Here is a 51,767-nt window from a genome sequence, read left to right as displayed (position 1 = left end):
TCGACTGCGCCGGAAGTGGGGCGAATTATAGACTTCTGGAATCTGCCGTCAACCCCTATTTTCACAATTCTGTCATATCGACCTAAATGCACCCAAAAACACAAAAGCCGGTCCTACGAACCGGCTTTTCGCTACAGCGTCTTACAGGCTGGGGAAAGCAAACTGCGACGCTTCATGACTGGCCCGCTGCGGCCAACGCTGGGTAATCGCCTTGCGACGAGTGTAAAAACGCACACCATCGGGCCCATACGCATGCAAGTCGCCAAACAATGAGCGCTTCCAGCCACCAAAGCTGTGATAGGCCACCGGCACCGGCAATGGAACGTTCACACCCACCATGCCCACTTCGATTTCGTCACAGAACAGACGCGCCGCCTCACCATCGCGGGTGAAGATACAGGTGCCATTGCCGTACTCGTGATCATTGATCAGCTGCATCGCCGCTTCCAGGCTGTCCACCCGTACCACGCACAGCACCGGCCCAAAAATCTCTTCTTTATAGATACGCATCTCAGGGGTCACGCGATCAAACAGGCTGCCGCCCAGGAAAAATCCCTGTTCATGCCCGGCAACACTTAGCCCGCGGCCATCGACCACCAACTCAGCCCCGGCTGCCACACCGTCTTCTATATAGCCGCTGACCTTGTCCCGCGCCTGACCAGTGACCAATGGCCCCATATCCAGGCCGCAGGAGGTGCCCGCACCAATCTTCAAAGCCTTGACCTGCGGCACCAGCTTGGCAATGAGTGCATCGGCGACCTGGTCACCCACGCACACCGCGACCGAAATCGCCATGCAACGCTCACCGCAGGAACCATAGGCAGCGCCCATCAAAGCACTGACCGCATTATCCAGATCCGCGTCAGGCATCAACACCGCGTGGTTCTTCGCTCCGCCCAGCGCCTGTACGCGTTTGCCGCGCTTGGTCGCTTCGCAATAGATGTACTCGGCAATCGGCGTCGACCCTACAAAGCTCAGCGCTTTAACTTCAGGCGCCTCGATCAACGCATCCACCGCCCCCTTGTCTCCGTGTACCACGCTGAGGACGCCTCTAGGCAGACCGGCTTCCTGCAACAGTTGCGCGATCAGCAGCGTCGAGCTTGGATCGCGCTCCGAAGGCTTGAGAATGAAACAGTTGCCGCAGACGATCGCCAGCGGGTACATCCACAGAGGCACCATCGCGGGGAAGTTGAACGGCGTGATACCCGCCACCACGCCCAACGGCTGAAAGTCCGACCACGCATCAATGTTCGGACCAACGTTACGGCTGTATTCCCCCTTGAGAATCTCCGGCGCCGAGCACGCGTACTCCACGTTCTCGATCCCGCGCTTGAGCTCACCGGCGGCATCTTCCAACGTCTTGCCATGTTCCTCGCTGATCAATTGCGAGATACGGGCCTCGTTCTGTTCCAGCAACTGCTTGAAACGAAACATCACCTGGGCGCGCTTGGCCGCCGGTGTATTACGCCAAGCCGGGAACGCCGCCTTGGCAGCGTCGATGGCACGCTGGATGGTTTCACGACTGGCCAAAGGCACTTGGTGAATCACCTGACCGGTGGACGGGTTGTATACGTCGGCACTGCGACCGTTGTCGTTGACCAACTCGCCGTTGATCAAGTGCTGGATAAGGCTCATGCAGGGCTCCTGAAAAAGTGTTCTATATAGAAGGAAAAATCAGTCGATTTTGTTCAGCACGTCGCCGACCGCATCGAACAGGCGATCCAGATCCTGCGGCTTACTGTTGAAGGTTGGTCCGAACTGCAGGGTGTCCCCGCCAAAACGCACATAAAACCCGGCTTTCCACAGGGCCATGCCGGCCTCAAATGGGCGCACGATGGCGTCACCGTCACGCGGGGCGATCTGGATCGCACCCGCCAGGCCATAGTTGCGAATATCGATCACATTCTTGCTGCCCTTCAAACCGTGCAGTGCATTCTCAAAGTGCGGAGCCACTTCGGCGACGCTCTGCACCAGATTTTCCTTCTGCAGCAGGTCCAAAGCGGCCAGACCCGCCGCACAGGCAACCGGGTGCGCCGAGTAGGTGTAGCCATGCGGGAATTCCACCGCATACTCCGGCGTCGCCTGGTTCATGAAGGTGTGATAGATCTCGCTGCTGGCAATTACCGCCCCCATCGGGATCGCGCCGTTAGTGACCTGCTTGGCGATGCACATCAAATCCGGCGTCACCCCGAAGCTGTCGGCGCCGAACATCGAACCCGTGCGACCGAAACCGGTGATCACCTCATCAAACACCAACAGGATGTTGTGCTGGTCGCAAATCTCACGCAGACGCTTAAGATAGCCCTGCGGCGGCACCAGCACGCCCGCCGAACCCGCCATCGGCTCGACAAACACCGCGGCGATATTCGACGCATCATGCAGTTCGATCAACTTGAGCAGCTCATCGGCCAAGGCGATGCCACCCTGCTCCGGCATGCCTCGAGAAAACGCATTGCTCGCCAGCAAGGTGTGGGGCAGGTGATCCACATCCATCAGCCCCTGACCAAACAGCTTTCGGTTGCCGTTTACACCACCGAGGCTGGTGCCGGCGATGTTTACACCGTGATAGCCACGCGCACGACCAATCATCTTGGTCTTGGTGGCCTGACCTTTGAGGCGCCAGTACGCACGCACCATTTTCACCGCGGTGTCGGCGCACTCAGAACCGGAGTCAGTGAAGAACACATGATTAAGGTTGCCGGGTGTCAGGTCGGTGATCTTTTCCGCCAGTTGGAAGGACAGCGGATGACCGTACTGAAAGCCAGGCGAGTAGTCCAAGGTGCCCAACTGCCTGGCCACCGCCTCCTGGATTTCCTTGCGCGTGTGCCCGGCGCCACAGGTCCAAAGACCCGACAGCGAGTCATAAACCTTGCGCCCTTTGTCATCCGTCAGCCAACTGCCCTCGGCCGCGACGATCAAACGTGGATCGCGCTGAAAATTGCGGTTGGCGGTGTACGGCATCCAATGCGCATCCAATTTCAGTTGGCTGGCCAGGGACGAAGGGGCGTTTTCGGGCATGTTCATCAGCAAAACCTCGCAGGGCAAAAGGCAGCGTCGGGATTGAAAAGCGTTCTTGCAGCTAAATTGACACGACGATAAAGTCGGTGAAATTCAACTCTTCTAACCTTCAGTCAGGGCGTCACTAAACTATGAGCATTCGTCGTCCCGACCCCCTGGCCCAAGTCAGCGACTTCGATATTCGTTTATTGCGCATCTTCCGCAGCGTGGTGGAATGCGGCGGGTTCTCTGCCGCCGAAACCGTGCTCGGCATCGGGCGCTCGGCCATCAGCCAACAAATGAGCGATCTCGAACAGCGACTGGGTCTAAGACTTTGCCAACGTGGCCGCGCGGGGTTCTCACTCACCGAAGAAGGTCGCGAGGTGTACCAGTGCGCCCTGCAATTGTTGAGCGCGCTGGAGAGTTTTCGCACCGAGGTCAATGGCTTGCACCAGCATTTGCGTGGCGAGTTGATCATCGGTCTGACCGACAACCTCGTCACCCTGCCCCACATGCGCATTACACATGCCTTGGCACAATTGAAAGAACGCGGGCCGGACGTGCAGATACAAATCCGCATGATCGCGCCCAACGAAGTGGAACAAGGCGTACTCGATGGCCGCCTGCATGTGGGCGTCGTGCCTCAGGCCAGCGCTCTGTCCGGCCTGGAATACCAGCCGCTCTACAGTGAACGTTCGCTGCTCTACTGCGCGGTGGGTCATCCGCTGTTCTATGCCGACGACAAGGCGCTGGACGACGCACGCATCGACAGCCAGGACGCCATTGCCCCGACCTTCCGCCTGCCCGCGGACATCCAGGCCCGCTATCAGGCGCTCAATTGCACCGCCAGCGCCTCGGACCGCGAAGGCATGGCATTCCTGATCCTCACCGGTCGCTACATCGGCTATTTGCCCGATCACTACGCCGGCCTCTGGGTGCAACAAGGCCGACTGCGCGCGCTGAAACCGACTACACGTTTTTACGATTTGAGCCTGGCATCGGTCACGCGCAAGGGCCGTCGCCCTCATTTGGTGCTGGAAAGCTTTCTCGATAGCCTGGCCGCAACGCGCTAATTCAGGCCCAGGCACAAAAGTTGAGCAGCTGGACAGCTTTTTGCAAGGGCATCAGGACCTGGAACCGTCCGCCTAGAGTTTGCCCGCCATGCCACCTGAATCTTCCACCCCCAGCGATCTGATCTACGGCCTCAACGATCGCCCGAAACCCGCCGCCGCCCTCTTGGCCGCTCTGCAACATGTGTTGGCCGCGTTTGTCGGAATCATTACCCCGCCGCTGATCATCGGCTCCACCCTCGGCCTTACTGCACATTTGCCCTACCTGATCAGCATGGCCTTGATGGTGTCCGGTGTAGGCACATTCATCCAGGCGCGTAGGCCATTTGGTATTGGCGCCGGAATGATCTGCCTGCAAGGCACCAGTTTTGCGTTTCTCGGCGCGGTGCTGTCAGCCGGTTTTCTGGTCAAACAACGCGGCGGCAGCCCGGAAGACATCATGGCGATGATCTTCGGTGTGTGTTTTTTCGGCGCAGCCGTGCAGATCGTCCTCAGCCGTTTCATTGGCCAGTTGCACCGCGTAATCACACCGCTGGTCACCGGCATCGTGATAACGCTGATCGGCATCAGCCTGATCAAAGTCGGCATTACCGACCTGGGCGGCGGCTTCAATGCCGCCGATTTCGGCGCTCCCACCAATCTGGCGCTGGGGCTGTTCGTGGTGCTGACGATCATTTTGCTCAATCGCTCGGACACGCCGTGGGTGCGCCTTTCGGCGATCATCATCGGCCTGGCCCTGGGGAGTCTGGCGGCCTGGTTTAGTGGCAAGCTGGTGCCTCAGTCCCTGCCGAATTTGCCTCTGGTCAGTTTGCCGATACCGTTTCGGTTTGGTTTCAACTTCGACTGGAGCGCTTTCCTACCGATTGCACTGATCTATCTGATCAGCAGCATCGAAACCGTCGGCGACCTGACCGCCAATTGCATGATCGCCCGCCAGCCCATCAGCGGCCCCTCCTATATAAGCCGACTCAAAGGCGGCGTGCTGGGCGACGGTGTGAGCTGCATGATCGCCGCCACCTTCAGTGCATTTCCCAACACCACCTTCGCGCAGAACAACGGCGTGATCCAACTCACCGGCGTCGCCAGCCGTTACGTCGGCTTATATATCGGTGGAGTGCTGTTTTGCCTCGGTCTGTTTCCGCTGATCGGGGCGGTGCTGCAGCAAATCCCCAAGCCGGTATTGGGCGGCGCGACCCTGGTGATGTTCGGCAGTGTCGCCGCCGCAGGCGTGCGTATCCTTGCGCAGGCGCCACTGGACAGACGCAGCATGCTGATCATCGCCACTTCATTCGGCGTCGGCCTGGGAATCGCCGCTCAACCGAACCTGCTGCACCTGATGCCCGCACTGATACAGAACCTGTTCGACTCCGCCATCACCAGCGGCGGCCTGACTGCGATTGTGCTGTGCCTGCTGCTGCCGGAAGCCAAAACCCCCGGTGCTGCCGCAAACCACGCAGTGGAAAGCGACACGCTGGAATCACTTTGACGGTTTTATTGCATCGGGACTTGTCTGGGGCTTGAGGGTGGGTTATCTGTGCACACGTCGTCTCTATCGATCAGCACGGTAATCTCCATGAGCCTCGAAGTTCCTGCCCACAGCAACCACGCCGGTAAGCCCGCCAGCCGCATTCGGCAAAAGAACGAACAAGCGATTCTGCAGGCTGCTGAAGATGAGTTCGCGCGTCATGGTTACAAGGGCACCAGCATGAATACCATTGCTGCCAGCGCCGGGCTGCCCAAGGCTAACTTGCATTACTACTTCACCAATAAGCTGGGCCTGTATATCGCGGTGCTCAGCAATATCCTCGAGCTGTGGGACAGTACCTTCAACGCTCTGACCGCCGAGGACGATCCCGCCGAAGCACTGACCCGCTATATCCGCACCAAAATGGAGTTTTCACGCCGCCAGCCCCAGGCCTCGCGGATCTTCGCCATGGAAATCATCAGCGGCGGCGAATGCCTCACCGAATATTTCAGCCAGGACTACCGCGCCTGGTTCAGCGGGCGCGCGGCGGTGTTCCAGGCGTGGATCGACGCCGGCAAAATGGACCCTGTCGACCCCGTCCACCTGATCTTCCTGCTGTGGGGCAGCACCCAGCACTACGCCGACTTCGCCACCCAGATCTGCCGTGTCACCGGGCGCACTCGCCTGACCAAACAAGACATGGACGACGCCGGCACCAACCTGATCCATATCATTCTCAAAGGCTGCGGCATCAAGCCGGCCCTCTAGACGAAGCAACCTATGCCTTTCACGCTCACCGGCCTTTGCGAGTTTCGTGAAGAGATACGCAAAAGCCGCTTTATAACCCTCGCCGCACCGATTACCAGCCCCCAGGACGCCCAGGCGTTTTTCGAGCAGCACAGTGTCCAAGACGCCACGCACAACTGCTGGGCCTGGAAACTGGGCGATCAGTACCGCAGCAACGACGATGGCGAACCTGGCGGCACGGCCGGCCGACCGATCCTGGCCGCCATCGAGGCGCAAGGCTTCGACCAGGTCGCGGTGCTGGTTATCCGTTGGTACGGCGGCATTCAACTGGGCACCGGAGGGCTCGCCCGTGCCTATGGCGGTGGCGCGAATAAATGCTTGCAAAACGCCGAGCGCATCGAGCTGATCAGCCGCGTGCCGTTGACCTGTGCCTGCGGTTTCTCCGAATTGAATCTGGTCAAACTGCGTGTGGCCGAACTGGGCGGGCTGGTGGTGGAAGAAACCTTCACCGCCAATGGCGTCGAACTGCAACTGGCCCTGGGCGAGGCGCACATCGAAACCCTGCAGACCCAACTCGCCGACTTGAGCCGTGGCCGCATCCTCCTGCAACGCTGAAACTGCTACTGTTGTGCGCTGAAACTCCCTGAACCGCGATTTCATAGGAAGCCTTTCATGTCTACGTCAAAAACCGCATTGATCATCGGCGCCTCCCGTGGGCTGGGCCTCGGCCTGGTCAAGCAACTGCTCCAGGACGGTTGGGACGTGACCGCCACCGTGCGCGATCCGAACAAGGCCGATGCGCTGAAAGCCGTTGGTCCGGTGCAGATCGAGAAACTCGACATGGACGATCAGCAAGCCGTAATCGCCCTGAATCAGCGGCTCAAGGACCGCACCTTCGATCTGCTGTTCGTCAATGCCGGCGTCAAAGGCCCGGATAACCAGGAACCCGGCCACGCCACCCTCGCCGAAGTCGGCAAGTTGTTCTTCACCAACGCCGTAGCGCCGATCAACCTGGCCCAGCGTTTTGTCGGGCAAATCCGCAAAGACAGTGGCGTGTTGGCGTTCATGAGTTCGGTGCTGGGCAGCGTCACCATTGCCGACGGCTCCGACATGGCGCTGTACAAGGCCAGCAAGGCCGCGCTCAACTCCATGACCAACAGCTTCATCACCCAACTGGGCGACCATCGGCTCACCGTGCTGTCAATGCACCCGGGCTGGGTGAAAACCGACATGGGCGGCGAAAACGCACACATCGATGTCGACACCAGCGTGCGCGGCCTGGTGGATCAAGTGAACGCCTTCAGCGGCAAGGGTGGCCATCACTTCGTGGACTACAAAGGCGACACCATTGCCTGGTGAGCATTAAGGAAGTACATGTGGGAGGGGGTTGTCCTTCCCACACAAATCAATCCACTTTCCTACAAACCGAACTCCACGTAATCTAGCGCCTCGCCCCACCGGCGACCCTGGATCAGCAGACAGGGCAACACTGAGCTGGCAAACCTGAACCCATCATTCAGAGGAGCCGGCCAATGCCTGCGACCCGTATCTGGTTAAAAAACCCCCTCGCGATTTTCACCGCCAATGGCCTCGATGCCCGTGGCGGCCTGGTGGTGCAAGACGGCGTAATCGCCCAAGTGCTGGCGCTCGGCCAAGTACCTGCGCAGCCTTGTTCACAGGTGTTCGACGCCGGTGAGCATGTGGTCCTGCCCGGTCTGATCAACACCCATCATCACTTCTACCAGACCCTCACCCGCGCCTGGGCGCCCGTGGTCAATCAGCCCTTGTTTCCGTGGCTGAAAACCCTCTACCCGGTCTGGGCGCGGCTGACCCCGGCAAGGCTCGCCCTGGCCACGAAAGTGGCGTTGGCCGAACTTTTGCTCTCCGGCTGCACCACGGCGGCCGACCACCACTACCTGTTCCCCGACGGCCTGGAACACGCTATCGACGTGCAAGTGGACAGCGTGCGCGAACTGGGCATGCGCGCGATGCTCACCCGCGGCTCCATGAGCCTGGGCGAGGCCGATGGCGGCCTGCCACCGCAGCAGACCGTGCAACAAGGACAGGTGATCCTGGACGACAGCCAGCGCCTGATCCGCGCCTACCATCAACGCGGCGACGGCGCACAGATCCAGATTGCCCTGGCACCTTGCTCGCCGTTTTCAGTCACGCCGCACATCATGCGCGCCAGCGCCGACCTGGCCACTCAACTGGATGTGCGCCTGCACACTCACCTGGCCGAAACCCTCGACGAAGAAGATTTTTGCCTGCAACGTTTCGGCCTGCGCACGGTGGATTACCTCGACAGCGTCGGCTGGCTCGGCCCACGCACCTGGCTGGCCCACGGCATTCATTTCAACCCGGATGAAATTGCACGCCTGGGGCAGGCCGGCACCGGGATCTGTCATTGCCCAAGTTCCAATATGCGCCTGGCCTCGGGCATCTGCCCGACCCTGGACCTGATCGCCGCCGGTGCGCCGATCGGCCTGGGCGTGGACGGCTCGGCCTCCAACGATGCGTCGAACATGATCCTCGAGGCGCGCCAAGCCCTGTATATCCAGCGCCTGCGTTATGGCGCGCAGCACATCACCCCCGAAGGCGTGCTCGGCTGGGCCACCAAAGGCTCGGCACAGTTGTTGGGCCGTACGGATATCGGCGAATTGGCCGTCGGCAAACAGGCCGACCTGGCGCTGTTCAAGCTCGACGAGCTGCGCTTTTCCGGCAGCCATGACCCGATTTCGGCGCTGCTGCTGTGCGGCGCCGACCGAGCGGACCGGGTGATGATCGGCGGAAAATGGCGAGTCATCGACGGACAGGTGGAAGGCCTGGATTTGAAAGGCCTGATCGCCGATCACACCCAGGCGGCGCGAGCGTTGATCGCCGGAACCTGATCCAGCCCCCTCGCCTGCGGGGTTCGGCGCAGCTTACAGGCCCAGCAGCGACAACATGATAAAGGTCGCAAACAGCACAAAGTGGGTCATCCCTTCGATGGCATTCGTCTCGCCATCGTTGAGGTTGATCGCACTGACGATCAACGTGATAAACACCATCACGGTTTGCACGGGGGTCATTGCCATCTGGAACGGTTGGCCGGTGTAGAGCGCCATGGCCTCCATCACCGGCACAGTCAGGATCACCGTCGACAACGAGGCGCCCAACGCGATGTTAACCACCGACTGCATTCGGTTGGCCAAGGCGGCGCGCAAGGCCGTCAGGATTTCCGGCGCTGCCGAAATGGCCGCCACCACAATCGCCGTCACCACCGGCGGCGCGCCGGTGCCTTCAAGGCCAAGGTCGAGGGTCTTGGACATCACCTCCGCCAACGCACCGATCACCACCACGCCAAACACCAAAGTACCAATGGAAAACGCCAGGCTGACCGGCGCCGCTTCCTCTTGCGTCGGCAACTTCTTACGGCGTTTTTCCGGGTAGCTGTAGCTGAAGAAATAACTGTGCGGCCCCACCTGCATCCTCAGGAACAAGGTGTACAGCACGACCATCGCGCCGATGGTGAACGCTGAGTAAATTTTCCAGTCGCCCTCGGGGATAAATTCCGGCACGACCATCGATACACCCATGGCAGTGAGGATCATCACACTGTAGGTGCGCGCCGAATCGTCGTTGTAGGACTGTTCGCCATGTTTGATCCCGCCCATCAGCGCGGCCAGACCCAGGATGCCGTTGATGTCGAGCATCACCGCCGAGTAAATGGTGTCGCGCACCAGGGTCGGTGACGGTTCGTTACTCATCATGATCGCCAGGATCACCACCTCCACCAGCACGGCCGCGAGGGTCAGGATCATGGTGCCGTAGGGGTCGCCGACTTTTTCCGCCAGTTGCTCGGCATGGTGCGCCACGCGCATCGACGCCATCACGATAAACGCAATCAACGCCAACCCCGCGAGCAACGCCACCATTTGCCCGCTGTGCAGCATCCAATGCTCCAGCGGATAGGCGGCGATGGCGGCAATCAGCGCCAGCAGCATGAATTTTTCTTGCTTGAGGGATGTGAGCATTCCGGGCCTTTTAGTGCGGCAAATCAGTCATTGATGGGGTACAGACTGCGCCACGCCGCTAACGTTTCGTTACACCTTAGTTCACGTCGCCCTTGCGCGAGTTAAACCAATACTCTCCTGCTGGTCAGGTTTTGCCGATTATTTCAGCCATGGCCTGTAGAATGCGGCGATTGCACCTGATGAGAATTTAGACATGTACGATTGGCTCAACGCCCTGCCCAAGGCCGAACTGCACCTGCACCTGGAGGGCTCGCTGGAGCCTGAGCTGCTGTTTGCCCTGGCCGAGCGCAATAAAATCGCGCTGCCGTGGAACGACGTCGACACCCTGCGCAAGGCCTACGCCTTCAACAACCTGCAAGAATTTCTCGACCTGTATTACCAGGGCGCCGATGTACTGCGCACCTCCCAGGACTTCTATGACCTGACCTGGGCCTACCTGCTGCGTTGCAAAGCCCAGAATGTGATCCACACCGAGCCATTCTTCGATCCGCAAACCCACACCGATCGTGGCATCCCCTTCGAAGTGGTGCTGAACGGCATCGCCGCCGCGCTCAAAGATGGCGAACAGCAATTGGGTATCACCAGCGGTTTGATCCTCAGCTTCCTGCGCCACCTGAGCGAAGCAGAAGCCGAGAAAACCCTGGACCAGGCCCTGCCGTTCCGCGATGCGTTCGTGGCCGTTGGCCTGGACAGCTCGGAAATGGGCCACCCGCCAAGCAAGTTCCAGCGCGTGTTCGATCGCGCACGGCATGAAGGCTTCCTCACCGTGGCCCACGCCGGCGAAGAAGGCCCACCGGAATACATCTGGGAAGCCCTCGACCTGCTGAAAATCGAGCGTATCGACCACGGCGTGCGCGCCATCGAAGACGAGCGCCTGATGCAACGTATTATCGACGAACAGATCCCGCTCACCGTGTGCCCGTTGTCCAACACCAAGCTCTGCGTGTTCGACGACATGGCCCAGCACAACATCCTCGACATGCTCGAACGGGGCGTGAAAGTGACGGTGAACTCGGACGACCCGGCGTATTTCGGCGGCTATGTCACCGAAAACTTCCACGCGCTGTATGAATCCTTGGGCATGACCCAGGACCAGGCCAAACGCCTGGCGCAGAACAGCCTGGATGCGCGGTTGATCAAGCCGTAACAAAAAAGGGAGGGTGCCTGCACCCTCCCTTCTTTTTTGGCCACGGTTTTCAGGCTTCGGCCAATTCTTCGAGGGTCTTGCCCTTCGTCTCCATCCCGAACACCCACACCACCAGCGCCGCCACCGCAAAACACAACGCGCCCAGGGCAAACACCCCGCCCTGCCCGGTCACCGGAAATACCAGTCCGGTCACCAGCGGCCCGAGCAATGAGCCGACCCGACCGATCGCCGAGGCGAACCCGGACCCGGTCGCTCGCGCCGAGGTGGGGTACAACTCCGGCGTGTAGGTATAGAGCACCGCCCACATGCCAAACAAAAAGAACTGCATCAACAGTCCGGTGGTGATCAGCAAACCGACATTGCCGCCAAACACCGCACTCTGCCCATACAGAAACGCCATCACACCGCCGCCCAGCAGCGTCACCACGCACACCGGCTTACGCCCCCAGCGCTCGACCAACCAGGCCGCCATCAAAAAGCCGGGAATCCCGCCCAGGGAAATGATCACCGTGTAATACACCGATTGGGTCACCGCAAAACCGGACTGCTGCAACAGCGCGCTCAGCCATGAGGTCAGCCCGTAGAAACCGAGCAAGGCAAAGAACCAGACGCTCCAGATCATCAGCGTGCGCCGGCGATACTGCGCCGACCACAATTGCTGGAATGCCGAAAAGAAATTCCCCGGCACGCTCTGCACCCGTGGCAGGCCAATCGGTTCCGGCAAGTCGGCGCGCCCCAGAGAGGTGCGCACTTTGTGCTCGATCCCCAGCAACACTTTGTCCGCCGCGTCATGGCGTCCAGCCTGTTCCAACCAGCGCGGCGACTCAGGGATGAAAAAGCGAATCGCCAGCACAAACACCGCCGGTACCGCCAGCACCAGGAAGATGTCGCGCCAGCCGATCACCGGCAGCAGGAAATACGAGAGCACCCCCGCCGCGACAAAGCCCAACGGCCAGAAACCGTCCATCAACGCGATATAACGCCCGCGTGCCTTGGCCGGGATCAGCTCGGACAGCATCGACTGCGCAATCGGAAACTCCATGCCCATGCCGATCCCCAGCAGGATACGAAACAGCGTCAACATCTCCACGGATTGCGCCGTCGAACACAGGTAGCTGGCAATCCCCCACAACACAATGCTCGACTGGAACACCGGCTTACGCCCGAAACGATCGGCAAGCATCCCGGACAAAGACGCGCCCACCACCATGCCGAAAAAACTCGAACTGGCGAGCAGACCTGCCTGGGCGGTGCTCAAGCCGAATTCGGCTTTGATCGAACCCAGCAGGAACGTCATCATCGCCAGGTCCATGGAGTCGAAGAAAAACGCCAAGGCGATGATGATAAAAATCACCCGGTGATAACCGCTGATGGGTAACCGTTCGAGCCGTTCCGCCGCACTGAAACCTTGCATACCCATGCCGCACCCCCTGTTGAAAAAAACCCTCGGCGAGTGTGCGGCATGCTTTTTCCGGGTTATTGCTGGATGCGACCTGATTGAAACTCTAAGCGACGACCGTGCGGCCAGCCTTACTCGTTCGCGGCCAGGCGAGCGATCTCCGCGTGCCCCACGGCATTGATCTGCAGGGCCTGGGACTCGTTGACCAGGCTGACCCAATTGGACTGCAGGAACAGCTGCAACAACCCCGCACCCAATGTACCGCCCAGATGCGGATGCTGTTGGCTCCAGTCAAAACAATCGCACGCCAGGGGCGAGGCCAGCGCCTGGGTAAAAATACCCAGGCTCGCCAACCGATGCGCGCCTTTGACGGTGATATCCAGGCGCTGTTCATAACGCTCGATCCACCCCGCCGCCCTCATGCGCGCGTACAGCCCCGCCGCCAGCTCGCCCCCCAGGTGGCCATGGCACAGCCGCGCTTGGCGCAATGCCGGCGGTGCCGCCAGGACCGGCAACGGAGCATCCAGCGCGGCGCGGGCCGCACTGGCCAGGGTAGTGCTGGCCAAGGCATCGATGGCATGGCTGACATCGGCGGCCGCCACACGGAACAGGCGCCGGCCACGTCGAGCCTCGGCGCGCAGCAGCCCACTGCCGATGAGCCGCGCCAAATGCGCATTGGCCGACGCCGGCGTCAGCCCGGCCAGCCTTGCCAACTCCTCCGACGACTTGGCGGAACCGTCCATCAAGGCCCAGAGCATGGCAATGCGTTTTGGCTCGGCCAGCAAGCCAGCGATCTGGCTGATACAAGGTGCTGCTTCCATCTGTTCACTCCCTGTCGAATCACGTTTCTGCTGCGGTTGGCGGCAAAGTATAGGTGCGCCAACCGCCGGTTCCGCGCGGTCTTACAGCGTGGATAGGGACAGAACCTGAGTGAAATTTCCTGCTGTGATGGAGTCTATTGGTCGGTGCCTGCCGGCTCCGGCATCTGCGCGGTCAGGATCGCACAGCGGGACACAAGCATTTCCCGCAACAGGTTGATCGGTTTGCTCAAGTGCGTACGGTGCGCGCACAACAGATTGAGCGGCGTGGCCTCGCCGCGCAGTTGCGGCAGGACCAGGCGCAGACGCCCGGCGAGCACGTCGGTGCTCACATCCAGCCAGGATTTATAGGCGATGCCCACACCGGCCACGGCCCAGCGCCGCACCACATCGGCGTCATCGCTGAAACGGTTGCCGCTGACCGTCAGACTGATATCGCGCTTGCCGTCGTGAAAAACCCAATGGTCATGCACGCGGCCGCCGAGCCTATACAACAGGCAATTGTGCTGGGCCAGTTGCTCCAGGTGCCGGGGTTCGCCGTGACGCGCCAGGTAGCTGGGGGCGGCACACAGCACGCGAACATTGTTCGGCGCCACCGGCAACGCCACCAGGCTGGAGTCCTCGGGTTCGCCGTAGCGCAGGGCGATATCCACCGGCTGGCGAAACAGGTCGGCGATCCGATCGCCCAGCAACAGGCGCACATTGAGTTGCGGGTGTTCACGCTGGAAGTCATCCAGCCACGGCAATAACTGGTTACGGCCGAAGTCCGACGGTGCCGACAATTGCAGGACTCCGCTGACATGGTCCTGCCCGCTGGCCAACAAGCGCCGTCCCTCATCCAGGGAACCCAGCGCCGCGCGGGCATACTCAAGAAACCCCTCGCCTTCGGCGGTCAAGCGCAGGCTACGGGTGGAGCGCGCCAGCAAACGCGCGCCCAGCTGCTGCTCGATGCGCTTGAGCGCCGCACTGGCCACGGCCGGCGATAAGTCCATCACCCGCGCCGCCGCAGACAGGCTACCCAAATCCGCCGCACGTACAAACAGTTGCAAATCGTCAAAGCGCAGCATTATCAAAATTCCATTGAAACAGCCCGCTGTTTTAGCCGCTTTTATGTTGCCTGGAAATAGCCAATCATCTGCGCATCCCACTGCCAACGTGCCAGGAGTCGCTTATGTCCGCTGCCTTTAACGTTATCGCCACACTGATCGCCAAACCCGGCCAACAGGCCACCCTGGAAACCCTGCTGCGCGGCCTGCTGGCACCCACGCGCCATGAAGCCGGCTGCGAGCAATACGACCTGCACCAGGACCAGCAGCACCCCGAAACCTTCTACATGCTCGAACGCTGGCGCGACGATGCTGCGTTGGCCGCCCACGACCAGAGCGCGCATATCCAGGACTTCCGCGCCCAAGCGGCGGATGTACTCGAACATTTCGAACTCAAGCGCCTGAATTTTCTGGCCTGATCACTGCCCTTTTCCGGAGCCCCCATGAAAGCCATTGCCTACTACGCGTCATTGCCCATCAACGACCCACAGTCCCTGCAAGACATCGAACTGCCGGCCCCCGTCGCCGGCCCGCGCGACCTGCTGGTGGAAGTCAAAGCCATCTCGGTCAACCCGGTGGACACCAAGGTGCGCCAGAACGTCGCCCCGGAACCCGGTACCGCCAAGGTGCTGGGCTGGGATGTCGCCGGCGTGGTCAAGGCGGTCGGCAGCGACGTGAGCCTGTTCAAGGCTGGCGACAAAGTGTTCTACGCCGGTTCCCTGACGCGCCCGGGCGGCAACAGCGAGTTGCACACGGTGGACGAACGCATCGTCGGGCATATGCCCAAAAGCCTGGGCTTTGCCGAAGCCGCCGCGCTGCCGCTGACCGCTATCACGGCCTGGGAGCTGCTGTTCGAGCGCCTGCAGATCCGCGAGGGCAAGGAGGATCAAGGCCAGAGTCTGCTGATCGTGGGTGCCGCCGGCGGTGTGGGTTCGATCCTGACCCAATTGGCCCGCCAACTGACAGCGTTAAAGGTGATCGGCACCGCCTCGCGCCCGGAAACCCAGGCATGGGCCAAAGCACTGGGCGCCCATCGGGTGATCGACCACAGCCAGCCGCTGAGCGAAGCCTTGCACCAGGCGGGCGAGGCGCAAGTGACTCATGTCGCCAGCCTGACCCAGACCGAGCACCACTTGGACCAACTGGTCGAAGCGCTGCAACCTCAGGGCAAGCTCGCGCTGATCGACGACCCCAAGGCGCTGGACGTGAGCAAGCTCAAGCGCAAGAGCCTGTCGCTGCACTGGGAATTCATGTACACGCGCTCGATGTTTGAGACGCCGGACATGATCGAACAGCACCACCTGCTCAATCGCGTGGCTGAACTGATCGACGCCGGCACGCTGAAAACCACGGTGGGCGAGCACTTCGGTGCGATCAACGCAGCGAACCTGCGTCGGGCCCACACGTTGCTGGAGAGCGGCAAGGCCAAGGGCAAGATCGTGCTGGAAGGTTTCTGACAGCCGTCTGTGGGCGCCGTCTGTTATTCGTGTGAGTGATAGACGGCGCCACTAGTCAGAGAGTTGACCTTTGTCATATTTGCGAGCGCATTCGGGTTTATATTGGCCGCCTTTGCCACGATTCTTTTACGTGAGGAAGTCAGCAATGAAGATCCTGATAAAAGCGTTAGCAAAATCCCAGTGGGAGGTCCGCCTGGACCACAAAGCCATTACCTTTCGCAGTGAAGCCGAGGCCCGTGCCTTTGCCGAGACCCTGCAAGCGCGCATCCAGGCGCCGCACGCTTTCCCGATCAGCCAGCAACGCGCCGCCGCTGGCTGAAACCGTCCGTCAGCCCTGCGCCTGCAAGGCCCTGGCCCGTTGCAGGCGCAAGGTCGACATGGCCACCGTCACCGCCAATAACCCGCACAAGCTGATGACCATCGCCATCGGCAAGGCCGTCCCATCGTGTAACACCCCGACCAGCGACGCCGCTCCCGCGGCCACGCCGAACTGAATGCAACCGAGCAACGCCGACGCGCTGCCGGCCCGAGCGCCTTGGCCGGCCATGGCGCACGCCGAGGTATTGGGCAGGATGCAGCCCAGACTGGCGATGCAAATAAACAGCGGCACCAGCAACGGCCACAACGCGTCGGTGCGCAACGCGGCCACACCCAGCAGCGTCAGCGCTGCCGCCACATACACCCACACCGTGCGCGACAGCAGGAACGCAGGGCCACGCTTGGCCAACAGGCGCGCATTGAGCTGGGCCACCAGGATAAAACCCGCAGCGTTGGAGCCGAACACCCAGCCGTAGTGCTCGGCGGGTACGCCGTAGAGTTTGATAAATACGAAAGGTGAGCCTGCGATGTAGGCAAACATCCCGGCAATCGACAATGCGCCGGTGAGGGCATAGCCGAGGTAGACACGGTCCGAGAGCAACTGAAGGTAACGACGCAGCGAGCCGGACAACGGCTGGCGCGGTTGATGGGCCGGGAAGGTTTCCGGCAGTCCCACCGCTACGGCGACGGCGGCCATCACACTGAAGATCGACAGCGCCAGAAAGATCGACTGCCAGCCCCACAAGCCCACCATCAAACCGCCGGCCAGCGGCGCAAGGATCGGCGCCAGGCCAGTCACCAGCATCAGTTGGGAGAACACTTTGGCCGAGCCCACGGGGTCGCACTTGTCGCTGACCACCGCGCGGGAAATCACCATCCCCGCACAGCCGCCCAGGGCCTGCACGAAGCGCGCGCCGATCAGCCATTCCAGGGACGGCGCAAAGGCACAGGCGAAAGAGGCCAGGGTAAACAGGGTCACGCCGCTGAGCAGCGGCCCACGCCGACCGAAACGGTCCGCCAGCGGGCCGTAGATCAATTGGCCGATGGCCAGGCCGGCAAAATACACCGCCAGGGTCAGCTGGATATGTTTTTCATCGGTGGCGAAGGCCGTGGCCATCGATGGAAAACCAGGCAGGTAAAAATCGATCGCCAGCGGCGCGAAGGCGCTCAAGGCGCCCAGGATCAGAATGATGCGAAGGTTCATCGGGCACCCAAGTGAGTCGGCAGCCCGACAGTCTAGCCGCGCTTGGGTGCCTTGAACATTACGATAGCTCGCTAACTATTAAAAATCAGACGACGGTGTAGCCTTCTTCCTTGATCAGCCCGGCGATCGTTTCGCGGCTCAGTTGGCTCTGCACGCTGACCTGCTTGGCCGCCAGGTCTACCGTCACTTCGGCTGCCGGATCCCGGCTCTTCACCGCCTGGGTCACCGCTTTAACGCAATGGCCGCAGGTCATTCCTTCCACAGTGAACACTTGCATGACATGACTCCTTTGATGAGGTTGAACCCAGTCTCGACCTTGCCACGATGGCAAGGTCAAGTTCCTGAGAAATCGGCCGGGCTGGTATTCGGGAGCGACGTCGGCCAAGCTTGAACTTTCCCAAGCTGTGAACCACGGAGTACTCGCCATGCGCTGGTCGTTTTTTGGCCTTGTGGGCCTGATGAGCTTGTCTGCCGCCGCGCCCCAGGCCCTGGCCGCTGAAGACTATGCGGTACTGATCATTTCCAGGGAGCGCCTGGAAGTGCCGACCAACTGCGAGATCGGCCTGTACCTCAACGATCAGTTGGCGGGTCGGCTGTTCCAGGAGCAGTCCACCTCGTTCAACTTGCCGGCGGGCAATCTGTCGCTGCGTCTCAAGCTGCTGCCGGGTCAGTCACCGGGCTGCCTGCCAGGCCTGCTGGCACCGCCGGCGCAGAACATTACGTTGAAGGTCGGCGACGTAAGCAAGCTGCGTATCGCCCAAGGCCCGGACGGCATGTACCTCAAGCCCGCCGCACTGGAATACTGAAGGCGCTTGACCTTACCCACAGGTCAAGGTTGATCCTGGGGGCTACTTCTCCTGGAGGACTGCCCCATGAATGGAACCACCACCTTTGACCTGCCCATCGGCGGCATGACCTGCGCCAGCTGCGCCGGCCGTGTCGAGCGCGCGCTGGGCAAGGTGCCGGGGGTGCAGAGCGTCAGCGTCAATCTGGCCAATGAGCGTGCTCACGTCGAAGTCCTCGGCCAGATAGACCCCAGCGTGCTGATCGCCGCCGTCGACAAAGCCGGCTACAGCGCCAGCCTGCCGCAAACCGAAACCCGCACCGCCGCCGATCAAGCCCAGCGCCTGCGCCGCGAGCGCTGGGCCTTGCTGCTGGCCATTGTTCTGGCATTGCCCCTGGTGCTGTCGATGCTGGTGCAGCCGTTCGGCCTGCATTGGATGCTGCCGGCCTGGGTGCAATTCGCCCTGGCCACCCCAGTGCAATTCATCCTCGGCGCGCGTTTTTACGTGGCCGCCTGGAAAGCCGTGCGCGCCGGAGCGGGCAATATGGATTTGCTAGTCGCCATCGGCACCAGCGCCGGTTACGGCCTGAGCGTGTACGAATGGCTCACCGCTCCGGCCGGCAGCATGCCGCATCTGTATTTTGAAGCTTCTGCGGTGGTGATCGCCCTGATCCTGCTGGGCAAATACCTGGAAAGCCGCGCCAAGCGCCAGACCGCCAGCGCCATCCGCGCCCTGGAAGCCTTGCGCCCCGAACGGGCGACCCGCGTGCGCGATGGCCATGAGCAAGAGGTGGCAATCACCGCCTTGTCGCTCAACGACGTGGTCAGCGTCAAACCCGGCGAGCGTTTCCCGGTGGACGGTGAGGTGATCGAAGGTCAGAGCCATGCCGACGAAGCCTTGATCAGCGGCGAGAGTTTGCCGGTGCCCAAACAGCCCGGCGACAAGGTCACCGGCGGCGCCATCAACGGTGAAGGTCGCTTGCTGGTGCGCACCACCGCGCTGGGCGCCGAAAGCGTCCTGGCGCGGATCATCCGCCTGGTGGAAGACGCCCAGGCCGCCAAGGCGCCGATCCAGAAACTGGTGGATAAGGTCAGCCGCGTGTTTGTACCGGCCGTACTGGTGCTGGCGCTGATTACGCTGCTGGGCTGGTGGCTGTACGGTGCGCCGCTGGAAACCGCCATTATCAATGCGGTCGCGGTGCTGGTGATCGCCTGCCCTTGCGCCCTGGGCCTGGCCACACCCACCGCGATCATGGCCGGCACCGGCGTGGCGGCGCGCCATGGCATTCTGATCAAGGACGCCGAAGCCTTGGAGCGCGCCCATGAAGTGAGCGCCGTGGTGTTCGACAAGACCGGTACCCTCACCTCCGGCGCGCCCAGGATCGCGCACCTGATCTCGGTAAATGGCGATCAAGCCCAACTGTTGCAACAGGCTGGTGCCCTGCAACGCGGCAGTGAACACCCCTTGGCCAATGCGGTGCTGCAGGCCTGCCAAGAACAGCAGTTGAGCATCGCCGATGTCAGCGCCAGCCAATCCCTGACTGGGCGCGGTATCGCCGGCACCCTCGATGGTCGGCCACTGGCCTTGGGCAATCGTCGGCTGCTCGAAGACAGCGGCCTCACCCCCGGCGACCTGGCGGATACCGCCCAGGCCTGGGAGGCCGAAGGTCGCACGTTGTCCTGGTTGATCGAGCAAGGCGCGCAACCCCGGGTTCTGGGGCTGTTCGCGTTTGGCGATACCCTCAAGCCCGGTGCGCTGCAGGCCGTGGGGCAACTCAAGGCCCAGGGCATCAGCAGCCATCTGCTCACCGGTGACAACCGTGGCAGCGCGCGGGTGGTGGCGCAGGCGCTGGGCATCGATGATGTGCATGCCGAAGTGCTGCCCGCCGACAAAGCCGCCACCGTTACCACGCTGAAAAAAACCAATGTGGTGGCGATGGTCGGCGATGGCATCAATGACGCCCCGGCGCTGGCGGCCGCCGATATCGGCATCGCCATGGGCGGTGGCACCGATGTGGCCATGCACGCCGCCGGCATTACCCTGATGCGCGGCGACCCGCGCCTGGTTCCGGCCGCGCTGGAGATCAGCCGCAAGACCTACGCCAAGATCCGGCAGAACCTGTTCTGGGCCTTTGTGTATAACTTGATTGGCATTCCCCTGGCGGCGTTCGGCCTGCTCAACCCGGTGCTGGCGGGCGCGGCGATGGCGTTGTCCAGCGTCAGCGTAGTGAGCAATGCCTTGCTGTTGAAAACCTGGAAACCCAAGGATGTGGAGGATCAACACCCATGAACATCGGCCAAGCCGCCCGGCAAAGCGGCCTCAGCGCCAAGATGATTCGCTACTACGAATCCATCGGCCTGTTGAAAGCAGCTCACCGCACTGACAGCGGCTACCGCGTCTACGGCGCGGATGACCTGCACACATTGGCGTTTATCAAACGCGCGCGGGATCTGGGGTTTTCCCTGGAGGAAGTCGGCAAGCTGCTGACCTTGTGGCAGGACCGCAATCGCGCCAGCGCCGACGTAAAAGCCCTGGCGCGCCAGCACATCGACGCACTCAACCAGAAAATCCTGGAACTGGGCCAACTGCGCGACACCTTGCAGGACCTGGTGGAACACTGCCAGGGCGATGACCGGCCCGATTGCCCGATTCTTAAGGAGTTGGCGTCCGGCTCTTGCTGCTCCTAAGGGCATACGCAAAACCAATGTGGGAGAGAGATTGCCCGATAGCGGTGGATCAGCCAGCCGTTGCGGTAACTGAAACGCTGCCATCGGGGCATAGGTATCTTCACAAGTCTTAAAGGCGGACACATAACGCTGTGGTGAGCAGGCTTGCCCTGCGCTGGGGCGCGAAGCGGCCCCTCTCCGCACACTGTGGCGTATCAGGCCAAACCGGTTGTCAGGTTTTAGGGCCGCTTCGCAGCCCACCGCAGGGCAAGCCTGCTCACCACAAAAACCTCACTTTCTCAGGTTATGTTTTCTACCGAAGCTGTGTAGATACCTGTGCCACCGGGGGCAAGTCGAATCGTCGCACCGCCCCTCCCACCTGTTGATCTGCCTACAGCCGAAGACTATTGCATCCAGGGCGGCGGCGGTGGCTCGTCGGGGGTTTTGCTCGACGGCGCATCATCCGCCGCTCGAATCGCCTGGCGGCGCTCTTCATCCAGCCGCGCCGCTTCGATCTCACGGATCACGCCGCCGACATCCGCCAGCTCTTCGGGCTCGTCGAACTCGCCGGTCAAGACGCTGCCCGGGTGCAAGGTACCGGCTTCGTACAAGGCCCACATTTCCTTGGCGTACTTGGTCTTTTTCAGCTCCGGGGCAAAGCGCCCGAAGTAGGAAGCCATGTTGCCCACGTCGCGTTCCAGCATGCTGAATGCATGGTTGTTGCCCGCCGCATCCACTGCCTGGGGCAAGTCGATGATCACCGGGCCGGTCGGCGTGAGCAGCACGTTGAATTCGGACAGGTCACCGTGCACCAGACCGGTACACAGCATCAGCACGATCTGCGAAATCAGAAAGGCGTGGTACTCGCGGGCCTGATCCGGCTCCAGCACCACGTCGTTCAGACGCGGCGCGGCATCGCCATACTCATCGGCCACCAGTTCCATCAACAGCACGCCTTCGAGAAAGTCGTACGGCTGCGGCACGCGTACACCGGCGCCGGCCAAGCGGAACAACGCCGCGACTTCGGCGTTCTGCCAGGCGTCCTCGGTTTCTTTCTTGCCGAACTTGGAACCCTTGGCCATGGCCCGGGCCTGACGGCTGTTACGGACCTTACGGCCTTCCTGGTATTCGGATGCCTGACGAAAACTTCGTTTATTCGCCTCCTTGTAAACCTTGGCGCAACGCAATTCGTTGCCGCAGCGCACCACATAAACAGCTGCTTCTTTACCACTCATGAGTGGGCGCAGCACTTCGTCGACCAGACCGTCTTCGATCAGGGGTTCAATGCGTTTAGGAGTCTTCATCAGCTTTTATTGTGGGTCCTTTGTTACCAAATACGCGTATGGCACTCGTTATACGGCAATCGGCTCGCTGGTGGGAGAGGCGACTGATCTTTGCCCGTTGAAGAATGCAACCAATAGGCCAATTAAGGGCGCCCTCAGCGCTCGATGATCGCCGTCACACCTTGCCCACCCGCGGCGCAGATCGAGATCAGCCCACGGCCCTTGCCCGCCGTCGCCAGCAATTTGGCCAGGTTGGCGACAATGCGCCCGCCGGTAGCGGCAAACGGATGCCCCGCCGCCAGGGAACTGCCCTTGACGTTGAGACGGCTGCGGTCAATCGCGCCCAATGGCGCGTCCAGCGCCAGGCGAGTCTTGCAGTAATCGGCATCTTCCCAGGCCTTGAGCGTGCACAACACTTGGGCGGCGAAGGCTTCGTGGATCTCGTAGTAATCGAAGTCCTGCAATGTAAGACCATTCCTGGCCAGCAAGCGCGGCACCGCATACACCGGCGCCATCAGCAGGCCTTCGGCACCGTTGACGAAATCCACCGCCGCCGCTTCGCCATCGCGCAGATAGGCCAGGATCGGCAAGCCGCGCTCCTGGGCCCACGCCTCGCTGCCCAGTAACACCAGGGATGCGCCGTCCGTCAACGGGGTGGAATTGCCGGCGGTGAGCGTGCCCTTCTCGCTGCGTTCAAACGCCGGCTTGAGGGCGGCGAGTTTCTCCAGCGTCAGGTCGGGGCGCAGGTTGTTGTCGCGGGTCAGGCCCAAAAACGGGGTGGTCAGGTCGTCGTGCCAGCCTTCGGCGTAAGCGGCGGCCATTTTCCGGTGGCTCTCCAGGGCGAGTTGGTCCTGCTCGTCGCGGGGGATCTGCCAGGTCTGCGCCATCAACTCGCAATGCTGGCCCATGGACAAACCGGTGCGCGGTTCGCCATTGCGCGGCAGCTCGGGCTTGAGGTGATGGGGACGAAGTTGTAACAGGACTTTCAGTTTATCCGCCACGGACTTGCTGCGATTGGCCTGCAGCAGAATCCTGCGCAGGCCTTCGTTCACGCCGATGGGCGCGTCGGAGGTGGTGTCCACGCCGCCGGCAATGCCGCATTCGATCTGGCCCAGGGCAATTTTGTTGGCCACCAGCAGCGCCGCCTCCAGCCCTGTGCCGCAGGCCTGCTGAATGTCATAGGCGGGGGTTTGCGGGGACAGGCGCGAGCCGAGTACGCATTCGCGGGTCAGGTTGAAATCCCGCGAATGCTTGAGCACCGCCCCGGCGGCCACTTCACCCAGACGCAGGCCGTGCAGGTTGTAGCGTTCGATCAAGCCTTCCAGGGCGGCCGTCAGCATCGCCTGGTTGCTCGCCGTGGCGTAAGGGCCATTGGAGCGGGCGAAAGGAATGCGGTTACCGCCAATGATCGCTACACGCCGCAATTGAGTCATGGAAAGCTCCCTGTGTGTGATGGGCCGGGGTGGGACCGTTAAGCCTAGTCGAACGACTGCTACCCTGGGATGGTCAACCCTTTGAACCCCAGCCTTCGGAGAGCGTTCCATGTCTGACCGTTATATCGACTTCGCCAACTCCAGCCTCGGCCAGCGCCTGGTCGCCGCCATTGGCCTGCCGTCGCCGGGACGCCTGGAACGCTGGCAGGCCGGGCGCCTGCGTCCCGTCGAGGGCGCCTTGCTGCTCGGTGGCGGCGCGTTGGCGGCCCAGGTGCTGCCGTTCGCCAACAAACTCACCGACGCCGTCTACAGCTACGGCGCCGAACCGCTGGGCGCCCCCGCGTGGATCCCCGGCCACGGGCCCAAGCTCAAGGCGGTGGTGTTCGACGCCAGCGGCCTGCAGCACACCGATTCGCTCAAGCAACTGCGCGAATTCTTTCAGCCGCTGCTGAAAAATCTCGACCATAGCGCCCACTTGGTGATCCTCGGTCGCGCCCCGGAAAGCCTCAGCGATCCGTTCGCCGCCAGCGCCCAGCGCGCCCTGGAAGGCTTCAGCCGCTCTTTGGCCAAGGAACTGCGTAACGGCGGCGTGCTGCAGTTGCTGTATGTCGGCGACGGTGCCGAGGCGCAACTGGAAGGTGCGCTGCGTTTCTTCCTGTCGCCGAAAAGCGCCTACATCTCAGGCCAGGTGATTCGTCTGCAGGCCTGCGACACCCTGGTGGAGGACTGGACACGTCCGTTGGCGCGGCGCAAGGCTTTGGTCACCGGCGCCGCCCGTGGCATCGGCGCGGCCATCGCCGAAACCCTGGCCCGTGACGGCGCGCAGGTGATCCTGCTCGACGTGCCCCAGGCCAAGGCCGATCTGGAAGCCCTCGCCGCTCGCCTGGGCGCCCGCACCGTCGTATTGGATATCTGCGCCGAGGACGCCGCCACGCAGTTGATTGAACACCTGCCCGACGGCCTCGACATTCTGGTGCATAACGCCGGCATCACCCGCGACAAGACCCTGGCCAATATGACCCCGGAATATTGGGATGCGGTATTGGCGGTCAACCTGAATGCGCCGCAGGTACTGACCAAAGCCCTGCTCGACAGCGGCACCCTGCACGACAACGCCCGCGTGGTGCTGCTGGCCTCCATCAGCGGCATCGCCGGCAACCGCGGGCAAACCAATTACGCCGCGAGCAAGGCCGGCTTGATTGGCCTGGCCGAAGCCTGGGCGCCATCGCTCAAACCTCGGGGCATCAGCATCAATGCCGTCGCCCCCGGGTTTATCGAAACCCAGATGACCGCGCATATTCCGTTCGCCCTGCGTGAAGCCGGGCGGCGCATGAGTTCGCTGGGCCAGGGCGGTTTGCCTCAGGATGTCGCCGAGGCCGTGGCGTGGCTGGGCCAGCCCGGCTCCGGCGCGGTCAGCGGGCAAGCGCTGCGGGTGTGCGGGCAAAGTCTATTGGGAGCGTGAACATGCAGTGGCAGACCTTAAACAACCGACCGTTCCTGCCGCCACTGTATTGGCGCGCGGCGCTCAAGCGCAGGATCAGCGGCAACACGCTGCCCGACCGGGGGCTGCGCTGCCGGGTCAGCGTCGATCCCAAGGCGGTGGCGGCGTATCGCAAGGTATGCGGCTTTGCCGACAGCCCGATGTTGCCCGCCACCTACCCGCATATCCTCGCTTTCGGCGTGCAGATGCAATTACTCACCGACACCTCGTTCCCGTTCCCTCTGCTGGGGCTGATCCATCTGAGCAACCGTATCCGCGTCCACCGCCCACTGGGAGGCATGGGCGAACTGTGGGTCGGCGTGCATGCGCAGAACCTCAAGCCACACGCCAAAGGCGCGACTTTTGACCTGGTCACCACCGTCGAAGACGCCCTCGGCCTGCTCTGGGAAGGCGAGAGCCGCATGCTGTGCCGGGGCGTGAAGCTGCCAGGCGAAGCCACGGATGAGCCGTTGCCCACGCCCATCCAGGTCAGCGAACTGACGCGCTGGAACGCCCCCGCCGATATCGGCCGCCGCTACGCGCGGGTGTCCGGCGACTACAACCCGATCCACCTCAGCGCCCTCACCGCCAGGCTGTTCGGTTTTCCCCAGGCCATTGCCCACGGCTTGTGGAACAAGGCGCACAGCCTGGCCGCCTTGGGTGAGCACTTGCCCGCGGCCAATATCGAGTTGTACGTGGAGTTCCGCAAACCGGTGCGATTGCCCAGCGACCTGCGGTTATCGGCCAGCGCGGCCGGTTCCAGTGGCGAGTGGGTACTGAACGGGAGCGGCGGGATCGAGCATATGGTCGGCAAGTGGCAGCCGATCGGCTGACAGGCAACCGATGCTCATGGCTTTAGTCGTGTGGGCCGCACGGGAAACAGGTTATTCAACGTATCGATCAACCGCACCAGGTAGATCGGTTTGCGAAACAGGTCCAGCACCTGCAGGCGCAGCAGGTCGCTGACATCATCCATCTCGGCATGGCCGGTCATGACGATCACAGGCAGGTGCGAGCGCTCGGTATGTTCGCGCAGGCGCTTGATCAGGGAGATGCCGCTTTCCTCGGGCATGCGCAGGTCGGTGATCACCAGTGCGATGTCCGGGTGCAGCGTGAGTTCCTGCAGGGCAAAGGTGACCGAGGTGGCGGTGTAGCATTCGAACCCTTCGTTCTCAAGGGACTCAGCAAGCTCAACCAGCGCGTCCTCTTCGTCGTCCACCAAAAGAATTTGCTGGCGGGTTGGCGAAGAGGCGCTCATAGACATTCCCTAATTGAAAAAATACTTAAAGGAAGATGGCCACGCGTGATACCGACGGTCTCAGGTGGTCATCTTCGTCGCAATACTGTCGAAGATCGATTTGATCTTGTCGCCAAGCCCTGCCCCGGCGCCAACAATTACTAATGCAACCAGCGCCACGATAATGGCGTATTCGATACCTGACGCCCCTTCGTCGCGCTTGAAAAACAGTTGCGCCTGCACGTAAAGCTTCAACATCTGGTCAAGGAACATAAGACTTCTCCCTAATACGACACAGCAAGCCGTTATGGCTCTAGCGCGGATCATCGCGGCGTGCCTTTAGAGCATTGTCAACAAACCCCAGCCTCACAACTGTAATAACGGATTAATCACAAAGTATTAGTCGTAAAGTTCGCGCCGCGCCAGCGCGCACCTGGTGCAGATGCAGTTTACGAGGCGGATTAATTTTCCCGACGTTAATGGCGTTTCGTCCTACCTGAGCTACCGTCAAATAGCCAAATCGTTACATGTTCATCACAGCCAGGTTGCGAATTAACTCGTTTGGATAGACGGGTAGGCAGTGCAACGCAAGGAGGAGAGCCGTCATGAACAGTCGCATCAGCATGGCGCTGGCCGGCTTGCTGCTCATCGGGGCATTGATCGCGGGGTATTGGGGGCTGTTGTTAAGTCGCACGCCCGAACCTGTCGCCGCCCCCGTCGTTTCCGTGGAAAGCACCGTTTCCACCGTCGAAGACCAGACCCGGCGCCCCGTGGTGGTGCTGGTACATGACGTGCCCGCGTTCGTCCCTCTCACCGCTGCCGACCTGGCGCTGGAAAACCTGCGCACCGTGCCCGCCGGTAGCCTCACGGAACTCGACCAGGCCATCGGCCGCCGGCCGTTGCGCGCCTTGGGCGCGGGCACCTGGCTCAATGATCAAAGCTTCAGCGAAGGCGGTCCGCTGGCGCGCATGATTCGCCCGGACGAACGCGCGCTGGCCGTCGCGGTGGACGAAGTGATCGGCGCCGCCGGGCAACTGAGCCCCGGTGATTACGTGGATGTGCTGCTGTTTCTGGCGCGGGACACCGATAATGCGCAACAGTCGGCACAGATCATCATTCCCGCGCTGCGCCTGCTCAGCGTCGGCGATCAACTGGGCCTGGCCAACGACGGCCAGCCCGCCGTGCCGCCGCCGGCCACCGTGGAAGAACGCGCCCAGGCTGCCCAACGCCGGGCGGGCGCACGCACCGTGGTGCTGGCAGTGCCGGAGCCTTTGTTGAGTCGCCTGATGCTTGCGGCGCAAGCGGGTACGTTGCGCCTGGCCGTGCGCAGCGCCGATGAACAGTTGCTTGGCAGGTACTGGGCCGGCGAAAGCGATCCCACGAGCACACTCGCCGAGGCCAACCGCGACCTCTACCAATTTACCCAACTGGCTCTGATCGGCCCGCCCAAAAGCCCCGCGCAGAGCGACACCGCCCCAGCCGTCCGCCGAGGTATCGAAGTGATACGCGGCGCCCAGGCCGCTCAACAAACCCCATGACCGCGCAAGGATGCCGTGAATGAGCCATCGCTACGCCCGCCCCTTCGCGCCCCTGGCCTGGGCCTTGCTGCTGATATGCCTGCCGGTGGATAGGGCGTTGGCGGCGTCGAGTAATTGCAGCGCCCTGGGCCCCTTGCCGGCGGTGCTCGAAGTCGGCGAGGGCCTGCAACAGGAAGTGCAATCGCCGGTCGCCATCACCCGCCTGGCGATCGGCGACCCGAAAATCGCCGATGTGCGGGTCAACGGCGATCGCCACTTCCTGCTCACCGGCGTCGGCAGTGGCGCCACCAGCCTGATGGTCTGGACCGCCTGCGCCAGCGCGCCCCGCCAAAGCATGGTGTTCGTCAAGGGCAAGGCCACGGCGGCGCTCACCAGCCTGTCACTGTCGCCATCCCAGGATCCGCTGCTGCCCAGCCAGGTGCAGACCGACATCCGCTTCGTCGAAGTCAGTCGCAGCAAACTCAAGGAAGCCAGCACCCGCTTGCTCGGCAACGGCAGCAACTTTTTCTTCGGCAGTCCCAATCTGCTGTCCCCGTCGGAAGGCGTGTTCAAGCTGCCGGTGAGCGCCGACAGTTTCAACATCGGTTTTGGCGGCGGGCGGGTCAAGGCCATGATCAACGCCTTGGAGCGCAGCGGTTTTGCCTATACCCTCGCACGCCCCAGCCTGGTGGCCATGAGCGGCCAGAGCGCCAGTTTCCTCGCCGGCGGTGAAGTGCCCGTGCCGGTGCCGAGCGCCGGCAGCGACAGCATCTCCATCGAATACAAAGAGTTCGGCATCCGCCTGACGCTCACGCCCACGGTGATCGACCGCACCCGCATCACCCTTAAGGTCGCGCCGGAAGTCAGCGAACTGGACTACAGCAACGCCGTGCAGATCCAGGGCATCCAAGTGCCGGCGCTGACCGTGCGCCGCACCGACACCAGCGTGTCCCTGGCCGATGGCGAAAGTTTTGTGATCAGCGGGCTGATCAGCACCAATGCACGCACCACCATTAACAAATTTCCGGGACTGGGGGATATCCCGATTCTCGGCGCGTTTTTTCGCGACGCCAACAGCAGCCGCGAAGAAAAGGAGTTGCTGATGATCGTCACCCCGCACCTGGTGCAGCCACTGGCTGCCAACGCGCAATTGCCATCGCTGCCCGGTGAAAAACTGCGCAGCTACGATCCGAATTGGTACCGCTTGTTCTTCCTCGAAAACGGCGACTTCGACCGTCGCAGTGGACTGTCCCAATGAGCAATAGCCTGAGCCAGACCTTCCTGGCCATTACCCGCAACAGCGTCGACCTGGAGTGGCTGCAGGGCGCCCTTGCGCCCCTCGGCCAAGTGGTCGGTGCCGGGGGTGGCAGCCTGGACGAACTGCTTGCCCTGGTGGACGTGACCTTCGCCAACCTGGTGTTCATCGGGCTAGACCGCGACAACGTGGTGGCCCAGAGCGCACTGATCGAAGGTGCTCTGGAAGCCAAGCCGATGCTGGCGATCGTCGCCCTCGGCGACGGCATGGACAACCAGTTGGTGCTCAATGCGATGCGGGCCGGCGCGCGGGATTTTGTCGCCTACGGCTCACGCTCAAGCGAAGTGGCCGGGCTGGTACGCCGCCTGAGCAAACGTCTGCCGCCCAGCGCGCCGAATGCGCACCTGGGCGGGCTTACCGTGCTCTACGGCACCCAGGGCAATGGCGACGGTGCCCTGCTGGCCAGCCACCTGGCCATGGTGGTGCAAAAGAGCGGGCAGCAGACCCTGTTGCTCGACCTGGGCCTGCCGCGCGGCGACAGCCTGACGCTGCTGGGCCTGGAAAGCACTTTCAACTTCGGCGATGCCCTGCGCCATCTGCGGCGCCTGGACACTACGTTGATCGACAGCGCCTTCGCCCGCGCCGATGACAACCTGCGCATCCTGGCCTATGCCGGTCACGACGAGCCCCTGGAACTGACCAGCGCCGCCGAGGTGTACATGCTGCTCAGCGCCCTGCGCCAGCACTTCCAGCACATCGTGGTGAACCTCACCGGGCAGACCGACAGCGAAGCCCTGCGCACCTTCGTCAGCCACTGCGACAAGCTGCTGTGGTGCACCGACCAGAGTGTGCTCGATTGCCGGCGCAACCTGGCGGTGCTCAACCTGTGGCGGGAAAAAGGCATGAAACTCGAACACGCCAAGCTGCTGATCGACCGCCACCTCAAAAGCTGCGCGCCGGACATCGACACCTTGGAAAAGACCTACGGCCTGGAATGCGTCGCGGTGCTGCCCCTGAGCGCTGAATTGCGCATGAATGCCAAAAACCAGGGGCAAAGCCTGTTCAGCCTGGCCCCCCGAGAGACCTTGACCCAAGGCCTGCGCACCCTCGGCGAACGCCTGGCCAGACGCTCCGAAGGCATGCAGAAACCGTCGGCGCGCTGGTTCGAACGTCTGCGCAGGTCGCAACGATGAACGGCGAGAAACTGTTCGGCGGCCCGGTCCGCGCCCCCGGGCACAACGACCATGACGGGCTGAAACTGGTGTTGCACCGCTACATCATCGATGCCATCGAGGAGTCGGGCAAAAACCTGCTGGAAGGCACGCGCCAATCCCTGGCGCAGTTGGTGATCGATAAAGTGTCGGAATACATCACGCGCATGCACCTGGCGGTTTCCCGTTACGAGATGGAGCGCCTGGCCGAAGAAATCGTCGACGAACTGACCGGCTTCGGCCCACTGGAAGTGCTGCTGCGCGACCCGGCGGTGACCGAGATACTGGTCAACGGCCCGCACCGGGTGTTTATCGAGCGCGAAGGCCTGCTGCACCAGAGCGACCTGCGTTTTATCGATGCGCACCATGTGGAGCGGGTGATGCAGCGAATCCTCGCACCGTTGGGCCGGCGCCTGGACGAATCGTCACCCATGGTCGATGCGCGGTTGCCGGACGGCAGCCGGGTCAACGCGATTATCCCGCCGATTGCGCTGGATGGGCCCTGCCTGTCGATACGCAAGTTCCGCAAAGACATGCTCAAGAGCAGCGACCTGGTGGCGATGCAAACCATCGACCACAGCATCTTCGAGTTTTTTCAGGACGCGGTGGGCAAGCGTTGCAACATCCTGATCAGCGGCGGCACCGGCACCGGCAAGACCACGCTGCTCAATATCCTCAGCCAATTGATCAACCCCCACGAACGCCTGGTCACCATCGAAGACGTCGCCGAACTGCAATTGGGCCACCCACACGTGGTGCGTCTGGAAACCCGCCCGCCGAATGCCGAGGGGCATGGCGAGGTCAAGGCCAGCGACCTGATCCGCAACGCCCTGAGGATGCGCCCGGACCGCATCATCCTCGGTGAAATCCGCGGCGTGGAAGTGCTCGATGTACTCACCGCGATGAACACCGGTCACGACGGTTCCATGAGCACCGTGCATGCCAACAACGCCCAGGATGCGCTGCTGCGCCTGGAAACCCTGGTGGGCCTCACCGGCCGTGTGGTCGCGGAAAAAACCCTGCGCCAGATGATCTGCGCGGCGCTGGACGTAGTGATCCAACTCACCCGCCTGCCCGATGGCCGGCGCTGCGTGAGCGAGGTGGTGGAAGTGGTGGGCGTGCGCGATGACATTTACGTCACCAACACGCTGTTTCGCCTGGACCGACGCACCGCCGTCGGGTTCGTGCGCGAAGCGCTCAACCCGGCGGGCGACAAACTGCGCCGCGAAAGCGCGCTGCCGCAGTAAGGAGAAGCACGGTGTCCGGAACCTTCCTGCTGCTGATCTGCATCATCCTGGTGGCGCTGTCTTTCAGCCTGTTCCAGAGCGGCGTGCGCCGAGCCAGCAGCGAACGTGTGCTGGAGCGGCTCGCCGAAGGCCAGCCTGCGAAGGCACCGACCCGCGCTGCGTGGGCCGGCCTGGAACGCATGCTCCAACGCGCCGGCCTGGGCAAGCCCACCGAGCGCCTGGGCCTGTGGCTTTTCGGCTGGGCGCTGGGTGCATTGCTCGGGCTGCTGGTAGCCCAATGGCCAGGCCTGCTGCTGATGCTTGTGCTGCCACCACTGATCGCACGCGCCTACATCGCCTGGCGCTATCAACACCGCGTACGCCGAATGATCGAACAACTGCCGTCGCTGCTGGACTACACCGTGCGCAGTCTGAAGTCGGGACGCACCCTCGCCGACGCGGTGCTTGGCGGTATCGACGCGGCCGACGAACCGCTCAAGCAAGCCATGGGGCGCATCCAGCGTAACGTGCAACTGGGGGTGAGCCTGCCGGATTCGGTGCATGACTTCGCGGAGTTCTACGAGCGCGATGAGTTTCGCCTGTTTGCCCTGGGTCTCAAGGTCAACCACCGCTACGGCGGCAACGCCAGCGAGTTGCTGGAAAACCTGATCAAGATGATCCGCGAAAAAGAACAGGGCGCGCGCCAGCTCAAGGCCATGACTGGGGAAACGCGCATGACCGCTTACGTGCTGGCCGGCCTGCCGGTGTGCATGGTCGGGTACTTCATGTTCGCCAACCCGCACTATCTGATGACCATGTGGAACGACGAAACCGGGCGCTGGATGCTGTTCGGCGCCCTGGCCATGGAGCTGACCGGCAGCTTCGTGATGTGGCGCATGTTGCGGAGTATCTGAGATGGCCCTGCTGGCGAGCGCGCTGATGTTTCTTGCGGCCTTGGTGCTGGTGGCCGGCCATTGGCTGGAACAGCGCCGCCGCCGGCGCCTGATCAACCTGCGCCTGCAGGGGCAGATCACCCGCCAGGCGCGGCTCGGCAGCCTGATGCGGCATCTGGGCGCCAGCACACTGGCCCAGCGCTCCGTTACTCTGGACACCGAAACCCAGACCCTGCTCAACCGTGTCGGCTGGCGCAAGGCCAATCAGCGCTCGATGTTTGCCGCGTGCCAGGTCGGTACACCGCTGGTGCTGCTCGGCCTGACCCTGGTGGGCCAGCAACTGCTGTACCCGCACACGCCGTCGCCGTGGATCGCCCCGCTGGTGGCGCTGGGCCTGGGCTATCTGTTGCCCAAGCGCATCCTGGCATCCACGGCCAAACGCCGGCAGCAACGCATTGCCATCGAGATAGCCACCTTTATCCCGCTGCTGCGCATCATGTTCGAATCGGGCATGGCGGTTGAGCAGGCCCTGCGCGTGCTGAGCAGCGAGGGCCAGCGCCTGCTGCCGGAGTTGACCCAGGAGCTGCGGCTGGTCCTGGCCCGCGTCGATTCGGGCCTGGAGCTGGGCGAAGAATTAGGCAAGACCGCACGCGTGCTGGCCGTGGATGAGTTCAACGACACCTGCACCATCCTCCAGCAACTGATCCTGCAGGGCGGCGGTGCGATGAAATCGCTGCTGGCCCTCAAGCAGTTGCTCGACGACCGACGCCTGACCCATTTGCAGGAATACATCTCCAAGATGTCGGCAAAAATGTCGGTGGTGATGATGGTGTTCCTGTTCCCGGCCTTGCTGATCGTGCTGGGCGGTCCGGCCTTTATCGGTATCGCCCGTGCACTCAGCCACTTTTGAGGAAAGCCCCCGATGAAAATACTGATTGCCGGACTGGCTCTGATGATGCTCGGCGGCTGCGCTGCCAATGGCCAGTCACCGTGGGCGACGTTGACCACGCCCGGCAATTGCGCCAAGCCAGGTTCGGAACAGGAACTGGCGCTGAACCTGGCCGACGACCTCGCCAACGAGGGCAAGCTGCACGCCAGCCTGGCCAACCTGCAAAGTCTGCCCGATGCGCTGCCCCAGGTGCGCCAGCGCAAGGCCCGGGCTTATCGCTTGCTCGGACGCAGTGAGGCCGAGCCGTTGTATCGCAGCCTGCTCGGCACCTGTATGACCGCCGAAGGCGAACATGGCCTGGGCCAACTGGCCGCCGCCAAGGGCGACAATGCCCAGGCCATGACCCATCTTCAACGGGCGGCGCGGCTGGCGCCCACCGACGAGAAAATCCGCAATGATCTGGGCGTGGTTTACCTCAAGCAACGGCGCCTGGAGGACGCGCGTTTCGAGTTCCTGACCGCCATCGAACTCAAGCAAGGCGACCCATTGGCCGCCGTCAACCTGATAACGCTGTTGATTTACCAGGACGACTGGGGGCAAGCGGCAAAAGTGGTCAGCCAACTGGGACTGAGCCCTGAACAGGTCACCGAAGCCCAGGAACGTGCCGAGGCACTCAAGGCCGCCGGCGCAACGGCGCACAACGTCGCGACGGGCGGCGCCGCGCCACCTGTGACCGTGCAATAGGAGTCGACACAATGAAAGCCCATTACCTGGTTTTTCTAGGACTGCTGCCTCTGGTGGCCTGCGCCATCGAACCTGGACCATCCTCACCGCAGCAAGCCGAAACGGAGCAGTGGCTGACGTTGCAGGTCAACGGCCAGGCCGCCTCGCCGACGCCGCAAACCGGCAGCCCCGCCGAGCGCGAGCAGGCGTTGCAGCGTTGGCTGGACAGCAATAAGCATCACATCCCGGAGTTCTTCGAACAGGGCGCCGACGGTGCATCGTCCGGCGGCGCGCGCCGATAAGCGCCCGTCAGTGCTCCGGGATGCGCTGACGCGCCATCGCACTGGGCGACAGGGCCAGCGCCAGTTGGGTGCGGTTGTGCATCTGAGTCAGGCGCAGCACCTGGGACACGTACAGCTTGACTGTGTTCTCGGTAATGCCCAGCTCGCAGGCGATCTGGTAGTTGGTCTGGCCCTTGCCCACCAGGCGCGCCACGTCCAGCTGGCGCGGTGACAGCTGCATGAAGATCGGCGCAACGTCCGCCGGCAGCGCGGCATCGCTGGGCGCAGCGTCGTCGGACGACACCGGCGCTCGGCGCACCTTATCGAGGTCCTGGTAAAGGTCATTGATGGAGTCGGAGAGGTCCTGCAACTTCTGGTTCAGGTGCCCCAGCTGCAGCTTTTTTTGCCGCTCGTCCAACGCTGCTTCCTGGCGCTGGATACCTTCGAGCAGCTCATGCAGATCGACAGGCTTCTGGTAGTAATCCGAAATCCCCGCGCGCAGCGCTTTGATCACATCCTGCTTGTCGGCGCGACCCGTGAGCATGATCGCCTCGAAGGCGCGTTGCTTGCCGGCAAGCGTCTGCATCGCCTGCACCAGTTGGATGCCATCCATGTCCGGCATATGCAGGTCGCACAGCACCAGACCGATTTCAGCGTCTTCAGCAAAACGCTGCAACGCATGATGGCTGGATTCACAGGGCACGCAGCGGTAGCCACTGTCTTCCAGAAACTCACACAGTTCTTCCACGATCAGGGGTTGATCGTCGACCACAAGCACTTTTACTGCCGGTATCAGCTTATTCACGCGCGACTCCATGCCTGGCAGCCCAAAGGCGACCTATCCATTCGGACGACTGATTGACGGGGCGTTCCCCTAAACCTAGACGCAGTTTGTAACTCTGTACATAACGTACGCCCGCTATTGAACCCACAGCCAGTAGAGGGTGAAGCCCACCAGCACACAGGGCGCGAACGGCTGTTTTTTTGACGCCCTCAAGCCCGTTTTCGAAAGACGCACCGCAAGCCGTTGACCCGCAAGCACCCAGCCCCCTTGCGCCACAACCGCGACGATCAGCGACCACAGCAGGCAATCCACCGTGCCGGCCAGGCCCAGAGCGGCGAGCAGTTTCACATCTCCCGCGCCGAAACGACCGAGGGCATAACCTGGCAAGGACAACGCCAGCGCCACTGCCAATGCCCAGCCACCTTCGACGGCGGCCCCACCGAGCCAGGTAGTGCCCGTGCACGCCAGGTAGATCAAGGCTGACAGCGCCGCGCCCAGAGTCAGGCGATTGGCAATCCGCCGCTGTCGCCCGTCCTGTAACGCGCAAAGCCCCAGCCACACCAGCACCACCACGCCGTGAATCACGTAAAAAAAGTCCCTTTTCGCTGATTGATTCTATGCTGATATCAAGTAGTAGCCGTCAGGGTAGACGCAGTCATGAAAACCGGCCTCCCCCGCCAGCAGAAAGGCGCCGCCGCCATCGAGTTCGCCTTGGTCTTCGGAATGTTCTTTGCGGTGTTCTACGGCTTGATCAGCTACAGCCTGCCCTTGCTGCTGATGCAATCGTTCAACCAGGCCGCGGCCGAGGCGGTGCGTCAAGCCATGGCCGTGGACCCCGCGACCGCCGGGACGGCCTACGGCGCGCAACTGACTCAACGCGCCAAGGACACAGCGGTGGGCCAATTGAGCTGGATCCCGGCCAGTTTCCAGTTCCAGCGTGATGATGTGAGCGCCACCTATACCGGCAACACCTTGACCGTCACGATCAGCTACCCCTCCTCCCGACTCTATGCCGTATTCCCGGCGCTGGTCCTGCCGGGCGTAGGCACCGTGCCCAGGCTGCCGGCCAATCTGGCGGCACGTTCGAGCCTGCAGTTTTGAAGGCCGGAGAGCACCTGTTCGGGCGCTTGCTCGGCCGTACCGCTGGCGCCGATCACACGCCCACCGCCAGCGGCTTGCAGGTGCAGTTGGATTCGCGCGGCCAGGTCATGGGCCTGAGCGCGGCGCTGCGCGCGCAATTGGGCCCGAGCACCGTGGGCGGGACGCGCCCGCACCTGCGCCAATTACTGTGTGCCGGCAGCACCCTGAGTATCGAAGGCAACCCGGCCGAGTGGCAGCACCAGAGCCTGGACCTGGATTTTCAGGGGGCGGCCGGTCAGGTGCTGCACACCCGAGGGTGGGTCGAGCCCGATGCCGACGGCTGGGTCTTGCGCCTGCTGGATGTGGGCGATTTGCTCGAAGGTCGGCAACTGGCTCAGGACCGCGAACAGAACCATCAACTGGCCTGCCGAATGAGCCAGCAATTGCGCGTGTGCAGCCTTGGCCGCTTGCCCGAGGTGTTCAACGAGCACTTGCGCAGCCTGTCGCAACGCTGGCGCATCCCGTGTGTCGCCGTGGCATTGCTGGATGAGGATGATCAGGGATGGCGAATCTACAGCCAATATGCGGCCCACGATGCACCAGCGTTGTGGCAGACCGGCCAGCGCCTGGGCACGCGTCTGGACAGCCTTAACGGCAACGCACCGTTGCGCCTGGACACGGCCCGGGGGCGCAGCGACAACCCACGCCTGCACAGCGTGTTCGGCGATGCCGACGGGGTGCTGGTGCCGTATCGGGACGGCCAGGGTGTCGCCGCCTGGCTGCTCTGCGGTTTCTACCGCGGCCAACCGCACACCCATGACCAGGATTGGCTGGACCTTGCCGCCGCGCTCGCCGGCCCGTTGCTCAGCCGCCTGCGCGAGCAACACCATCATCAGCAACTGGAGCGGGTCGAAGCCTTGCAAGGCCTGCTTGGCACCGGCTGGTGGGAACTGCTGCCCGCCACCGATGAAATCCAGCTGGCGCCGCAGTTGCTGCACAGCCTCAGCCTGGAGGACGGCCCGACCCGCCAGCCGCTGGCGCTGTGGCTGGAGCTGATCCACCCCGCCGACCGCCAGGAACTGCACAGCCGCCTGCACGACCTGCAGACCCTGGGCAGGCCGCTGCTGACCGGCGTGCGCCTGCAGCGCAGCGACACCGCGCAGAATCCGATCTGGTATCGCGTGCAAGGCCAAGTGCTGGGCGAGGGCCGGCAGCGGCGCTGGGTCGGTTTCATGCTCGACATCAGCGACATCAAGAACCAGCAAGTGCAGGCCGCCGCCGCCCATGCGCGCCTGGACAACCTGATCGCCAGCGCCCCGGCGGTGATTTATGTGCAGCGCTACGTGAGCGGCGCGCTGCACCCCGTGTTCTTCAGCGACAGTTTGCTGCCCCTGCTCGGCTGGACCCTGGCCGACTGCGACCACGAGCACCTGCCCGCACTGATCCACGCCGACGACCGCGACCTTTACTTCGAGCGCACGCGCCAGTTGCTACGCGAGGGCAGCGTGCGCAGCCGCTACCGTGTGCGCGACAGCCAGGGCCATTACCACTGGCTGCTCGACGAGGCCAAACTTTTGCGCGACGACCTTGGCATACCGGTGGAGGCGGTGGGCCTGTGGCTGGACGTGACCGAAGCGACACTGGCCGCCGAGCGCATTCAGCAAAGCGAAGAGCGCTACCGCATCCTGGTGGAAGACTCGCCGGCGATGATCTGCCGTTACCGCCCGGACTTGACGCTGACCTTCGGCAACACGCCGTTGGCCCATTACCTCGAATGCCAACCCGCTCAATTACCGGGGCTGAACCTCGGCCATTGGCTGTCGGACGAACAGCGCCGAGCCTTTGTGCAGCGTATCGGCCGATTGACCCCGGAGTTTCCAGTGAGCACGGCGGAAATCAGCCTGGCGCTGCCGGGGCGCGAACATGCCTGGTGGGTGTGGTCCGACCGTGGCGTGTTCGATGCGCACGGCACGCTGCTGGAGGTACAGGCCGTGGGCCGCGACAACACCGAAGTGCGGCGCTCCCAGCAGCAACTGACCCAGAGCGCCAAGATGGCCACCCTCGGCGAAATGGCCACCGGCCTGGCCCACGAAATCAACCAGCCGCTGAATGTGATGCGCATGGCTATCGTCAACGTGCTCAAGCGCCTGGGCGACGGTAACGCCGAGGTGGCTTACCTCACCGAAAAACTGCAGCGCATCGACGCCCAGGTGCAACGCGCCACCCGCGTGGTGGACCACATGCGCGTATTCGGCCGCCGCTCGGAAATCGAACAGCAGCCCTTCGACCCGGCCCAGGCGGTGGAGGGCACCTTGGCGCTGCTCAGCGAAGGGCTGCGCGGCAAAGGCGTGGAACTGCGCGTCACCGCGCCGAACGTCGCGGTGCAGGTCACCGGTTATGTCGACCAGTTGGAGCAAGTGTTGATCAACCTGATGGTCAATGCCCGCGACGCGCTGTCGAGCCAGCGCGAAAAGAACCCGCAACTGCGCCCTTGGATCGCGCTGCATTGTGAGCACGACAGCCGGCATGTGCGCCTCTGGGTGGAAGACAACGCCGGCGGCATCGACCCGCGTCTGCTGGAGCGGATTTTCGAACCGTTTTTCACCACCAAGCCGATCGGCGTGGGCACCGGGCTGGGCTTGTCGGTGAGCTACGGCATTGTGGAAAACATGGGCGGACGCCTGAGCGTGATCAACGGCGAACAGGGCGCGCGGTTCTGCGTGGAATTGCCGGTGGCTCAGATCACCAGGTAAGCGCGGCCCATATGGCAACTGAGGTTGGCGCCGACTTCGGCGTTGCCCAGGCTGATGCCCAGGGACTTGAGCAGGCTGTTGACGACAGGGTCAAGCAGCGGCGACAGCACGCCCTGAACCAGCGAGATCACCGAGTTGGCAATGGTGTTCATCGTGCTGGCCACGCTCGCCAGCGCGCCGCTGGACACGCTGCCGCTGGGAGGCACATAGGTGACCTGCAGAGCGCTCAATGTCGCGCTCAGGCTGCCGATGATATTGCTCGTGCCCGCCGCGGGGAGGTAGGTGGGCGTGGCGTTCATCTCCGCCACGGGGGCAAATACCAGCGGGCCGGACTGGGCACCCACGGTGGACAGCGCTTTGACCGTCAGGCCACCGCCCACATTCGGTGTGCGGTTGGGGCTGCAAAGCAGGTTCAATACCGCACACGAACGCTTGCCGAAATCCACCAGCCTCAGCGGTTGCACGACCACCGGCGCGGTGGAGGAAAGCGCCGTCGAACTGATGGTGCCGATGCCTAACGTTGCTGCGGAGGTGCTGGTCTGCGTGGTCAGAGACTTACTGGCCGGCGTGGCGCAGGCGTAATCGGTGACATGGCTTTCAGCACTGCCGGCCTCGATGTAGATCGACAGCGTATCGCTGATCGCCACATCGGTGATTTCGCAGGAGACCAGACAAAGGAGCCCACCCACCGCCGCTGGAATATTCAAATTCAACAGGCCCTTCACCAGGTTCGAAACCGGTTTACGCAGCCCGCTCAGTACCGTCGCGACCGAAGACACTCCATTCAAGACAGGTGCCTGCACCGTTATCAGCGTGCGCACCTGCGCCGTACGCACGGCTATCTGATCCGTCGGCGGCACATTATTAAGCCCCGCCTTGGCCTTCGCCGGGTTGCCGATCGCCGACAGTTGCGGCGGCTCCATGATTTTGGTCTGTACCGATACATTGCCTACCAGTGGAATATTCAACTGCACCGCTGCGCTCACCGGGTTGTTGCTGCTGGACAATTGCGCGGTGGTTTGCAGCAGTTGGAACAGTTGAAGGTTGCTGTTCAAAGCGGCAGCCGACGTACCGGTGGCAATTTTGAGCAACTGCCCGACCGTCAACTGCCGAGTGCTGGGGGCAATCGCCTGAACCTTGATTACATCGTTGATAACGGCGGTGGCCACGGCGCCGTCTTTTTGCAGGACCTTCACCGACGCGTCGATCAACTCATTGGCGGACACCGCCGTACTGAGCAACGCATCGTAGTCGCCCGCCTTCACGTTCAAGGTAAGCGCCAACTGATCAAGGTAACCGAGCAGGTTGACGTTGGTGTTCAGCAGCCCGTTCCAGCCTGCCGCGGTCAGCGACAGGCTGCCGCCCAGCAGGCGCCCCATCGCCAGGTTCAAAACATCTGACTTTGCCGAATCGACGGTGCCCAGGTTGCTGCGGATGCTCAGTTGCGCCACGGGCGGCGCGTAGGCGGCCACGGCGGTGGCGCTGAGTTGGGTCTGGGTGGATGACGAACCGCCGCTGAACAGGCTCCAGAGGCCGCTGACAACGCTGGTCATCACGCTGCGGGTCGCCACCACGCGTACGGCCTCGTTCTTGGTGGCATCCGGGTTGAAGACGCGGATATTACCGGCATTGGTGACCAGCGTACCGCACGTCACTGTCAGGCCACGGCTGCTGTCGCCAGTCACCGTGAAACCGTTGCGCGCGGCATTTTCCCTGGCGAAGTCGTTGGCTGTGGTGGTGGGGCTGCACAGGCCGCCGCGCCCGGCGGCTTCCAGGGCCGAGGTGTCGGCGATGGATTGTAATTTGCGCTTGTCCAGGTACAGGCGGCCGCTGTCTACCGCCAGCAATAGAAAGACCAGGGCTACCGCGAGGGTGCCCGCCGCCATCAAGCTGATGGCACCACTCTGCCTGCAACCGATTCGGGGACACATCAGGCACTCCTTCGCGCTTACTCTCCGTAGGTTCGAAGGAGTGTAGACAAGGATGGCGGGGGCTGCCGCGCCGGCGGCGGTCAGCGATCAATGGGGTGGATAACTGGAGAGGATACGAGTGACCGTGGTGCGGATCGCGTTGTTGCGATCCTGTGGGTTCGGGGTGCTGCTCATCAGTTGTTCGTCGCTGCCGCGCCACACCAGTTTGCCGTCCTTGCCATCGAGCAGGTCGATCTGGATGGTTGCCACCTTGTAGGTGATGTTGCGGGTTTCGTTGTACATCGGCGCGCCCCAGTAGCCGTTCCATGGGCCGCCCCAGGCGCCGCCATAGTTGGTGGTGACTTGTTGCTGGCGGTCTTCGACGATCAGGTAGGCCTGCACGTTCACGTCCGCCTTGGTACCGGCGGCGGCCGGGCGCAGACCGCGCTGATCAAGTTGTTCGCCGACGGCCTGGCGGATGCGCTGTTCGGTGAGGTCGCTCTTGATACGCGGGTCATCGGGGCGGTACTGCAGGGCAGGGTCTTTCCAGGCCCAACTGCGGTACGCGCCGAAGTCGCGGCTGGCATCGAAGTCGTGGTTGACCTGACTGGTCTGGCAACCGCCCAGCAGCATGGCAAACGCAAGCGTAGCGAGACGACGGAACATGGTGATTCTCCAAAAGCGACCGGTGCGTTAAATGAGAATAGCGGTTAACGGGGAGGGTACGCGGCCATGGCCTTTTGTACGGCCTGGCGCAATGCTTCGGCCCGCTCGCCGAGGCTGCCCTGGCTGCCGGTTTCCGCGCTGGCGCTCCATACCGGCTGGCCGCTGCGGGCATCGAACAGGTTGATGCGAACCACCACCACCTGCACCTCATAGGTGCGTACCACCGGCACCGTGTTGTACATGCCGTAGCCCGGGCCATAGCGGTTGTAGCCGCTGTAACCGTAGCCGTAATCGTCCTGGACCTGGCGCAGGCGTTTCTCCTGGCGCACGTCGGCGCTGACCAGCAAGTCCGCCGGGCGATTGTCGTGCAGAGGGCGCAGGCCGCGCTGGTCGAGCGCGCCGCTGACCGCTTCGGCGATTTGTGCCGAGTCGGCCCAGGCCGTACCCGCCGGGAGCCGGCCGTTGCGCCAGGCCCAATTGCGATAGGCGCCGTAGTCCCGCACCGGCGCCGGGTAGGCGCTGGCATCGAAGGTGCCGGCAGCCTGCGGCGGTGCCGGCGGGATCGGCGCCGAAGCGGCCACATAAGGGTTGGGGCTGGAGCATGCGCCCAGCCCGAGAGACAGCAGGATCAAACACAGACGACGCATTTCGACCTCCGCGGACTGGGCCGCTTAAACCGGACGGCAGATCCAGTGCAAATAACGCCCAAGTCCGGCAAAGCTTGGGTGACGACGGTGAATGAGCTCCATCTCGATAAGGTCCTGCAATGCGGCGCGAGCCTGGAACTCCACCGGCATGTAGTCGTGGAAGACCCGCACCCCGCTTTGGCTTTCGACCTGCCACAGCCCTTCGAGTTGCGCCGCCAGCTCTCGCGGGTCGAGGGGCTGTTGCGGCGTGAGGCTTTGCTTTTCGCCGGCCATGTCGTTCTTGCGCATCTTGCGGAAGTGGCCTTTGAGCAGGTTGCGGTAGATCAGCGCATCGCGGTTGTAGAACGCCAGGGACAACCAGCCGCCCGGCGCGGTCAGCTGATGCAGCACCGGCAGGATGGCGTGGGGTTCGGCCAGCCACTCCAGCACGGCGTGGCACAGCACCAGATCATAGGGTTGCGTGAGTTGGCCGAGCAGCTCCTGCCAGGGCGCGTGGATAAAGCTCGCACGCTGCCCGGCTTCGGCGAAGCGTTGGCGCGCGCCCTCGAGCATCGGCGCGGCGGGTTCGGCCAGGGTTACCTGGTGACCACGCTCGGCCAGCCAAAGCGACATATGCCCCAGGCCCGCGCCAATATCGAGCACGCGCAATGGGCGATCAGGCAGCGCTTCGGCCAGGTCGGCCTGCAACACCGCCAGGCGGATCGCGCCTTTGGCCCCGCCGTAGATTTTTTCGGCGAAGCGCGTGGCCAGTTGATCGAAGTGACGATCACTCATGGGGCGAACCGCCGTTCGCTGTCGGCCAGTTTGGCACGCACCACCTCGTTCATGTCCAGGCCCAACTCACTGCACAGCAACAACAGGTACAACACGATATCGCCGACTTCCTGCCCGGCGTGGGCAAGTGTGTCGGCGGGTAATTGGCGGGATTGATCTTCGGTGAGCCATTGGAAGATTTCCACCAGTTCGGCCATTTCCACACTGGCAGCCATGGCCAGGTTTTTCGGGCTGTGAAACGGTTTCCAGTCGTTGGTATCGCGGATGCGATGCAGGCGTTCGGTGAGGTGTTCGAGGTTCATGGGGCGGGCTCCTGAAGGTGTATAGCTTCGGGGGGATGAGCGTTGAAGGCAAGTGAATCACCTGGGTTGGTCTTCAGGCCGCCATCGGGAGCAAGCCCCCTCCCACATTTGAATGCATTTACATATCAAAAAGTGGGAGGGGGCTTGCCCCCGATGAGGCCCTAATCCACCACGCTGAATTCAAGCCTGGCGGTTTGTCCGGCCTCATCCAACACACTGAGCTGGTAGCGGCCCAAGCGCTCGAAACTGGCATTGATGCTGTCCTGGTTGGCACTGTCGCCCAGGGGCGCGCCGTTGAGGAACCACCAGCGCCGGCCGCTGCCGCCCAGGGCGGATAGTTTTAGCTGTAAAGCCTGCTGGCTGCCGGCGGGCAGGCGCAGTTGGTCGCCTTCGCGCACACCGACAATCGACAACGGTGAAGATGCCGCCAAGGCCGGTGGCGGGCAGTCCGGGTCGGCCGCCGGAATGCGCGCTTCACGGCGTTCAGCCCTGGGCAGCCATGGCTCCAGCGGCGCGGGCCACAGGGCGATATTCCTGGCAACCGCGCCGGGACAGTGGGCGTCCACACGCAAACCCTTGGCATTGACCCAAACGCTCTCCATCAAGCCCACGCTCAACGGCTGATCCAACGCCTGTAAAGTCGGCGGCGTAGTGTTGTCCAGCGTCCAGGCAAAGCGCTGGCGTCGGCAATTGGGGTCGGTGCGGCTCATGGGCTGGCCCAGCGGCCAACAGATCGCCGCCACGCCGACATTGGCCGGCACCGCTTTGACTGGCGCGCTGATGCCGCGCTGGCTGTCGCGGTTGGTCAGCACATCGTGCACCTGCAGCATCAGCGGCGCCGCCGACGCCAGGCCGAACTGGCCAGGCACGGGCGTGCCGTCCGGGCGGCCGATCCAGATGCCGATCAAGTAGCGCGGCCCCACACCAATTGCCCAGGCATCACGGAAGCCGTAGCTGGTGCCGGTTTTCCAGGCCAGCACCGGACGCTGCACCAACTCGGCACGCGGGTCGCGATCCGGTCGAGCCTGGCCGCTGAGGATGCGCCGCACAACCCAGGCAGCCCCTGGCGACAGCAGCGGCCGTTCTCTGAGCGTATCGTCCGGCTGAAATCGCAGGGTGGCGCTTTTGCCGTCGCGGGCAAAGGCACTGTAGCCGCTGACCAGATCCTCCAGGCGGCTGCCCGCGCCGCCCAGGATCAGCGCCAGGCTCGGTTCGGCCAGCGCCGGCAGCGCCAGGGGCACGCCGCCGATGCGCATCTGCGCGGCGAAGCGCTTGGGCCCGTAGGCTTCCAGCAATTGCACCGCCGGCAGGTTAAGCGAACTGGACAGCGCAGTGCTCGCCGGCACCGCGCCGGTAAAGCCCATGGAAAAATTGCCCGGACGGTAATCGCCATAGCGCCGGGGCACGTCCTGCAGCAGCGACTCGGAATGAATCAAGCCGTCATCCAGCGCCATGCCATACAGGAAAGGTTTCAGGGTGGAACCCGGCGAGCGTAAGGCATTGACCATGTCCACATGCCCGAAGCGCTTGGCATCGTTGATGTCAACCGAGCCCAGGTAAGCGCGTACCGCCATGCTTTCTTCCTCCACCACCAGGATCGCGGCCGAAGTGTGCTCCGGCAGGCGCGCACGCCAGCCCAGCAACAGGTCTTCGAGGCGACGTTGCAGAGTGGCGTCGAGGGTGGTGCGGATCAGCGGCGGGCTGTCGGGACGGTTCAGGCGGCGCGCGAGCAACGGCGCCAGGCTGGGCTCCAGGCGCGGGGCGAGCAGCAGCGGTTCCTCCAGGGCTTCATCGACTGCGGCCTGCGGCCACACCTTGAATTCGGCGAGGCGCCGCAGCACTTTGTCGCGGGCCTGCTGCGCGCGTTGCGGATGGCGATCCGGGCGCAGGCGGCTCGGTGCCTGGGGCAATACCGCCAGCAACGCGGCCTCGGCATGGGTCAACTGCGCCGGGGACTTTCCCAGGTAAGCCCAACTGGCCGCCGCCACGCCCTGCAAGGTGCCACCAAAGGGCGCGCGGTTGAGGTACAGGTTGAGGATCTCGGCCTTGGACAGGTGCCACTCCAATTGGGCCGTGCGCCACAGCTGGCGCAACTTGCCGTGAAAGGTACGCGAATGCGGGTCCAGCAGACGCGCCACCTGCATCGACAGGGTACTGCCACCCGACACCACCCGCTCCCCGGCCAGGTTCTGCCAGGTCGCCCGCACCAACGCCAGCGGGTTCACGCCAGGATGCTGATAAAACCAGCGGTCTTCGTAGGTGAGCAGCGCGTCGAGGTAGTACGGCGACACCTCACGGGTCTGCACCGGGTAGCGCCACACACCATTGGCATCGGCAAACCGCCATAACGGCGTGCCATCCTCGGCCAGCACCACCCGCGCCAGGTCGTCCTTGGGCAGCGGCAGGGGCCAGAGGCGGTCCGCCAGCCAGAGCAGCGCGATCACTACCAGCACAACACCCAAAACCCAGCGCAGCAACTGTGACAGCCGAGCGCATCCAGCCATGATTAAACGAAACCTCAAACCGGCAAACCTCTATGCTTGTGGGGAACTAGCCCGCTGCAATTACAACCAAAGGCACACACACGCCCACCTTCTGATCAGGACACTCACATGCAGGTAGAAAGCTTCTTCGAATGGCTGGGCCAGGCGCTCGGTTCCGTCATCCGCTTTATCGTCGATGGCCTCAGCGGACTGTTCGGTGCCCTGACCCACGCCGGCAGTAACTTTGTCGAGGGTCTGTCCCGCACCTTGGGCATGGACACGTCGATCATCAGCATCATCACCCTGATCATCGGCCTGATGCTGCTCTACTCGGCCGTTCGCGCCTTTATGCGGGCGTCAATAATCATGGGCATCATCTGGCTGATGCTCGGCCTGTGGCTGCTCAGTTGGGTCGTGCACTGACCCCCAAGACTGTCACCGCCGCTGTGGGAGGAGGGCTTGCCACCTCCCACATCAGTTCCGATCCCACGTTGAGAAATCAGCGCCCCTTGATCACCAGGTCCGCCGGGGTGTCACCCACCGCCTGCCAATTCGGCCGATACATCGACTCCACCTGCGGCGGCGGCACGCGATAGATGCCCGGCGTCACGGCACGCGCCAGATACAGCAGGTGCGTGGTGACATCGCTGTCCAGGTTCAGTGCCGCCACATAGCGATCATCGCGGAACTCCTGATGCTTGAGCGATGCGTTCTGCATCGACTCACGCCATTCCTTCACTTGGCTGCTGGCGTTTTCCAGGCTGGCGGCGCTTTGCGCCAGGTTCTGGTTTTCCAGTTCCAGGCCCGCCGGCAGCAGGTCTACCACCAGTGCGTCCGGCACCCGCTGCTTGGCGCTGACCGCCACATGCACCAGCACCAGGTCGCCGCTGTTGAGGTTGCGCAGGTTCAACGGCTGGCCGTTCATGCCCAGGTATTCGCGCCGGATATTGAGGTTGTCGCCCGCCGCCGTCGGCGGCATTTGTGGATAACCCGAGAGGGTCAACTGCTGGTACACCGGCGTGTCGCCTTGATTACTCAGGGCCAGATCGCCGGACAATAGTTTGCCTTCGAGCGCCAGCGTCGGCTGCTGATTATTCAATTCATGCACCCCGCCACTGCCGGTAAGCGACACCTGCCAGTTCGCCTCGGGTTGCGCGAACCCCAGGCGGCCGGCGAGGAACAGCGAATTGCGCTCCTGGGTCGACAGGTACGGGCTGGCCGCCAGTTGATCGGACAAGGTGAACAACCGCTCCTCACGCTTGCCCTTGGCCAGGTCATTTTCCTCAAGCAACGCCAGAATCATCGCCTGGTCGCGCAGCGGGCTGCCGTAGTCGGCCAGCCACTCCTTGGTATTGCGTTGTGCGGCCAGGCCGGCGAGCAAAGCTTGGTCGGCACGCGGTTGGTCGCCCATCTTTTGCAGGGCAATCGCCAATTGCACCAGCGGCAGCCCGGAACGCGCGTCGCTGCGCCGTTCGAAAATACTGCGCAAGGCCCCCAACGGCGCCTGCTGGCTGCGCGCCAGGACCATGCCGGCGTAGGCCTGCACGGCGAAGCGGGTGTGGTCGGCGTTGTCGCTGTAGTCGACGTCGATCAGGTTACGCTCCTGCACGTAACGCAGCAGGCGCTCGCTGGCTTTTTTCAGGGCTTCGGCCGGTACGGCAAAACCCTGGTCACGGGCGCGCAACAGGAAGTCGGTGACGTAAGCGGTCAGCCAATATTCCTCTTCGCCGTCGGCGCCCCACAGGCCAAAGCTGCCGTTGTAGCGTTGCATGCCCAGCAGGCGCTCGATGCCCAGCTCGATCTTGCGCTTGCGCTCGGCATCCGGCTCACCCTTGACGCCCAGGCGCTTGAGCAACGCGTCGTCGGCATACAGCGAGGGGTACAAGCCGCTGGCGGTTTGTTCCAGGCAACCATACGGATAGGCCTTGAGCGCACTGATCTGCGCGCCCAGGTTCAGCGGCGGCCGGCTCGACAGGCTCAACAAGGCCTCACGCCCCGAGGCATCGAACTGGTCCAGCGTGCCGACGGGCAGGCTCCACGGCTCGTTCTTGAGCACCGCGCGGTAATGCTTGAGCAGCGCCGGATAAGCCGGGCGCACGCCCAGGGTCCATTCGCGGCTGAACGGCGGCAATTGTTCGCCCGGCAGGTCCAGCCCGTTGACCGTCACCTTGAGCTTGCCCTGTCCCAGCCCGCCCCAGGCTTTGACCGGGATGCGCAGCGTGGTGCGCTGGCCTTGTTTCAGTTCCACCGATTGCGCGCCGGCATTGACCAGTTCCAGTTGGCCTTCGGCACTCAGTTGCACATCGAGTTTCTGCGCCTTGCCCGACAGGTTGGACAGGTCCAGCGCCAGGGTCGTCTGATCGCCGCCGGCCAGGAAGCGCGGCGCCGACAGTTCGGCCACCAGCGGCGCGGCGATCACCGTCCTGGCTTCGGCCATGCCGTAGCGGTCATCGCTCCAGGCCTGGGCCATCAGGCGCAGTTCGCCGTTGAAGTCGGGAATATTGACGCTGACTTCACCCTCGCCCTTGTCATTCAAAGTCACCGGCGCGCTTTGCAGGGCGACGATGGTCACGCTGGTGTCCGGGCGCTTGCCCCCCTTGGCCAACGCCGCGTCACCGCCGAACGCCAGGCTGGCCAGACGGCCTTGCCCGGCTTCGATCAACTGGCCGTAGATATCGAACTGATCCACGCCATAGGCCTTGCGGCCGAACAGGCTGGCGTACGGGTCCGGCGTCGGGTATTCGGTAATGTTGAGGATGCCCACGTCCACTGCCGCCACCAGTACATGCACCTGTTTCGGCACGCTGCCATCGGCATTCCGGGCGGCGACTTTCACCGTCAGCGGTTGCTTGGGACGCATTTTTTCCGGTGCGGTGAGGGTCACGCCGAGCTTGCGCTGGGTGCGGTCCAGCGGCAGGTGCAGCAGGCCCACCGCACGTTTGGGGGTGATATTGGCTTTGCGTTCGCCGGGACGAATCACCAGGGCGCTGACGTACAGGTCATGACGCGACCATTTCGGATCAAGCTTCACGGCAAAGCTTTTGCCTTCGGCCGGCACGTCGATTTCCTGCCACCACAGCGGCCCTTCGGCGGATTCCACCAGCAGGTAGCCCTTGCCCGCGGCCGGCGGCGTGACCGTGACGTTAGCGGTGTCGCCATCGCCATAGGCCGGTTTGTCCAGCGCCAGCTTGACCTGGTCGGGGCGCACCGCGCCGCCTTCGGTATTGTCCTGGGCCTGATAACCGGCCCAAAAACGCAGGCTGCTGACCAGGCCGGTCTGCGGGTCTTCGACCTCGACGCGGTACGGGCCCCATTCCACCTGGAAGCTGACCTTGGCGGTGTCGCCGGCCTTGATGTTCAAGGTTTGCTCGTCGAGGTTGAGGAATTTCTCGTTGTAGTGATAGCTCCAGCCGTCGCTGTCGGAGTAGTTCCAGTAGTAGTCACGGCGCTCGCGCACCAGGCGTACCTTGAGGTTGGGCGCGGCGAGCTTCTGGCCTTCCTGGTTGGCGAGCAGCACTTCGAATTCCGCCGGGCCGTCGCCATTGGTTTCCTTGCCGTCAAACAGCCCACGCAGGCCCGGCAGTTGCTTGGCTGGCCAGATCGGCTGCACCAGGCGTCGAGTGATCGGCCGCCCGCCCGACTCATGCAGGCTGGCCTGCACAATCAATTGCAGCGGCGACTTGGCCTCGGCCCATTTGCTCTCCATGCTCAGGACTTCATGGCCCTTGGCGTCAAGCACGCTTTCGTCGATCTCGAAGTCCTGGCTCAGATCCTCCTCGGTGACGGAGCCGAACTCGTAGCCCGGCAGCGATTTGACCGCCTCGCGCAGCGGCCGCACATACACCTGTCCGCTGATGCGGTTGCCCGAGGCCGGCGCGCCGTAGAGATAGCGCCCCGTGAGCTGGATCTGCGGGCTGTCCGCCGGGCTCAGCGGCGTGTCGCTGCCCTTGAGTTCCAGGGCCAGGCGTTCGGGCAGGAAGTCTTCGACCAGGAATTCGTAAAGCTGCGGCTTGCCGTCGCCCAGGTCGAACACCAGTTGCCAGCGCCCGGTCGGCGCTTCACCGGCCAATTGCAGGGCGTATTGATAGAGGCCGGATGCGTCGGCATCCCAGACGAATTTGCGGCTGACCTGTTCATCCGGGCGCCGCACTTCGACGCTCACCGGCTGCGGCTTGACCGCGTTGCCGTCCTTGTCGCGCAGCAAGGCGTTGAGCAGCACGGTTTCGCCGGGGCGATACAGGTCGCGCGGGCCGAACACAAAGAATTGCAAGGGATGGGACGGTTGGCCGCCGATGTCGAACTCGGCCAGGTCGAGGGCGGCGCTGTCCAGGCGCAGCAGGCTGGTCTGCTCACCTTGCTTGGCCAGCAACACCTGGGCTTTTTTCGGCAGCGGCAATTGCGCATGGCCGCCCTTTTCGGTCTTGCCCTGGGCCAGCACGCGGCCATCGGCGTCCAGCACTTCCAGGTCCACGTCGTTCAGGGCCTTGCCGCCTTCCAGGGCCTGGGTAAAGACGTCGAGACGATTGCTATAGCGATGCACGGAAAGGCCGATGTCACTCAAGGTGAACAGCGTGGCCGGCTGAGAATAGTTGTAAGTGCCCGATGCTCGCATCACCGCCAGATACACCCCCGGCTGCTGCAATTGCTTGAGGCCAGCAATCGGCAGCAGCAGGGTTTCGCGGGTGTTGCGCGCCGGGTTGAGGTCGAAACGCCCGCCATAGACCAGGTCGGCCATGGGCAGCAACTCACGGGACTCATAGCTTTGCAGGCTGGTATTGCGCCCCCACTGAGCCAGGAACGACGGCAGGGACTCGGGCTTGATGCGGAAGAATTCGACGTCGATCTTGTCGACGTTCAGCGCGATCACCGGCAGGCCTTCTGCCAGGCGCGTCGGCAGCAGGGTGCCGCGACTGGCGAAGCCGACGGTGGCTTGCAGGTCGCGGGTTTCCAGGCGGGCGATGTACTCGGCGGCGAGTTTATTATCGTTGACGGCCTTGAGCCCGGCGTCGACGGTGAGCACCAGTTTGCGCTGCGGCTCGAGGTGGCGCAGGCGCAGTTCCATGAGGTTGTCGGACAGCTCCCAGGCGCCGTCGACCTTGCCGGACTTGCTGTCGACCAGATGCAGTTTGTCGGCGAACTTCTGCTCCGGGTCCAGAGGAATGGAGAAGCTCACCGATAACGTGCTGGCACCGTCCAGCTGCACCTCGGACACGTCCACCACGCTCAACTCACGCCCAGCGTACCGTTGCTTCAGCGCCGCCACATCCACTGCCGCCTTGACCGGCTTGGGCGCGGTGCTGGTGGCGGCTGCGGGGGCGGTCGGCGCAGCAGGTTTGTCGGAGGAATCGCAGGCACTCAGCAGGGCCAGCGCGCAAGCCAGGAACAGTCCTTTGTTAAGCATTGGGGCACTCGTTGTCAGAGGAAACCGGGGCGTGAACTATATATCAGCCCGAGCGGGGCTGGTGTGGCACTGGTCACATTGACCGACGGAGGGTGGGTTGGTTCGCAGCCGTTTGAACCCCCCAGCCAAATCCCACAGCCGCCTCCCACATTGGCTCTGCTGCAGGGCTAATGGATGGTTACAATGTCGTTCCCCCAAGGAGCCTGCATGTCCACCTTACTGACCGACTGGCGCGACCGCCCCACCCACCGCCGCGTATGGGCCCTGGCTGCGCCGATGATTCTGTCGAACATCTCGGTGCCGTTGGTTGCCCTGGTCGACAGCATGGTCATCGGCCACCTGCCCCATGCCCACCAACTGGGCGCCGTGGCCGTCGGGGCCAGCTTGTATACCTTCCTGGCCTG

The 51,767-nt window shown here is 63.0% G+C and carries 48 protein-coding genes (1 of these 48 only partly in view); 27 read left to right on the top strand and 21 right to left on the bottom strand.

Annotation, left to right across the window (positions count from 1 at the left end):
• Positions 1 to 141: 141 nt before the first annotated feature.
• Positions 142 to 1,635 (bottom strand): CoA-acylating methylmalonate-semialdehyde dehydrogenase, encoded by a 1,494-nt coding sequence (locus tag QRN10_RS23265; RefSeq protein WP_181080832.1) that lies wholly within the window; start codon positions 1,633 to 1,635, stop codon positions 142 to 144.
• Between the two features lie 39 nt (positions 1,636 to 1,674).
• Entirely contained in the window at positions 1,675 to 3,024 is a 1,350-nt protein-coding gene (gene aptA, locus QRN10_RS23260) for an omega-aminotransferase AptA (RefSeq protein WP_253510318.1), read from the bottom strand.
• A gap of 125 nt (positions 3,025 to 3,149) precedes the next feature.
• Between aptA and QRN10_RS23255 the strand changes: the two genes are divergently transcribed.
• From QRN10_RS23255 to QRN10_RS23230, 6 genes are all read left to right on the top strand, one after another.
• A complete protein-coding gene (locus QRN10_RS23255) occupies positions 3,150 to 4,070 on the top strand; it encodes a LysR family transcriptional regulator (protein WP_181080834.1) in 921 nt (306 codons plus the stop codon).
• A gap of 88 nt (positions 4,071 to 4,158) precedes the next feature.
• Complete coding sequence (locus tag QRN10_RS23250; protein WP_181080835.1) at positions 4,159 to 5,553, top strand: uracil-xanthine permease family protein; 1,395 nt, start codon at positions 4,159 to 4,161, stop codon at positions 5,551 to 5,553.
• A gap of 87 nt (positions 5,554 to 5,640) precedes the next feature.
• Positions 5,641 to 6,300, top strand: a complete 660-nt coding sequence (locus QRN10_RS23245) for a TetR/AcrR family transcriptional regulator (protein ID WP_181080836.1) — start codon at positions 5,641 to 5,643, stop codon at positions 6,298 to 6,300.
• 12 nt (positions 6,301 to 6,312) lie between these two features.
• The gene (locus QRN10_RS23240) at positions 6,313 to 6,894 is read left to right on the top strand and encodes an IMPACT family protein (protein ID WP_285429243.1); all 582 of its coding nucleotides are present in this window, start codon (positions 6,313 to 6,315) and stop codon (positions 6,892 to 6,894) included.
• Positions 6,895 to 6,951: 57 nt separating this feature from the next.
• Positions 6,952 to 7,638, top strand: a complete 687-nt coding sequence (locus QRN10_RS23235; protein ID WP_181080838.1) for an SDR family oxidoreductase — start codon at positions 6,952 to 6,954, stop codon at positions 7,636 to 7,638.
• Between the two features lie 173 nt (positions 7,639 to 7,811).
• Positions 7,812 to 9,170, top strand: a complete 1,359-nt coding sequence (locus QRN10_RS23230; protein WP_285429242.1) for an 8-oxoguanine deaminase — start codon at positions 7,812 to 7,814, stop codon at positions 9,168 to 9,170.
• A 33-nt stretch (positions 9,171 to 9,203) separates the two neighbouring features.
• Here QRN10_RS23230 and QRN10_RS23225 read toward each other — a convergent pair whose 3' ends face one another.
• Entirely contained in the window at positions 9,204 to 10,295 is a 1,092-nt protein-coding gene (locus tag QRN10_RS23225; protein WP_181080840.1) for a calcium:cation antiporter, read from the bottom strand.
• Positions 10,296 to 10,488: 193 nt separating this feature from the next.
• Between QRN10_RS23225 and QRN10_RS23220 the strand changes: the two genes are divergently transcribed.
• Positions 10,489 to 11,442 (top strand): adenosine deaminase, encoded by a 954-nt coding sequence (locus QRN10_RS23220; protein ID WP_181080841.1) that lies wholly within the window; start codon positions 10,489 to 10,491, stop codon positions 11,440 to 11,442.
• Positions 11,443 to 11,491: 49 nt separating this feature from the next.
• On the opposite strand, the gene QRN10_RS23215 is transcribed toward QRN10_RS23220, so the two are convergent.
• The 3 genes from QRN10_RS23215 to vimR form a co-directional block, all read right to left on the bottom strand.
• Complete coding sequence (locus tag QRN10_RS23215; RefSeq protein ID WP_285429241.1) at positions 11,492 to 12,862, bottom strand: MFS transporter; 1,371 nt, start codon at positions 12,860 to 12,862, stop codon at positions 11,492 to 11,494.
• A 110-nt stretch (positions 12,863 to 12,972) separates the two neighbouring features.
• Positions 12,973 to 13,662, bottom strand: a complete 690-nt coding sequence (locus tag QRN10_RS23210; protein WP_285429240.1) for an ArsR/SmtB family transcription factor — start codon at positions 13,660 to 13,662, stop codon at positions 12,973 to 12,975.
• Between the two features lie 134 nt (positions 13,663 to 13,796).
• Complete coding sequence (gene vimR, locus QRN10_RS23205) at positions 13,797 to 14,726, bottom strand: transcription regulator VimR (RefSeq protein ID WP_285429239.1); 930 nt, start codon at positions 14,724 to 14,726, stop codon at positions 13,797 to 13,799.
• Positions 14,727 to 14,830: 104 nt separating this feature from the next.
• Between vimR and QRN10_RS23200 the strand changes: the two genes are divergently transcribed.
• The 3 genes from QRN10_RS23200 (at position 14,831) to QRN10_RS23190 (ending at position 16,481) form a co-directional block, all read left to right on the top strand.
• Positions 14,831 to 15,124, top strand: coding sequence for a putative quinol monooxygenase (locus QRN10_RS23200; protein WP_253510303.1), 294 nt, complete (start codon positions 14,831 to 14,833; stop codon positions 15,122 to 15,124).
• Positions 15,125 to 15,148: 24 nt separating this feature from the next.
• Positions 15,149 to 16,162: a zinc-binding alcohol dehydrogenase family protein gene (locus QRN10_RS23195; protein WP_285429238.1), complete on the top strand. Its 1,014-nt coding sequence runs from the start codon at positions 15,149 to 15,151 to the stop codon at positions 16,160 to 16,162.
• Positions 16,163 to 16,307: 145 nt separating this feature from the next.
• Entirely contained in the window at positions 16,308 to 16,481 is a 174-nt protein-coding gene (locus tag QRN10_RS23190) for a hypothetical protein (protein ID WP_181080847.1), read from the top strand.
• 9 nt (positions 16,482 to 16,490) lie between these two features.
• On the opposite strand, the gene QRN10_RS23185 is transcribed toward QRN10_RS23190, so the two are convergent.
• Complete coding sequence (locus QRN10_RS23185; protein WP_181080848.1) at positions 16,491 to 17,684, bottom strand: multidrug effflux MFS transporter; 1,194 nt, start codon at positions 17,682 to 17,684, stop codon at positions 16,491 to 16,493.
• 85 nt (positions 17,685 to 17,769) lie between these two features.
• Positions 17,770 to 17,961, bottom strand: a complete 192-nt coding sequence (locus tag QRN10_RS23180; protein WP_181080849.1) for a heavy-metal-associated domain-containing protein — start codon at positions 17,959 to 17,961, stop codon at positions 17,770 to 17,772.
• A 148-nt stretch (positions 17,962 to 18,109) separates the two neighbouring features.
• Here QRN10_RS23180 and QRN10_RS23175 point away from each other — a divergent pair, with 148 nt between their 5' ends.
• From QRN10_RS23175 to cueR, 3 genes are all read left to right on the top strand, one after another.
• On the top strand, positions 18,110 to 18,490 hold the full coding sequence (locus tag QRN10_RS23175) for a hypothetical protein (protein WP_285429237.1): 381 nt from the start codon (positions 18,110 to 18,112) through the stop codon (positions 18,488 to 18,490).
• A gap of 66 nt (positions 18,491 to 18,556) precedes the next feature.
• Positions 18,557 to 20,758 carry a heavy metal translocating P-type ATPase gene (locus QRN10_RS23170; RefSeq protein WP_285429236.1) on the top strand — a complete coding sequence of 734 codons (2,202 nt, stop codon included), beginning with the start codon at positions 18,557 to 18,559 and terminating at the stop codon, positions 20,756 to 20,758.
• On the top strand, positions 20,755 to 21,156 hold the full coding sequence (gene cueR, locus QRN10_RS23165) for a Cu(I)-responsive transcriptional regulator (protein ID WP_266245737.1): 402 nt from the start codon (positions 20,755 to 20,757) through the stop codon (positions 21,154 to 21,156). The genes QRN10_RS23170 and cueR overlap by 4 nt, the downstream gene beginning before the upstream one ends.
• 383 nt (positions 21,157 to 21,539) lie before the next feature.
• Here cueR and QRN10_RS23160 read toward each other — a convergent pair whose 3' ends face one another.
• Both QRN10_RS23160 and QRN10_RS23155 read right to left on the bottom strand, forming a co-directional pair.
• A complete protein-coding gene (locus QRN10_RS23160; protein WP_181080853.1) occupies positions 21,540 to 22,439 on the bottom strand; it encodes a PA4780 family RIO1-like protein kinase in 900 nt (299 codons plus the stop codon).
• Positions 22,440 to 22,573: 134 nt separating this feature from the next.
• Entirely contained in the window at positions 22,574 to 23,851 is a 1,278-nt protein-coding gene (locus QRN10_RS23155) for an acetyl-CoA C-acetyltransferase (RefSeq protein WP_181080854.1), read from the bottom strand.
• A gap of 109 nt (positions 23,852 to 23,960) precedes the next feature.
• On the opposite strand from QRN10_RS23155, the gene QRN10_RS23150 reads away from it, so the two are divergent.
• Together QRN10_RS23150 and QRN10_RS23145 are read left to right on the top strand one after the other, a co-directional pair.
• Positions 23,961 to 25,313 (top strand): 3-oxoacyl-ACP reductase, encoded by a 1,353-nt coding sequence (locus QRN10_RS23150; RefSeq protein ID WP_285429235.1) that lies wholly within the window; start codon positions 23,961 to 23,963, stop codon positions 25,311 to 25,313.
• A gap of 2 nt (positions 25,314 to 25,315) precedes the next feature.
• Positions 25,316 to 26,164: a MaoC family dehydratase gene (locus tag QRN10_RS23145; RefSeq protein ID WP_285429234.1), complete on the top strand. Its 849-nt coding sequence runs from the start codon at positions 25,316 to 25,318 to the stop codon at positions 26,162 to 26,164.
• Positions 26,165 to 26,178: 14 nt separating this feature from the next.
• On the opposite strand, the gene QRN10_RS23140 is transcribed toward QRN10_RS23145, so the two are convergent.
• Positions 26,179 to 26,589: a response regulator gene (locus QRN10_RS23140; RefSeq protein WP_181080857.1), complete on the bottom strand. Its 411-nt coding sequence runs from the start codon at positions 26,587 to 26,589 to the stop codon at positions 26,179 to 26,181.
• Positions 26,590 to 26,649: 60 nt separating this feature from the next.
• Positions 26,650 to 26,841 carry a Flp family type IVb pilin gene (locus QRN10_RS23135; protein ID WP_181080858.1) on the bottom strand — a complete coding sequence of 64 codons (192 nt, stop codon included), beginning with the start codon at positions 26,839 to 26,841 and terminating at the stop codon, positions 26,650 to 26,652.
• Positions 26,842 to 27,173: 332 nt separating this feature from the next.
• Between QRN10_RS23135 and cpaB the strand changes: the two genes are divergently transcribed.
• Genes cpaB through QRN10_RS23095 form a run of 8 tightly spaced genes read left to right on the top strand, consistent with a single transcriptional unit; the run spans position 27,174 to position 34,584 of the window.
• Positions 27,174 to 28,106, top strand: coding sequence for a Flp pilus assembly protein CpaB (gene cpaB, locus QRN10_RS23130; RefSeq protein ID WP_285429233.1), 933 nt, complete (start codon positions 27,174 to 27,176; stop codon positions 28,104 to 28,106).
• 19 nt (positions 28,107 to 28,125) lie between these two features.
• Positions 28,126 to 29,343, top strand: a complete 1,218-nt coding sequence (locus QRN10_RS23125; RefSeq protein ID WP_285429232.1) for a type II and III secretion system protein family protein — start codon at positions 28,126 to 28,128, stop codon at positions 29,341 to 29,343.
• Positions 29,340 to 30,533, top strand: a complete 1,194-nt coding sequence (locus QRN10_RS23120) for a CpaE/TadZ family protein (RefSeq protein ID WP_285429231.1) — start codon at positions 29,340 to 29,342, stop codon at positions 30,531 to 30,533. The genes QRN10_RS23125 and QRN10_RS23120 overlap by 4 nt, the downstream gene beginning before the upstream one ends.
• Positions 30,530 to 31,798 (top strand): TadA family conjugal transfer-associated ATPase, encoded by a 1,269-nt coding sequence (locus tag QRN10_RS23115; protein WP_253510289.1) that lies wholly within the window; start codon positions 30,530 to 30,532, stop codon positions 31,796 to 31,798. Before QRN10_RS23120 ends, QRN10_RS23115 begins: the two co-directional genes overlap by 4 nt.
• 11 nt (positions 31,799 to 31,809) lie before the next feature.
• The gene (locus QRN10_RS23110) at positions 31,810 to 32,691 is read left to right on the top strand and encodes a type II secretion system F family protein (RefSeq protein WP_285429230.1); all 882 of its coding nucleotides are present in this window, start codon (positions 31,810 to 31,812) and stop codon (positions 32,689 to 32,691) included.
• Position 32,692: 1 nt separating this feature from the next.
• Positions 32,693 to 33,580 (top strand): type II secretion system F family protein, encoded by an 888-nt coding sequence (locus QRN10_RS23105; RefSeq protein ID WP_253510285.1) that lies wholly within the window; start codon positions 32,693 to 32,695, stop codon positions 33,578 to 33,580.
• A 12-nt stretch (positions 33,581 to 33,592) separates the two neighbouring features.
• Positions 33,593 to 34,303 (top strand): tetratricopeptide repeat protein, encoded by a 711-nt coding sequence (locus QRN10_RS23100; protein ID WP_253510282.1) that lies wholly within the window; start codon positions 33,593 to 33,595, stop codon positions 34,301 to 34,303.
• Between the two features lie 11 nt (positions 34,304 to 34,314).
• Complete coding sequence (locus QRN10_RS23095; RefSeq protein ID WP_285429229.1) at positions 34,315 to 34,584, top strand: DUF3613 domain-containing protein; 270 nt, start codon at positions 34,315 to 34,317, stop codon at positions 34,582 to 34,584.
• Positions 34,585 to 34,591: 7 nt separating this feature from the next.
• Here the strand turns inward: QRN10_RS23095 and QRN10_RS23090 are convergent, their stop codons facing one another.
• Together QRN10_RS23090 and QRN10_RS23085 are read right to left on the bottom strand one after the other, a co-directional pair.
• Complete coding sequence (locus tag QRN10_RS23090; protein WP_253510278.1) at positions 34,592 to 35,368, bottom strand: response regulator transcription factor; 777 nt, start codon at positions 35,366 to 35,368, stop codon at positions 34,592 to 34,594.
• A gap of 114 nt (positions 35,369 to 35,482) precedes the next feature.
• A complete protein-coding gene (locus QRN10_RS23085; RefSeq protein WP_181080868.1) occupies positions 35,483 to 35,932 on the bottom strand; it encodes a prepilin peptidase in 450 nt (149 codons plus the stop codon).
• 72 nt (positions 35,933 to 36,004) lie between these two features.
• Between QRN10_RS23085 and QRN10_RS23080 the strand changes: the two genes are divergently transcribed.
• Entirely contained in the window at positions 36,005 to 36,448 is a 444-nt protein-coding gene (locus QRN10_RS23080; protein WP_181080869.1) for a TadE/TadG family type IV pilus assembly protein, read from the top strand.
• Positions 36,445 to 39,180, top strand: a complete 2,736-nt coding sequence (locus tag QRN10_RS23075; protein WP_285429228.1) for a PAS domain-containing sensor histidine kinase — start codon at positions 36,445 to 36,447, stop codon at positions 39,178 to 39,180. The genes QRN10_RS23080 and QRN10_RS23075 overlap by 4 nt, the downstream gene beginning before the upstream one ends.
• On the opposite strand, the gene QRN10_RS23070 is transcribed toward QRN10_RS23075, so the two are convergent.
• The 6 genes from QRN10_RS23070 to pbpC all read right to left on the bottom strand — a co-directional run bounded on the left by QRN10_RS23070 (position 39,165) and on the right by pbpC (position 45,983).
• Positions 39,165 to 41,111, bottom strand: a complete 1,947-nt coding sequence (locus QRN10_RS23070; RefSeq protein ID WP_285429227.1) for a pilus assembly protein TadG-related protein — start codon at positions 41,109 to 41,111, stop codon at positions 39,165 to 39,167. The genes QRN10_RS23075 and QRN10_RS23070 overlap by 16 nt on opposite strands.
• An 87-nt stretch (positions 41,112 to 41,198) precedes the next feature.
• On the bottom strand, positions 41,199 to 41,756 hold the full coding sequence (locus QRN10_RS23065) for a DUF4136 domain-containing protein (RefSeq protein WP_253510272.1): 558 nt from the start codon (positions 41,754 to 41,756) through the stop codon (positions 41,199 to 41,201).
• Between the two features lie 44 nt (positions 41,757 to 41,800).
• A complete protein-coding gene (locus QRN10_RS23060) occupies positions 41,801 to 42,403 on the bottom strand; it encodes a DUF4136 domain-containing protein (protein WP_181080873.1) in 603 nt (200 codons plus the stop codon).
• A 24-nt stretch (positions 42,404 to 42,427) separates the two neighbouring features.
• Complete coding sequence (locus QRN10_RS23055; protein WP_253510270.1) at positions 42,428 to 43,177, bottom strand: methyltransferase domain-containing protein; 750 nt, start codon at positions 43,175 to 43,177, stop codon at positions 42,428 to 42,430.
• Complete coding sequence (locus tag QRN10_RS23050; RefSeq protein ID WP_181080875.1) at positions 43,174 to 43,479, bottom strand: MazG-like family protein; 306 nt, start codon at positions 43,477 to 43,479, stop codon at positions 43,174 to 43,176. Before QRN10_RS23050 ends, QRN10_RS23055 begins: the two co-directional genes overlap by 4 nt.
• Before the next feature lie 161 nt (positions 43,480 to 43,640).
• A complete protein-coding gene (pbpC, locus tag QRN10_RS23045) occupies positions 43,641 to 45,983 on the bottom strand; it encodes a peptidoglycan glycosyltransferase PbpC (protein WP_285429226.1) in 2,343 nt (780 codons plus the stop codon).
• Positions 45,984 to 46,091: 108 nt separating this feature from the next.
• On the opposite strand from pbpC, the gene QRN10_RS23040 reads away from it, so the two are divergent.
• Entirely contained in the window at positions 46,092 to 46,385 is a 294-nt protein-coding gene (locus QRN10_RS23040) for a hypothetical protein (RefSeq protein WP_034095695.1), read from the top strand.
• Positions 46,386 to 46,461: 76 nt separating this feature from the next.
• Here QRN10_RS23040 and QRN10_RS23035 read toward each other — a convergent pair whose 3' ends face one another.
• A complete protein-coding gene (locus QRN10_RS23035) occupies positions 46,462 to 51,363 on the bottom strand; it encodes an alpha-2-macroglobulin family protein (protein WP_285429225.1) in 4,902 nt (1,633 codons plus the stop codon).
• Positions 51,364 to 51,570: 207 nt separating this feature from the next.
• Here QRN10_RS23035 and QRN10_RS23030 point away from each other — a divergent pair, with 207 nt between their 5' ends.
• On the top strand, positions 51,571 to 51,767 hold the 5' portion of the coding sequence (locus QRN10_RS23030; RefSeq protein ID WP_253510264.1) for an MATE family efflux transporter. It continues 1,150 nt past the right edge of the window; 197 of the gene's 1,347 nt are visible here — the first part of the coding sequence; the start codon lies at positions 51,571 to 51,573; the stop codon falls past the right edge of the window.

This window comes from Pseudomonas sp. lyk4-R2A-8, from assembly GCF_030209095.1.
Classification (GTDB): Bacteria; Pseudomonadota; Gammaproteobacteria; order Pseudomonadales; family Pseudomonadaceae; genus Aquipseudomonas; species Aquipseudomonas quebecensis.
This window is presented reverse-complemented; position numbering and strand designations above follow the sequence as displayed.

Coding starts and splice junctions, on each gene's coding strand:
- QRN10_RS23265 (WP_181080832.1), bottom strand. CDS start 1,635: ATGAGCCTTATCCAGCACTTGATCAACGGCGAGTTGGTCAACGACAAC.
- aptA (WP_253510318.1), bottom strand. CDS start 3,024: ATGAACATGCCCGAAAACGCCCCTTCGTCCCTGGCCAGCCAACTGAAA.
- QRN10_RS23255 (WP_181080834.1), top strand. CDS start 3,150: ATGAGCATTCGTCGTCCCGACCCCCTGGCCCAAGTCAGCGACTTCGAT.
- QRN10_RS23250 (WP_181080835.1), top strand. CDS start 4,159: ATGCCACCTGAATCTTCCACCCCCAGCGATCTGATCTACGGCCTCAAC.
- QRN10_RS23245 (WP_181080836.1), top strand. CDS start 5,641: ATGAGCCTCGAAGTTCCTGCCCACAGCAACCACGCCGGTAAGCCCGCC.
- QRN10_RS23240 (WP_285429243.1), top strand. CDS start 6,313: ATGCCTTTCACGCTCACCGGCCTTTGCGAGTTTCGTGAAGAGATACGC.
- QRN10_RS23235 (WP_181080838.1), top strand. CDS start 6,952: ATGTCTACGTCAAAAACCGCATTGATCATCGGCGCCTCCCGTGGGCTG.
- QRN10_RS23230 (WP_285429242.1), top strand. CDS start 7,812: ATGCCTGCGACCCGTATCTGGTTAAAAAACCCCCTCGCGATTTTCACC.
- QRN10_RS23225 (WP_181080840.1), bottom strand. CDS start 10,295: ATGCTCACATCCCTCAAGCAAGAAAAATTCATGCTGCTGGCGCTGATT.
- QRN10_RS23220 (WP_181080841.1), top strand. CDS start 10,489: ATGTACGATTGGCTCAACGCCCTGCCCAAGGCCGAACTGCACCTGCAC.
- QRN10_RS23215 (WP_285429241.1), bottom strand. CDS start 12,862: ATGGGTATGCAAGGTTTCAGTGCGGCGGAACGGCTCGAACGGTTACCC.
- QRN10_RS23210 (WP_285429240.1), bottom strand. CDS start 13,662: ATGGAAGCAGCACCTTGTATCAGCCAGATCGCTGGCTTGCTGGCCGAG.
- vimR (WP_285429239.1), bottom strand. CDS start 14,726: ATGCTGCGCTTTGACGATTTGCAACTGTTTGTACGTGCGGCGGATTTG.
- QRN10_RS23200 (WP_253510303.1), top strand. CDS start 14,831: ATGTCCGCTGCCTTTAACGTTATCGCCACACTGATCGCCAAACCCGGC.
- QRN10_RS23195 (WP_285429238.1), top strand. CDS start 15,149: ATGAAAGCCATTGCCTACTACGCGTCATTGCCCATCAACGACCCACAG.
- QRN10_RS23190 (WP_181080847.1), top strand. CDS start 16,308: ATGAAGATCCTGATAAAAGCGTTAGCAAAATCCCAGTGGGAGGTCCGC.
- QRN10_RS23185 (WP_181080848.1), bottom strand. CDS start 17,684: ATGAACCTTCGCATCATTCTGATCCTGGGCGCCTTGAGCGCCTTCGCG.
- QRN10_RS23180 (WP_181080849.1), bottom strand. CDS start 17,961: ATGCAAGTGTTCACTGTGGAAGGAATGACCTGCGGCCATTGCGTTAAA.
- QRN10_RS23175 (WP_285429237.1), top strand. CDS start 18,110: ATGCGCTGGTCGTTTTTTGGCCTTGTGGGCCTGATGAGCTTGTCTGCC.
- QRN10_RS23170 (WP_285429236.1), top strand. CDS start 18,557: ATGAATGGAACCACCACCTTTGACCTGCCCATCGGCGGCATGACCTGC.
- cueR (WP_266245737.1), top strand. CDS start 20,755: ATGAACATCGGCCAAGCCGCCCGGCAAAGCGGCCTCAGCGCCAAGATG.
- QRN10_RS23160 (WP_181080853.1), bottom strand. CDS start 22,439: ATGAAGACTCCTAAACGCATTGAACCCCTGATCGAAGACGGTCTGGTC.
- QRN10_RS23155 (WP_181080854.1), bottom strand. CDS start 23,851: ATGACTCAATTGCGGCGTGTAGCGATCATTGGCGGTAACCGCATTCCT.
- QRN10_RS23150 (WP_285429235.1), top strand. CDS start 23,961: ATGTCTGACCGTTATATCGACTTCGCCAACTCCAGCCTCGGCCAGCGC.
- QRN10_RS23145 (WP_285429234.1), top strand. CDS start 25,316: ATGCAGTGGCAGACCTTAAACAACCGACCGTTCCTGCCGCCACTGTAT.
- QRN10_RS23140 (WP_181080857.1), bottom strand. CDS start 26,589: ATGAGCGCCTCTTCGCCAACCCGCCAGCAAATTCTTTTGGTGGACGAC.
- QRN10_RS23135 (WP_181080858.1), bottom strand. CDS start 26,841: ATGTTCCTTGACCAGATGTTGAAGCTTTACGTGCAGGCGCAACTGTTT.
- cpaB (WP_285429233.1), top strand. CDS start 27,174: ATGAACAGTCGCATCAGCATGGCGCTGGCCGGCTTGCTGCTCATCGGG.
- QRN10_RS23125 (WP_285429232.1), top strand. CDS start 28,126: ATGAGCCATCGCTACGCCCGCCCCTTCGCGCCCCTGGCCTGGGCCTTG.
- QRN10_RS23120 (WP_285429231.1), top strand. CDS start 29,340: ATGAGCAATAGCCTGAGCCAGACCTTCCTGGCCATTACCCGCAACAGC.
- QRN10_RS23115 (WP_253510289.1), top strand. CDS start 30,530: ATGAACGGCGAGAAACTGTTCGGCGGCCCGGTCCGCGCCCCCGGGCAC.
- QRN10_RS23105 (WP_253510285.1), top strand. CDS start 32,693: ATGGCCCTGCTGGCGAGCGCGCTGATGTTTCTTGCGGCCTTGGTGCTG.
- QRN10_RS23100 (WP_253510282.1), top strand. CDS start 33,593: ATGAAAATACTGATTGCCGGACTGGCTCTGATGATGCTCGGCGGCTGC.
- QRN10_RS23095 (WP_285429229.1), top strand. CDS start 34,315: ATGAAAGCCCATTACCTGGTTTTTCTAGGACTGCTGCCTCTGGTGGCC.
- QRN10_RS23080 (WP_181080869.1), top strand. CDS start 36,005: ATGAAAACCGGCCTCCCCCGCCAGCAGAAAGGCGCCGCCGCCATCGAG.
- QRN10_RS23070 (WP_285429227.1), bottom strand. CDS start 41,111: ATGTGTCCCCGAATCGGTTGCAGGCAGAGTGGTGCCATCAGCTTGATG.
- QRN10_RS23065 (WP_253510272.1), bottom strand. CDS start 41,756: ATGTTCCGTCGTCTCGCTACGCTTGCGTTTGCCATGCTGCTGGGCGGT.
- QRN10_RS23060 (WP_181080873.1), bottom strand. CDS start 42,403: ATGCGTCGTCTGTGTTTGATCCTGCTGTCTCTCGGGCTGGGCGCATGC.
- QRN10_RS23055 (WP_253510270.1), bottom strand. CDS start 43,177: ATGAGTGATCGTCACTTCGATCAACTGGCCACGCGCTTCGCCGAAAAA.
- QRN10_RS23050 (WP_181080875.1), bottom strand. CDS start 43,479: ATGAACCTCGAACACCTCACCGAACGCCTGCATCGCATCCGCGATACC.
- pbpC (WP_285429226.1), bottom strand. CDS start 45,983: ATGGCTGGATGCGCTCGGCTGTCACAGTTGCTGCGCTGGGTTTTGGGT.
- QRN10_RS23040 (WP_034095695.1), top strand. CDS start 46,092: ATGCAGGTAGAAAGCTTCTTCGAATGGCTGGGCCAGGCGCTCGGTTCC.
- QRN10_RS23035 (WP_285429225.1), bottom strand. CDS start 51,363: ATGCTTAACAAAGGACTGTTCCTGGCTTGCGCGCTGGCCCTGCTGAGT.